The sequence below is a fragment of the Halomonas sp. AOP7-B1-5 genome, assembly GCF_052353045.1.
Taxonomy (GTDB): domain Bacteria; phylum Pseudomonadota; class Gammaproteobacteria; order Pseudomonadales; family Halomonadaceae; genus Vreelandella; species Vreelandella colorata.
Genome location: NZ_JBQTDC010000010.1, coordinates 1 through 57,671 on the forward strand (window position 1 = coordinate 1; position 57,671 = coordinate 57,671).

General features: G+C 51.5%; 38 protein-coding genes and 3 pseudogenes (1 of these 41 running past the window's edge). 28 read left to right on the forward strand and 13 right to left on the reverse strand.

The window, feature by feature from the left end:
- The first annotated feature begins 125 nt into the window (after positions 1–125).
- A complete protein-coding gene (rlmM, locus tag ACT3XD_RS07175; RefSeq protein WP_155826475.1) occupies positions 126–1,193 on the forward strand; it encodes a 23S rRNA (cytidine(2498)-2'-O)-methyltransferase RlmM in 1,068 nt (355 codons plus the stop codon).
- On the opposite strand, the gene ACT3XD_RS07180 is transcribed toward rlmM, so the two are convergent.
- Entirely contained in the window at positions 1,190–1,477 is a 288-nt protein-coding gene (locus tag ACT3XD_RS07180) for an antibiotic biosynthesis monooxygenase family protein (protein ID WP_192537680.1), read from the reverse strand. The genes rlmM and ACT3XD_RS07180 overlap by 4 nt on opposite strands.
- Before the next feature lie 29 nt (positions 1,478–1,506).
- Here ACT3XD_RS07180 and tusA point away from each other — a divergent pair, with 29 nt between their 5' ends.
- Positions 1,507–1,758: a sulfurtransferase TusA gene (gene tusA, locus ACT3XD_RS07185; protein WP_192537679.1), complete on the forward strand. Its 252-nt coding sequence runs from the start codon at positions 1,507–1,509 to the stop codon at positions 1,756–1,758.
- A gap of 88 nt (positions 1,759–1,846) precedes the next feature.
- On the opposite strand, the gene ACT3XD_RS07190 is transcribed toward tusA, so the two are convergent.
- The 3 genes from ACT3XD_RS07190 to ACT3XD_RS07200 form a co-directional block, all read right to left on the reverse strand.
- Positions 1,847–2,542 (reverse strand): hypothetical protein, encoded by a 696-nt coding sequence (locus ACT3XD_RS07190; protein WP_192537678.1) that lies wholly within the window; start codon positions 2,540–2,542, stop codon positions 1,847–1,849.
- A 111-nt stretch (positions 2,543–2,653) separates the two neighbouring features.
- Positions 2,654–3,655 (reverse strand): DUF3080 family protein, encoded by a 1,002-nt coding sequence (locus ACT3XD_RS07195; RefSeq protein WP_192537677.1) that lies wholly within the window; start codon positions 3,653–3,655, stop codon positions 2,654–2,656.
- Between the two features lie 3 nt (positions 3,656–3,658).
- Positions 3,659–5,077, reverse strand: coding sequence for an MATE family efflux transporter (locus ACT3XD_RS07200; protein ID WP_192537676.1), 1,419 nt, complete (start codon positions 5,075–5,077; stop codon positions 3,659–3,661).
- Between the two features lie 115 nt (positions 5,078–5,192).
- On the opposite strand from ACT3XD_RS07200, the pseudogene ACT3XD_RS07205 reads away from it, so the two are divergent.
- The 6 genes and pseudogenes from ACT3XD_RS07205 to ACT3XD_RS07230 form a co-directional block, all read left to right on the forward strand.
- A pseudogene (locus ACT3XD_RS07205) lies at positions 5,193–5,408 on the forward strand (elongation factor P hydroxylase); the annotation flags it as partial.
- Positions 5,409–5,484: 76 nt separating this feature from the next.
- On the forward strand, positions 5,485–6,915 hold the full coding sequence (locus ACT3XD_RS07210; RefSeq protein ID WP_192537675.1) for a site-specific integrase: 1,431 nt from the start codon (positions 5,485–5,487) through the stop codon (positions 6,913–6,915).
- Positions 6,908–8,878, forward strand: coding sequence for a hypothetical protein (locus ACT3XD_RS07215; protein WP_192537674.1), 1,971 nt, complete (start codon positions 6,908–6,910; stop codon positions 8,876–8,878). Before ACT3XD_RS07210 ends, ACT3XD_RS07215 begins: the two co-directional genes overlap by 8 nt.
- Before the next feature lie 2 nt (positions 8,879–8,880).
- Positions 8,881–10,932: a hypothetical protein gene (locus ACT3XD_RS07220; protein ID WP_192537673.1), complete on the forward strand. Its 2,052-nt coding sequence runs from the start codon at positions 8,881–8,883 to the stop codon at positions 10,930–10,932.
- Positions 10,929–11,354 carry a hypothetical protein gene (locus ACT3XD_RS07225; protein WP_192537672.1) on the forward strand — a complete coding sequence of 142 codons (426 nt, stop codon included), beginning with the start codon at positions 10,929–10,931 and terminating at the stop codon, positions 11,352–11,354. Before ACT3XD_RS07220 ends, ACT3XD_RS07225 begins: the two co-directional genes overlap by 4 nt.
- A 105-nt stretch (positions 11,355–11,459) precedes the next feature.
- On the forward strand, positions 11,460–11,969 hold the full coding sequence (locus ACT3XD_RS07230) for an elongation factor P hydroxylase (RefSeq protein ID WP_318782750.1): 510 nt from the start codon (positions 11,460–11,462) through the stop codon (positions 11,967–11,969).
- A 109-nt stretch (positions 11,970–12,078) separates the two neighbouring features.
- On the opposite strand, the pseudogene ACT3XD_RS07235 reads toward ACT3XD_RS07230, so the two are convergent.
- Positions 12,079–12,308, reverse strand: a pseudogene (locus ACT3XD_RS07235) (hypothetical protein); the annotation flags it as partial.
- A 209-nt stretch (positions 12,309–12,517) separates the two neighbouring features.
- Here ACT3XD_RS07235 and mads1 point away from each other — a divergent pair.
- The 9 genes and pseudogenes from mads1 to ACT3XD_RS07280 form a co-directional block, all read left to right on the forward strand.
- Positions 12,518–12,700, forward strand: a complete 183-nt coding sequence (gene mads1, locus ACT3XD_RS07240; RefSeq protein ID WP_192537671.1) for a methylation-associated defense system helix-turn-helix domain-containing protein MAD1 — start codon at positions 12,518–12,520, stop codon at positions 12,698–12,700.
- Between the two features lie 11 nt (positions 12,701–12,711).
- Positions 12,712–15,927, forward strand: coding sequence for a helicase-related protein (locus ACT3XD_RS07245; protein WP_192537670.1), 3,216 nt, complete (start codon positions 12,712–12,714; stop codon positions 15,925–15,927).
- Positions 15,928–15,939: 12 nt separating this feature from the next.
- Positions 15,940–16,722: a DUF4391 domain-containing protein gene (locus ACT3XD_RS07250; protein ID WP_192537669.1), complete on the forward strand. Its 783-nt coding sequence runs from the start codon at positions 15,940–15,942 to the stop codon at positions 16,720–16,722.
- Between the two features lie 37 nt (positions 16,723–16,759).
- The gene (locus tag ACT3XD_RS07255) at positions 16,760–18,694 is read left to right on the forward strand and encodes a site-specific DNA-methyltransferase (protein ID WP_192537668.1); all 1,935 of its coding nucleotides are present in this window, start codon (positions 16,760–16,762) and stop codon (positions 18,692–18,694) included.
- An 11-nt stretch (positions 18,695–18,705) separates the two neighbouring features.
- Complete coding sequence (locus ACT3XD_RS07260; protein ID WP_192537667.1) at positions 18,706–21,738, forward strand: type III restriction-modification system endonuclease; 3,033 nt, start codon at positions 18,706–18,708, stop codon at positions 21,736–21,738.
- A 31-nt stretch (positions 21,739–21,769) separates the two neighbouring features.
- Complete coding sequence (locus tag ACT3XD_RS07265) at positions 21,770–22,948, forward strand: dsDNA nuclease domain-containing protein (RefSeq protein WP_192537666.1); 1,179 nt, start codon at positions 21,770–21,772, stop codon at positions 22,946–22,948.
- A complete protein-coding gene (locus ACT3XD_RS07270) occupies positions 22,948–23,424 on the forward strand; it encodes a hypothetical protein (RefSeq protein ID WP_192537665.1) in 477 nt (158 codons plus the stop codon). The genes ACT3XD_RS07265 and ACT3XD_RS07270 overlap by 1 nt, the downstream gene beginning before the upstream one ends.
- A complete protein-coding gene (locus tag ACT3XD_RS07275; protein ID WP_192537664.1) occupies positions 23,424–25,181 on the forward strand; it encodes an AAA family ATPase in 1,758 nt (585 codons plus the stop codon). Before ACT3XD_RS07270 ends, ACT3XD_RS07275 begins: the two co-directional genes overlap by 1 nt.
- 278 nt (positions 25,182–25,459) lie before the next feature.
- A pseudogene (locus ACT3XD_RS07280) lies at positions 25,460–25,879 on the forward strand (elongation factor P hydroxylase); the annotation flags it as partial.
- Here ACT3XD_RS07280 and ACT3XD_RS07285 read toward each other — a convergent pair.
- Both ACT3XD_RS07285 and ACT3XD_RS07290 read right to left on the reverse strand, forming a co-directional pair.
- The gene (locus tag ACT3XD_RS07285; protein WP_192537663.1) at positions 25,876–26,355 is read right to left on the reverse strand and encodes a hypothetical protein; all 480 of its coding nucleotides are present in this window, start codon (positions 26,353–26,355) and stop codon (positions 25,876–25,878) included. The pseudogene ACT3XD_RS07280 and the gene ACT3XD_RS07285 overlap by 4 nt on opposite strands.
- 13 nt (positions 26,356–26,368) lie before the next feature.
- Entirely contained in the window at positions 26,369–27,193 is an 825-nt protein-coding gene (locus tag ACT3XD_RS07290; protein ID WP_412767943.1) for a TatD family hydrolase, read from the reverse strand.
- Positions 27,194–27,397: 204 nt separating this feature from the next.
- On the opposite strand from ACT3XD_RS07290, the gene ACT3XD_RS07295 reads away from it, so the two are divergent.
- Positions 27,398–29,317: an ATP-binding cassette domain-containing protein gene (locus ACT3XD_RS07295; protein ID WP_192537661.1), complete on the forward strand. Its 1,920-nt coding sequence runs from the start codon at positions 27,398–27,400 to the stop codon at positions 29,315–29,317.
- Between the two features lie 69 nt (positions 29,318–29,386).
- On the opposite strand, the gene ACT3XD_RS07300 is transcribed toward ACT3XD_RS07295, so the two are convergent.
- Positions 29,387–29,839: a universal stress protein gene (locus ACT3XD_RS07300; RefSeq protein WP_192537660.1), complete on the reverse strand. Its 453-nt coding sequence runs from the start codon at positions 29,837–29,839 to the stop codon at positions 29,387–29,389.
- A gap of 147 nt (positions 29,840–29,986) precedes the next feature.
- Between ACT3XD_RS07300 and ACT3XD_RS07305 the strand changes: the two genes are divergently transcribed.
- Positions 29,987–30,532, forward strand: coding sequence for a preprotein translocase subunit YajC (locus ACT3XD_RS07305; RefSeq protein WP_192537659.1), 546 nt, complete (start codon positions 29,987–29,989; stop codon positions 30,530–30,532).
- Here the strand turns inward: ACT3XD_RS07305 and slyA are convergent, their stop codons facing one another.
- Together slyA and ACT3XD_RS07315 are read right to left on the reverse strand one after the other, a co-directional pair.
- The gene (slyA, locus tag ACT3XD_RS07310; protein ID WP_192537658.1) at positions 30,533–31,021 is read right to left on the reverse strand and encodes a transcriptional regulator SlyA; all 489 of its coding nucleotides are present in this window, start codon (positions 31,019–31,021) and stop codon (positions 30,533–30,535) included. It lies immediately after the preceding gene.
- 73 nt (positions 31,022–31,094) lie between these two features.
- The gene (locus ACT3XD_RS07315; RefSeq protein ID WP_192537657.1) at positions 31,095–32,249 is read right to left on the reverse strand and encodes a DUF5924 family protein; all 1,155 of its coding nucleotides are present in this window, start codon (positions 32,247–32,249) and stop codon (positions 31,095–31,097) included.
- A gap of 271 nt (positions 32,250–32,520) precedes the next feature.
- Between ACT3XD_RS07315 and fadB the strand changes: the two genes are divergently transcribed.
- Entirely contained in the window at positions 32,521–34,698 is a 2,178-nt protein-coding gene (gene fadB / locus ACT3XD_RS07320) for a fatty acid oxidation complex subunit alpha FadB (RefSeq protein WP_192537656.1), read from the forward strand.
- 24 nt (positions 34,699–34,722) lie between these two features.
- Positions 34,723–35,901 (forward strand): acetyl-CoA C-acyltransferase FadA, encoded by a 1,179-nt coding sequence (gene fadA, locus ACT3XD_RS07325; RefSeq protein ID WP_192537655.1) that lies wholly within the window; start codon positions 34,723–34,725, stop codon positions 35,899–35,901.
- Between the two features lie 105 nt (positions 35,902–36,006).
- On the opposite strand, the gene ACT3XD_RS07330 is transcribed toward fadA, so the two are convergent.
- The 3 genes from ACT3XD_RS07330 to ACT3XD_RS07340 form a co-directional block, all read right to left on the reverse strand.
- The gene (locus tag ACT3XD_RS07330) at positions 36,007–36,477 is read right to left on the reverse strand and encodes a flavodoxin family protein (protein ID WP_192537654.1); all 471 of its coding nucleotides are present in this window, start codon (positions 36,475–36,477) and stop codon (positions 36,007–36,009) included.
- A 142-nt stretch (positions 36,478–36,619) separates the two neighbouring features.
- On the reverse strand, positions 36,620–37,960 hold the full coding sequence (locus ACT3XD_RS07335; protein WP_192537653.1) for an HlyD family type I secretion periplasmic adaptor subunit: 1,341 nt from the start codon (positions 37,958–37,960) through the stop codon (positions 36,620–36,622).
- Complete coding sequence (locus ACT3XD_RS07340) at positions 37,957–39,726, reverse strand: type I secretion system permease/ATPase (RefSeq protein WP_192537652.1); 1,770 nt, start codon at positions 39,724–39,726, stop codon at positions 37,957–37,959. Before ACT3XD_RS07340 ends, ACT3XD_RS07335 begins: the two co-directional genes overlap by 4 nt.
- A 633-nt stretch (positions 39,727–40,359) precedes the next feature.
- Between ACT3XD_RS07340 and ACT3XD_RS07345 the strand changes: the two genes are divergently transcribed.
- The 7 genes from ACT3XD_RS07345 to sufB form a co-directional block, all read left to right on the forward strand.
- On the forward strand, positions 40,360–53,985 hold the full coding sequence (locus tag ACT3XD_RS07345; protein ID WP_225736107.1) for a carbohydrate-binding protein: 13,626 nt from the start codon (positions 40,360–40,362) through the stop codon (positions 53,983–53,985).
- A gap of 214 nt (positions 53,986–54,199) precedes the next feature.
- Positions 54,200–54,571 carry a thiol-disulfide oxidoreductase DCC family protein gene (locus ACT3XD_RS07350; protein ID WP_192537651.1) on the forward strand — a complete coding sequence of 124 codons (372 nt, stop codon included), beginning with the start codon at positions 54,200–54,202 and terminating at the stop codon, positions 54,569–54,571.
- A 55-nt stretch (positions 54,572–54,626) separates the two neighbouring features.
- The gene (locus ACT3XD_RS07355) at positions 54,627–55,178 is read left to right on the forward strand and encodes a hypothetical protein (RefSeq protein WP_192537684.1); all 552 of its coding nucleotides are present in this window, start codon (positions 54,627–54,629) and stop codon (positions 55,176–55,178) included.
- Positions 55,179–55,239: 61 nt separating this feature from the next.
- On the forward strand, positions 55,240–55,716 hold the full coding sequence (locus tag ACT3XD_RS07360; protein ID WP_192537650.1) for a YbhB/YbcL family Raf kinase inhibitor-like protein: 477 nt from the start codon (positions 55,240–55,242) through the stop codon (positions 55,714–55,716).
- 77 nt (positions 55,717–55,793) lie between these two features.
- The gene (locus ACT3XD_RS07365; RefSeq protein WP_192537649.1) at positions 55,794–56,135 is read left to right on the forward strand and encodes a zinc ribbon domain-containing protein YjdM; all 342 of its coding nucleotides are present in this window, start codon (positions 55,794–55,796) and stop codon (positions 56,133–56,135) included.
- A gap of 244 nt (positions 56,136–56,379) precedes the next feature.
- Positions 56,380–56,844: an SUF system Fe-S cluster assembly regulator gene (locus tag ACT3XD_RS07370; protein ID WP_192537648.1), complete on the forward strand. Its 465-nt coding sequence runs from the start codon at positions 56,380–56,382 to the stop codon at positions 56,842–56,844.
- Positions 56,845–56,911: 67 nt separating this feature from the next.
- Positions 56,912–57,671: the 5' portion of a Fe-S cluster assembly protein SufB gene (sufB, locus tag ACT3XD_RS07375; protein WP_192537647.1), read on the forward strand. 683 nt of this gene lie beyond the right edge of the window; the window shows 760 of its 1,443 coding nt (coding positions 1–760); the start codon lies at positions 56,912–56,914; the stop codon falls past the right edge of the window.

Genomic DNA, 57,671 nt, shown 5'->3' on the forward strand with positions numbered 1-57,671 from the left:
ACCGGCTGGGTTTTTTGTTTGCGTGGAAGAAAATAAATCGCGCGTGTTAATGCTATGATGCGTCCCCAATGACTACATCAAACGGCTATCGCTTTTGAGTGATGGACGCAAATAGAGGTGAAGTGGTGAGTGAAACGGTACCTACGTCGTGGTTAGTCTACTGCCGTCCTGGCTTTGAACATGACGCGTTGGCTGAGATGCAGCATCATGCAGAGCTTGAGGATGTCACCTGTGAACCTGCTTACGGGGAAGGGTGGGTTAGCCTAACGCGCACCGACGATGAGCCCGTTAATGATTTACACCGCCAGGCCGCGTTTAAGAAGCTTATCTTTGCTCGCCAAAGTTTAGCCGCCTTACCGGCGCTTACTTTGTCGCGCGATGACCGGCTGACCGCTATTTTAGATCAGGTAAAAGCCAGTCGCTGGAGCTTTGAAGAAATCTGGCATGAAACGCCCGATACCAATGATGGTAAAGCATTGGCGGGGCTTATTAAGGCCCTTACTAAGCCGCTGCAAAGCATGCTGAAAAAACGCGGCGCGCTACGCGGCAAGGCGGGTGGACGTCGGCTACATATCTTCTGGACCGATGGTGATCGTGTTCAGCTGGGTATGAGTTTCCCCGGTAATCGCAGTGAGCTGCTTAACGGTATTCGCCGGTTGCGCTTTCCAACGCGTGCGCCAAGTCGCTCTACGCTTAAGCTTGAAGAGGCATGGCACGAATTTATTCCCCGTGAAGAGTGGGATGAGCGCCTGGGCGATCATATGCAGGCTGCCGATTTGGGCGCTGCACCGGGTGGCTGGACATGGCAGTTGGTACAGCGCGGTATGTATGTATATGCCATCGATAACGGCCCGATGGATAAGCAACTGATGGCCACCGGTCAGATTGATCATCTAAAAGAAGATGGCTTTACGTGGGAGCCGCCTCAGCGTCTGGACTGGTTGGTGTGCGACATCGTCGATAAGCCTGTGCGCGTGCTCGCCATGGTGGAGCGCTGGCTAACACGCAAATGGTGCCGTGAGGCCATTTTCAATCTGAAGCTGCCCATGAAAAAGCGTTGGGATGAAGTAAACCGCTGCCTGTCAAAGCTAGACGATGCTCTGGAAAGTGCCGGCGTCCGTGCGACGGTTACCTGCCGGCATCTTTATCACGACAGAGAAGAAGTGACTGTGCACGTAAGGCTAGCCCATTAGTAGCCCGCTTCGTAGATACGGACGGTCTCGTCTTCTGTTAAGAGCGGTAAGATATTCTGCATGGCAGTGGCGCGTGCTTCACTGGCGTGCCATTCTTTCCAGGCGCGTAAGTCGCGCCACTTGGTAATCATCAAACGACGATCGGAATGGCCTTGTTGTACCAGCGTTTCGCCGCTGACAAAGCCCCTAACGCCAAGAGAGACACGCATGGCTTCTCGTGCTGCGTGCTCATACTCATCTTCCAGGCCGGGCATAATACGCCGTTCGATGATAACTTTAATCATGCTATCTACTTCCTAAACCGAGGATATGAATGGCTGACAATATCGAAGCCTCACCCCATCATGACACGCTGCTGGACACTACCGGTCTGTATTGCCCTGAGCCGATTATGCTGATGCATAACAAGGTAAGAGACATGGGTTCAGGACAAATACTCAAGGTCGTTGCAACCGATCCGGCTACTACGCGCGATGTCCCCAAATTTTGCCAGTTTTTAGGTCATGAACTGGTGCAGAGCAGTGAGACAACTGATAACTATATTTACTTTATACGTTTAGCTTAATGATGTGCAGCCTGTGCGAGGCAAGAATCGACTAATGGCGAATAACCTCGCACGGCTCCTTACTCGATATGTCTGTCAAACAGACGGTTTACTCCTCAGGAATCACCATCATCGCTAACGCTTCAAGGGTCGCAGGATCTTCTTCAAGAATGCGGTTGGCGATGTGGCGTTGAAAAAAATATACGCTTTGGTGGTGGGCGCGGGCGCAATAAAGGCAGTTATCGCCCAATAGAATTGGCGTCATCGTCGCCTTTTGCTCATCGGCTAATAAGGCATCAACGGAACCGTCGCTGTATAAGCGCCACCCATAAACAGGCTTTATATGCCATGGAGCATTGGGGTGATTCATACATAGGGCATGGGTGCCCAACGTATCGGGGAGTTGCTGGATAAGCGTGACTTCTCCAGACGCCTCATACTCAAAGTAATCCGCGGCAGCCGTCAGCTCATAATATTTATGATCAGGAGGGGAATCGAAGATCTCTTCCGTTTCAGGGTCACGATAGCCAATAAAATAGCCGTTTTCCTGACTATTGACCTCTTGGCAGGCGGTGAGCGTTTCCATCCATGGCACTAATCCCACGACATTGCCATCTTCTCTTAACCCCCAGGCTAAGATAGGCATGCCATAAAAGGCATCGGGACTTCCCGCGAGTTGATAGACCATTTCCAAGCCATCTAACTCGGGAGCCAAACGAACCAAGCTTTTTTGCGCCTGCTGACGCTGACGCGCGGTAGCCAGGTCAATGACCTGGGCAGAGCGGGGTGACTGGGATACGCCCATGATGTCCCTCCTTGTGCTGCGTGGTCACGACATTGACAAACAATAAGATGCTTACCGCATAGTTCACCAATAGCACAGGTTGACCGCTAGGTTAAGAGGAAATCGAATAATTTAATCGTTTACGCACACGGGGTGCTTATCTCTAAGCATTTGATGTTGTTCTCTGGCCTTAAGGTACTGCTGCCAGGGAGTCTGGGGATGGCTAAGCGAGAGCCACTGAGCCTGATAAGACTTTATAGCGTCGGGTGGCTCGACAGGCTGGCTGGTGATGAGTGTATTAATAGCCGTTAGCCATTGTCGAGCGCTGTCTTCAAAGCTGTCGAGCGTTTGCATGTCGTCCCACGGCGTTAAGCACGTAGCATTGGTTGACTCATGTTGAATTAAAAACTGGTTAGCATCTTGTAAGCTTTGCGCGGCCAGCAACAGCGTGCGCAAAATTTCGGCGGTCAAAGAACGCTCTTGCAAATGCTTGAGATGGTTTTCAAGCCGAGAGGAGTCCTGCTGCCAGGCTTGGCTAAACTGGCTATCTACCATCTGCTGTAAATAATCAACCGCAGCAAACTGCTGATCAAAGTTGGGAAGGCCGCTAATCACCAGTGGATGGCTGGCCCGTGAAAAGCTATTTATCCACTCCTCAGAATCAAAAATTGCGTTCCAACTCACGGCGGGCAGCTGAGCTGTTTTGAGGAGGGTCAGCTGCTCAAGGCGCTCTCTATCTTTTTCACCTAAGTGATCAGGAATATCGCTTTCCCAGCATGCATCTAGACGTTGCCATAGCTCGCGTTCATATAACCAGTGCTGGCTTGGCGGCGCCACACGGCCTAGCTGATTATTACGCGCGGCAATGAGAGAGGTGATCTGGCACTCGCGCAGTGCGTAGATGTTTAACATGCCATCACGGGTTTCTGCGACCGGAATCAACCGCTCCCGGCGTTCAGGAAACGCGCCGATATTGGGTATTTCCGTGCGTTCAATTACTTTAGAGGATAGGTCTTTGGCAAGCTGCTGATGATAGGCTATCCATGGCTGCTCGGCGTCATTGCCCTGACAGCCTGCCAGCAGCAGGCTTACCCATAGCGCCAGCCAATACCGAGTCCTCATCCAGTGAGGCATGATTTACTCCTGTCGACTAATCCATTTTAAACGCCAGCCGAGTAGAACCGTTGCGGTACTTAACCCGGCAATCAAACCGATCCAGTACCCGTGAACCCCGAGCGGTTCAGACACACCGTTGATGCCATGTGCACCCAGCCAGTGGCCGCCGCCTAGGCCCACAATCCAATAGGAAAGCACCGTGATGACCATGACGATACGGGTATCTTTATAACCCCGTAGCGCGCCTGCAAGGTTCACCTGCAGGGAGTCCGACAGCTGGAAGATAACCGCTAACGCCACGATGGAAAGCGCGAGTGCCTGTATCTCTGAGTTCGAGGTATACAAGGCAATCACCGGCTTTGCCGTTACCCACAAAAAGAGGCTGTTGAAGGCCGCAATGAGCACGCTTACCACAACGCCATTCCACGCGACCTGGCGCGCCAGAGACGGGCGATGCCTGCCCAGTGTATTACCCACGCGCACTGTTAGCGCCATGCTCAGCGACAGCGGCAACATAAACAGGATAGAGGTGTAGCTTAGCGCGATTTGGTGAGCCCCTACGGTTACCTCTCCTAAGCTTGCGACAAATAGGGCGATTAAGGTGAAAAGAGTCACCTCAACAAAAATGGCCACGCCAATCGGCATGCCCACAAAGATAAGCTCTTTAATGCCTGCCAACTGAGGAGGAGTAAAGCGATGCCATAGCGACACGTTTTTATAAGCACGTCCACGGCGGGTATACAGCAGCATGGTGAACATCATGGTCCACATGGAGATTGCAGTCGCGATACCGCAGCCAAAGGCGCCCATCGCCGGAATTTGCTGCAGGCTATCAGGCACGCCGCTGCCCAGCAGGTCAACCAGTCCATCGCCGCCGTAAATCAGCAAATAGTTAGCTGGAATATTTACAAGCAGGCCAATAACACTGATCCACAGCGATGGCCGCGTATGGTTCATGCCATCCGAAAAAGCACGTAACGCCTGAAAAAGCGCGATGCCGGGCATGCCAAAGGCCACAGCGGAAAGGTAGGCCGCTGAATCCTGCGCGACTTGAGCTGGTACATCCATTAGTTCGAAAATGGGCATGACGCTGGTTCTAAGCAGAATCGCAGCGATAATGCCCAGTACTAAAGCCACCCATAATCCCTGATGCACCGCCGGGCGAATGGCATCGTTGCGCTGCCCGCCAAGGTGATACGCCACAATCGGCGTAAGCCCCATGAGCGTACCCGTCATGAATAGCATCAACGGTGCCCATAAGCTTGTACCCACGGATACCGCCGCCAGCGACGTAGCATTAAAGCGTCCCGTCATCATGACATCGACTACCCCCATGCCCGCCTGGGCAAGCTGCGCGCCACAAATGGGCAGCGCCAAGGCAATCAAGGCACGAGTTTCGGGCCAATAAGTGGTTTTGATGTCGTTAGCAAAGCGGGCCAAGGAAAGGCTCTCCATCAGTAAAGTAAGCTATAAAACGCCGCTAGATTAGCAGGACTCGCTGGTTTTTGCCGTTTAGACTTCAGCCTACCTAACGAGGGCCGTTATACTAGGCAAAATGGGCTTAAATAACGAGGATATTGTGGTTCACACACATGACAAGTGGTTGCTTGAAGACATTACGGCACTCTTTAATGGCATTTTCATGCCGCGCTACCAAACCCGGTTAGTGCGCGGTAAGGATGAACCCCTTTATCGGCCTGCTGATGAACAAACGCCTTATCATCAAATCATCTTTGCACGGGGATTTTACGCCAGCGCACTGCATGAAATCCAGGCAACTCTTTAAAGGTTGACGTGCTAAGAAACTCATGTTCGTATGGTGTACATCTTGATGGGACGCCATGGACATGAAAGCCACCCTCAATAAATTATTCAGGTCAAAAGCTAGGGTCATTCATTTAAGTCATTTTCATAAAGGCCGATTGGTGTGGTCAAGGGGGGAAGGTGACAGTGAATATGAATACCACTTTTCTTGTTTAGAGGGTGTCGGCTATTTTCCTAAAATGCCGGTTATTCTTCAGTCTGATGGGTTACCTTGGGATATAGGAAACGCTTATTTGCTAGGACAGCTTGAAAAGCCTAGTCTCTCGAATATGAAAACGCTCACCGCTCGAGCGACTCATTTGAAATACTACCTGCAATATCTCGAAGACACTGGGCAACACTTTCTTGATTTGCCCAAGAAATACTATGAGCGTGCGCCGCAAAAATTCAGCGTATTTATGAAACAGGCTCTAAATGATCATGAATTCAGCGCTGAACATATCAATAATATTCTTTCCACCGTTGCTCATTTTTACACAAACATTCGTTATGAGTCGCTTGTGGCAGAGGTTAGTCTGGAGAATGAGCCATTCACTCCCATCAGAAAGACAGTTTTGACGACCAATCGTGTGGGTTTGGTTCGCAGTATTCAGACTGTAACGAATGACCTCCGAATTAAGAGTAGCAGACGTCCGGTTCCTCAACTAGGGAAGCTCAGAGATGGTGGCAGTCTGCGCCCTTTAACGCCAGAAGAGCAGAAGGTTATTGGCGAAGGATTTAGAAAAAATTACGCATCTATAGAGCTTCAATTAATGATTCGAGTTGCTCTAGAAACAGGTGCTAGACAACAAACTGTATGTACATTGAGTATTGGATGCATTAAGCGTGCATTTGAAGAGCTAGATGCATCCCCTTCTATGGATAATGTTATTATAAATACGGGGCAACGATACAAAGCAGATACGAAGGGAGGGCGACTTAATAGGCTAATTTTTCGACGCAAACTTATTAATGATTTAATAACGTATATTTATTGTGAGCGTGCAGAAAAGAGGCAAAGTCGACAGAATAGTTTTTATTTTGAAACAGATGAAAATTATGTTTTTTTAACCCGTGATGGTAATCCATATTTAACAGCTCAGCGAGAAATTCAGGATCGCCAAGACCCGATGGCTGCATGGAATATTAATGTGCCGTTGATGGTTCCCAAGAACGGTCAGTCGCTTAGAAATGAGTTGAAAAGATTTATTGCACGTATCCAAAAAGATGAGCCAGGTTTTAACAGTTTCTCTTTTCATGACCTCAGAGCTACGATGGGCATGAACGTTGTACGGGCGTTGAGGGGAAAAGGTTACCCTGATTCTAAGATATTTGACCATGTCAGGCAGCGTTTAAATCATAGTGATATTAAAACTACAGAATTGTATTTGAATTTCGATGCAGAGCTATCTGAGTTTAATGACATCCAAGAGGAGTTTGGCTCGATAATTTATTCGGAGGGCAGTGATGAGTAAGCTATTCACCGCTCGACCTACAATCGAAGTGGACCCTCGAAATCCACCTGAGCTTTATGCGCCCCAGGCTGTTGTTGTGAAAGGGGTTAGAGCTGATGGTTTATTCTATAAGGTAGATATTGGCAGGATCTGTTATTTAGAACGAGATGAAGACTCCGGGTATTCGTCCGGGGGTAAACACCACTCGTTTGGATTGGTTAGTACTGATTCTCTATCATCAGAGAGAGTATCTTGGCTAAGGAATTATTTGGATTGTGCTTTTCGCAAGGGGTGGCGTGATGAAACCTTGCGTGGAAGGTTGCATTATATTCGATATTTTTTTCAGTTTTGCGATTTTAATGAGGGAGCGAAGCCAACTACGCTATCTGATTTGGTGAATGAATATAAACGTTATCATATGACTCTTGACCAACGAGCGCGTATGGGTGGAGCGTCAGCATTAGGGATAACAGCATTAAATGGGCGTTTAAATTCTGCTAGAAGCTTTATTCAGTGGGGAGGGCAGCTGTCGAGTAATGAAATCCTTAAATACATTCCTAAGCATCGGTATAGAAAATCCAAGATAGAACCAGAAGCTAGAACTATCAATCTTAAAGATGGGCAGGATTACTTGCGTGCATGTGCTGTCTACTTTAGTCAATTTTCTGATGCTATTCTAGGTAATAAATACCCTATTCGAGTGACGCCACCAAACACTACTGACAATGACCTTTATTGGCATTCGCCAAGAGGGAGTACTTTAAAAAGTTTACCTAATTGTTTTGATGTAAATGGCAATCCACTACCTAAGAAAGAAGTTGAGCATATAATCTCCAAGAATTTCAAAAGCAAAAGTATTGGTCAGGGAAAAAGGGGGTTCTATGAAAGGACTCTGGTTTTCAATAGAGATGAATGGAGAGGAGGAAAACTAACATTCCAAAAGGTTTATGCCTACAATTTGAGTGTTTTTTGTTTTTTTCAAGTTTTTCTAGGCTTTACAGCGGCGAATATTCAAACTGCTCTTGATCTAAAAATATCAGATATCGATTTAAGTGTGATTGGTTCTGGCTCATTCGCAAGAAAGCATAAGTTTCGTGCAGGCAGGTCCGTAGAATTTTCTTCTTCAAGTAAACTGAAGAAAGAATTTCTAAGATACCTAAAGCTAAGAGAATGGGTTGAAAGTTTAGAGCTTTTTAGTAATGTCGATGATTACCTGTTTGTGAAAATCGGCGAGGACCAGTCTTTAAAACGTTTGGAAAGAGGTAGTGGTACTTGGCTTATAAGGCAGTCACCGCTGTTTAGAAATATATCAATGGTTTCGTCAAGAGATGTAAGGCAGCTATCCGGTGAGTATTTTATTAGAAAATCAAAAGGTAAAGTTTCCTTAGTGGCGAAAAAGTTAAATAATTCGATTGCTACAATTGCAAAGTCTTACACATCTGTTGATTTAGAATCTCAGGCTATTGAGATGAATGGATTTCATGAAGAGGTGAGCTATAAAGTTAGGATGTTTAATCGGGAAACAGCAGAACCTATTTCGGTAAAATTCGCGAATGATTGTAGAGCTGAAAGAATAGCTACTGGATCTTGCTCTAACTTGAGTGGACACACACCGTTAAGGCGAGAAGGTTTTAATGCTGAAGCTCCAGAGCCTGCTTGTGGAACGTTTGAAAGCTGCCTTTTTTGTGAATATTTTGCGATTCATCTGGATTTTGAAGATATCCATAAAATTTTAAGCCTTCGGGAGGCGTTGCGTATAACCTCATTGATTAGAAATGATCCGGAGCATTTTGAAGCCGTTGTACAACCAGCGCTTTTCAGAATTGAAGAGATTGTAGCATTTGTTTCAGAAAAGAACAGATTCTCGAAAGAAGTGCTTTGCAAAGCGGAGGAGGAGGTTGAAATGGGCAAGTATAATGTGCACTGGGACAGGCAGATAAAAGCCCTATCAGCCCGATACAATGAGTTGTTGATAGAGAGTTAATTATGAAACATTTAATGTCGCGAGACTCCACTGCTAGGGAGGTAGTTCCGCCTAAGGAAGTGCTAAGTCCAACACTCGATGACGAAATGGTAGTTACCATTTCCAAGGAGGGAAGTCCTCTTTCGAGGTTTAAAGATGATATTTGGGATTACAGTGCAACAAGCACGTCAATGAAAACAATAAATTTTAGGACGAAAGTTGAAAGTGTTCTCTCCGATAAGGGGGAGAATAAGTTCGAAAATGAAACCCTCTCCAATGCAGTTAAGTTCCTTAAAACTATTGCAGTTCATTGGGTTGGTGTCGTCGGCGGATGCTCAATGTCAAAGCTTAATGGCGATTTGGTGGCAATGGCAAATTTGATTAGTTATTGTGTTGTTAACGGTGTTCAGTTTAAAAAAATATTTTCCACACCCAATGCAATTGAATTTTTGATTAGACGTGGATCATCAGACAAGCAGATAGGGATCTTGCTTGCAAAAGTTCAACGTTTCACAGATACAGCGGTTGCACTCGGTAACAGTTGGTTTTGGAGAGAATTGACACCATCTGTGGAGTTTTTAAATAGGCTGAAAAGATTTAGACAGCAGTTCCCGGAGACAGGAGATACATTTCAGACGCTTCTTATACCATCGAAAATTTATCAAAACTTACTAAAGAGTACGATTGAGGATTTAGATCTATTTGTTGAAAAAAAAGATGCTATAAATTTTCTTTTTCAGATGCGCACTCTTGCTAGAGACAAGGCAGTTAGTCTGGATAGAAAGCTTGGAGCTAGCCCACTTACAAGTAATCAAGCCGCTCGAGTAAGAGTTCAGTGGAATAAATTGGCTCGAGATGATGGGAGGGTGGCCGCCGCTCTTAAAGAGCTTTGTGATGTGGGAATTTCAAAAAGTGAAAGCTGGGCAGGTATCACAGAGAATTTAGGTCGGTGGCAATTTCGGTGCGCAATTTTGATTGCTGCTTTTACTGGAATGCGGAAGGGGGAGTTATTGTCTATACCGCTAAATGGACTAAAAACTCTGAGTACCGATAGTGGGGATATTCCAGTTTTTTGGTCGTCGACAACAAAACTCGAGGATAGCGGGGTACCTCGTTTTACGAAATGGGTTACTAGTTCGGTAGTCGAATCTGCATTTGAAGTAGCCAGGATTATTACTAATGGTGCTCTATCTTGGTCTGATGACAGAGCCGTAGTAGATGCAAATGAACAAGATATACCTTTGTTCTTATCAGTTGAGTATGGGAAAAAAGGAAAACCTCATCCCCGGTTTCGTTATACAGCAACTTCATTTAATGGAGGTTGTGCATTTGGAGATATGTACAAAGACGAGCGTCAGATTACTAATGAAGATGTAGAGGAAATCAGTTGGTTTTTGTATGGTGAGAACGTACCAAACTGCATTCGCGTGGGTAAAACATGGCCTTTAACGTTCCACCAGTTTAGGCGATCAATGGCGGTTTATGCAGCTGCGAGTGGGCGGGTATCTTATCCAGTTTTAAAGGCTCAGCTTAAGCACATTAGCATGATCATGACTGCATATTATTCCAACTGCAGCTCGAGAGCTATTAACATACTGGGGAACGGGCTTGAAGTTAAAGGTTTACGTGCCGAGTGGGCTGAGGCGAAGGCACGTGCTGAAGCAGATGACCTCTTCCATTTATTAGAAAATGGTCTGCCATTGGCTGGTAGTGCAGGAAAAAAGCTAAGATCGCAACAAGCCAAGAGGGAATTACCTAGATTTTTAGAGAGCCGTAAGACAACAAAGCAGGCTGTCAAGAATGGAAAGATTCGTTATCGCCCTACCTTGGTAGGTGGATGTATGTCGGTGAAACCCTGTAATAAAGGTGCTGGCGTTTTGGCTTCTGCATGTGTTAGTTGTGAAGATGCGGTGTTCTTACCAGGATCGAAGATCGCCCTAGAGCAAACGAAGGAGTTTTACGAGATGCAGCTGGCAGGAGACATTCCCAAGCGTGCCCGACAAGAGTATGAGCTAAATGTTAGGAAAATTAATATTTTCTTGCAGAATTTGATTGAATCCACGGAGGTCTCGTGAGGTCTCGCAGCGAAGCAGAACAACAATATTGGGATGCCCTTGAACGATTAATAAGTGGAAAAACTGAGGTTGTTGATACAAGGTCGACTCGGTTTAAGTTCACTAAAGATGCTATTGGTCGTGAGGCTGGGCGAGGTAAAGGATATGTGCGTTATGAACGTTATCCATTGCTTTGTGATGCTATAGAAAAAGCTGAAGCTGCTCGTAAAAGAAGTGGTTTTGAAGCCCCTAGTGCTGCCGATAAAATTAAAAAGCAAAAAGAACTCAAGAACAAAGCTAGAGATGAATATAATCAGCTCAAGAAAGAGTATGATCTTTTAATGACCGAATATTTGAACGTCGTTCGGCGTAATTTTGAGCTTGAGACTGGTTTGATTGATGATGATAAATTTAAGCCTTTTCGAATGGTAAATAAGATATAGACGATAGTGCCGCTGAGCTTTCGGTTAGAACTTGAAGCTTTATTGATCGTGTTATAAGTAATTTGGTTGTTATTTTACAAGCGTGTTGTGATTAGGAGTTCATGGGTGGTTATTAGTGATGATGAGTGCTGCCAGTATTTGATTGACGCATTTGCAGATATTTTCCCCGACCTGAAAATAATAGGGGGTGCAGATGAGCCGTTTTATGTAGCCCCTAAAGAAAATGCATATGCAATAATTTATTATAGGAGCAACTACCCGAGAAGCTTGCTGCATGAGGTTTCGCATTATTGCTTAGCGGGTGATAGACGGCGAAGAATAGATGATTTCGGTTTTTGGTATTCTCCATGCGGAAGAGCTGCGGAAGAGCAGTCACGATTCGAGATCGTTGAGGCTAGGCCCCAAGGATTAGAGAAGGCCATGTGCGAAATTGTAGGTTTAAGATTCTCGCCAAGTTTGGATGACTTTTCAGGGAGTCCCCCGTCGGAAGACTTCCTGAAAAACGTAGATGTGGCATATCGAGAGATGATGACAAATCCGCCTCCTACCGCAAAAAAAGCTTTATTTGAACTAAAAAAATATGCAAATGCTAATGGTCCGCTAATGCTTGCCTGAAATTGATTCTCAACATTATATTATTCCGTTTCGTTGGGATGAAATCTTTCTCGGACACGGCATAGGGTCACCTCTTTGATGTTGTACCCTTGGTGGGGGCATTGGGTGTTTAGATGACGAGATCTGATCTTTCCCAGTATTGGTAGACACCGGCTTTAACGATCATTCGAGCCTCGAAGGCTTGAGGGCTGATCATCCTGGTGGTCGGCGCTGCCGGTTATAATCTAGTTCAATGCATTTGAATACCTGCCGTCGCATGGCCTCTTTCCCATGGATCGCATCGACCTTGAGGCTATGAAAAGGGCTCTCGGCACAGGCATTGTCATAGCAGTGGGCCTTGCGCTGGGGGCGTCGCGCTTGATCGGGTGTCGTCCTCATCCTGTCTTCCTGATGGCTGCACTATAGCTCGTGCAGCTCTGGAGAGGGGATTTCATCTCGCTTACAGTAGCTGACTGCAGGTTAGTGCCGTCACACTTCACGTCGGCTGTTTGGTTGCAATTATCCTAATTTTTCTCATATTCTCTAAATTCTCTAAGGCGAGGGAAACAATGGCTGAACAAATATTGACCATCAAGGAAGTCGCTGACTTCCTCAAGCTGACGGAGAAGACGGCCTATAGGTTGGCAGCTGAGGGAAAGTTGCCAGGGTTTAAAGTAGGAGGGAGTTGGCGCTTCAAGCAATCCGATATCGATAGCTGGATTGAAGGAAGTAAAGCCTGTCAAAAGAAATAGGGAAGCAGACTATGTTGTTGGATAACAAGAATAGCGGCTATGTGGGAACGGAGCTAAAGGCTCAGGCCTATGAAGGGTCGAAGTTGTCCGTGCTGTCTGCGTTATTCACGCTTTATGGTTTTTCCTCCCTCAAGAAAGAATTTCCAAAATTATCGGACGTTCGGTTATTGCTGACTGACTGGCCGCATTCGAGCCTGCAATCTCTTATAGGCTCGGAAAATGAATTACGGCTTACCAACAAGCTCGATCAGAAGCGTATTGCCCAGGAGTGCGTCAAGTGGCTATCCGGCAAGGTTGAAGTCAAAGCGTCTAATGGCCTGAATCAGAGCAACCAAAACCTATTTCATATACAGAATACCGATGAGCCGGATTTTGCGGTGCATGGTAGTGCCACGCTCAGTCCCGCTGGTCTAGGCGAAGTACAGTCCGACCGCTTTCAAATGAATACAGGTATTAGCGATCCTGGAACAAGCCAGCAGCTTATAGGCTGGTTCAATTCGATCTGGGATGACAAAACGGCGGTAAAAGACATCAAAGCCGATTTGATCCGGCAACTGGATTTCATCGCGGCAGATCAGCCAGCAGATTTCATATATTTTTTGACGCTCTACAACATCTTCAAGGATTTCCTGGAAGACATTGATGAAGAAAACATCATCAAAACCAAAACTGGATTCAAAGACACGACTGTCTGGAACAAGCTTTACAAGTTCCAGAAAGATGGTGTGCTGGGGGCCATCGACAAACTTGAAAAGCACAACGGCTGCATCATCGCCGATAGTGTCGGCCTTGGTAAGACTTTTGAAGCCCTTGCCGTTATCAAATACTACGAGCTTCGCAATGACCGTGTACTGGTGCTTTGTCCGAAGAAACTGCGTGATAACTGGACTATGTACACCATCAATGACAAGCGGAACCTGCTTGCCAGTGACCGGTTTAACTATGATGTACTGAATCACACTGATCTCAGCCGCATAAAAGGCTATTCAGGGGAAATCAATCTTGAAACCCTAAACTGGAGTAACTATGACCTTATCGTCATCGATGAGTCCCATAACTTCAGGAATAACCCGAATAAGGCCGAAGGGAAAACCCGCTATGAGCGGCTGCTTGACGACATCATTCGGTCAGGCGTCAAAACCAAAGTCCTGATGCTGTCGGCCACGCCGGTAAATAACCGGATGAATGATCTTAAGAATCAGATCGCGTTCATCACCGAAGGCCAGGACGACGCCTTTCAGGGTGTCGGGATCAAGAACATCGAAAGCACGTTGCGGCTTGCCCAGCGGCAGTTCAACTCGTGGCTCAATGAGCCTGTGGAAAACCGCACGACAGCCACCTTGCTGGACAGCATGAGCTTTGATTACTTCAAGCTACTGGATGTCGTCACGATTGCCCGCTCGCGTAAGCACATCGAGAAATACTACGGCACATCCGACATCGGGAAATTCCCGACGCGGCTGAAGCCGGTCAATATCTATGCGGATATCGACCTGTCCAATGAGTTCCCGCCACTGAAAGAGGTCAACAAGACCATCCGGCGGCTATCGCTGGCCGGTTACTCGCCCCTTAAGTTTGTTCGTAACGACAAGAAGGAAGAGTATGCGCGCCGTTACGATAAGGCTGTAGGCGCGGGTAAGGGCGTCTTCAAACAAATCGACCGTGAAGAAAGCCTGATCCACTTGATGCGGGTAAACCTGTTGAAGCGCATGGAAAGCTCGATCCATTCTTTCTCCCTGACCGTTGAAAAGCTTCTCGTCCAGGTCGATGCGCTGCTCGGCAAGCTCAATGAGCATGAGCAAGGTGATGTTGATGCCCTGAACATCGAAGATATTCAGGACATCGAAATGGACAGTCCTGAGTTCGAGCCATTCCTGATCGGCAATAAAACCAAAGTGCTGTTGCAGGACATGGATCTCATCCGCTTTAGGCAAGAGCTCGAAGCGGATCATCTATTGCTCGAAAGCATCCTTGAACACGCCAAGCAGGTGACGGCAGATAGGGATGCCAAATTAGAGCAACTCAAAACGACCATTGCCCGAAAGGTGGAGAATCCGCTAAATCTCGGCAACAAGAAAGTCATCATCTTTACCGCCTTTGCGGATACTGCACAGTACCTATACACCCATCTTTTCGGTTGGGCGTCGAAAGAGCTTGGTATCCACAGCGCATTGATAACGGGTACAGGAACAAACAAGGCGACACTCGGCGGGCTTGGGTCGGACCTGAACAACCTTCTGACGGCCTTCTCGCCGGTATCAAAGGAACGTGCCAAAGTTGACCCTGATGCGACTCAGGAAATCGACCTGCTGATCGCAACGGACTGTATCAGTGAAGGCCAGAACCTTCAGGATTGCGACAGCCTTATAAACTACGACATTCACTGGAACCCCGTCCGGATTATCCAGCGTTTTGGCCGTGTTGACCGGCTGGGATCAAAGAACACCCAAATCCAGCTTATCAACTTCTGGCCGAATATGGAGCTGGATGAGTATATCAACTTGGAGGCCAGGGTCTCAGGGCGCATGGTGCTGCTTGATATTTCCGCCACCGGTGAAGAGAACGTCATTGACGAAAATGCCAAAGAGATGAACGATCTTGAGTACCGCCGCAAACAATTGCAACAGCTCAAGGATACGGTAGTCGATCTGGAGGACATGACGGGCGGTGTCTCTATCACCGACTTGACGCTTAACGATTTCCGCATGGATTTGTCGGATTACCTTAAGACTGAAAAGCAGAACCTGGAAGAAGCCCCCCTTGGGATGTTTGCCGCGATAAAGCTAGATGAAGTGTTGAAAACGGATGGCCTTGAGCCCGGTGTCGTCTTCTGCCTGAAGAACATCAGGACAGGTCGCGAAGCCGTCCAGGTGGATGATAACTATCCGCTATCACCGTATTTCCTCGTCTATGTTACCGATGATGCAGACATCCGGCTTAATTTTACACAAAGTAAAAAAGTTCTGGATTTGATGAAGCGTCAGGCCTTTATGGCCCATGGTGTAGATAAAGTTGCAGCGCAAGAGCTCAACGCGGTCACAAAGAACGGTTCCGACATGGAGCATTATCAGCACCTGCTGGCCGTAGCCGTGGATAGCATTGCCGGTAAGAGCGAAGAAAAAGGCGTTCAAAGCCTGTTTGCTAAAGGCGGAACAGTGCTGACCGCCACCAGTAGTCAGGGAATAGAAGACTTTGCGGTCGTTTCCTATCTCGTCCTTCTCGATTAGTCAGGGTAAGAAATGGATATTTATAACCTCGAAGATTTTCTAGGCGGCTTGCAGGTTCCGGCGTCTTGCCAGCTAAATAAGCCGGTTTACAAAAAGATGTTCCTTGATATGGGGGTACTGGACGCAACCGATAAAGTCTGTCTGAAGGATGATGTTAGCAAAATTCGTTGGCTGTATACCTTCAAGCCCGGCACGATCAACATTCCGGCCTACAGGGATTCCGACCGTGAATATGAAGAGGTGGCGATTCTTCTGGTCGAGTTGACTAGCCGTACAAGAATGAAGCGTATAGCCGGTTTTATCCAGCGCTCAATTCCGTATCCTCTCGTGTTGATATTTTCCACCGGTTTCGAAGGGCAAGACTATCTTTCTATTAGTCTTACCGATAAGCGCATAAACCAGGCTGACAAGGAAAAATGGGTTATTGAAGATACCATTTGCACGGACTGTATAAACCTTAAAGAACAAACAGATGAAGAGACTGCTTTTCTAAAGAGTCTATCTATCAACAACCTTTCTTTTAAGAATTTTTGGGAATTCTACAAATCATTTACCGAGCGTGTTATAGCCATAAACTGTGCCGAACATAGTGGCTCGTTCATATTGGATGATGTTGGAAAAACGGGGTCGGTTGATCGACTTGGAAAGCTTAAAGAGCTGGAACGGCTTGAGTTTAAAAAAGCGGAACTCGCCAATAAGCTGAAGAAAGAAAAGCAGATGGGGCGTCAGGTAGAGCTGAACACAAAGATTAAACAGATTAAAGACCAGGTATCCGCCATCAAGGGCTGTCTTTAATTGAACCGAATTTATACGATTTTGAAAAGGTAGCATGATGAAACAAGTGAAGTTTGAGGATGGACGAAGCCTGGACGTGATTTCAGAGAATATCGAAAAGCTGAAGGAGCTTTTCCCAGATGCGTTCACTGAAGGAGGAGTGAATTTCGATACTCTTCGTCAGTTGCTTGGGGATGCTTCAGTGCTTGATGAAGGCGAAGAAAAGTACGGCCTGAATTGGCATGGCAAGAAGAAAGCCAGGCAGATCGCTCTGGCTCCCTCTACCGGAACATTGCTGCCTTGCCCGGAAGAAAGCGTGGACTGGGACACGACACAGAACTTGTTTATCGAGGGCGATAACCTTGAGGTGCTGAAGCTTCTCCAGAAGAGCTATGCCAACCAGGTCAAGATGATCTATATCGATCCTCCCTATAACACTGGGAAAGAGTTTATTTATCCGGATCGCTTCCAGGAAAACTTGGACACTTATCTCAAATATACTGGACAGATTGATGATGAAGGTATGAAGTTTTCATCAAGTACTGAAAGTCATGGAAGATACCATAGCAATTGGCTTTCTATGATGTATCCGAGATTGAAGCTTGCTAAGTCATTCTTAAAAAGCGACGGAGTTATTTTTATATCTATAGATGATCATGAATCTGCAAACTTGCAGACTATTTGTGATGAGATATTTGGATTAGAAAACTTCTTGGGTAAAATCTCTGTAGTAAGCAATTTGAAAGGTCGGAGCGACGACAGATACTTTGCTACAGCACATAACTATCTCTTGGCGTATCAGAAAGGTGGCTTTATTACTAAAGGCGTTCCATTGCCTACTGAATATTTGAACGATTATAACGAAGTTGATGATCAAGGAAGAAAGTACAGGTTACAGGGGTTGAGAAAAAGGGGCTCTGGTGCCAAGCGTGAGGACCGTCCCAACATGTACTATCCTTTTTACGTGAATCCAGGTTCAGGCTCCATTTCTCTTGAGAAGTCTGAAACATTTTCGGAAGAGGTACTTCCAAAACTTTCTGATGGTACAGATGGTCGATGGAGATGGGGAAAAGATACTTCTGCAGAACGAATTAATGAATTGACTGGTCGGACAGTAGGAAAGGAAAAACGCTGGGATGTTTTTCAGATTGACTACGCAGAGTCTGAAGATGGTGAAAAGAGAATTAAGCCTAAGTCCATCTGGATGGGGCCGGAGTTTTCTAATGAGGCCGGCACTTTGGAGGTTAAAAACCTAATCGGCAAAAGTATATTTGATACTCCTAAGCCGGTAGGGCTCATAAAGTATATCCTGGAACAAACTGTTGATGAGTCTGATATTGTCCTAGATTTCTTTGCCGGGTCTGCTACTACCGCACATGCAGTTTTGGAGTTTAATAAAGAAACGAAAAGTCGAGTTCGTTATATATGTGTCCAGCTTCCTGAAAAATGTGAAGAAAAAACGGATGCTTATAAGTCTGGTTTTAGAAGTATTGCTGAGATCGCGTTAAAGAGAATTGTTAACTGCTCTAATGAGATGTCTGTAGAAGATTCTTTATTCGATAAAGGCGTAAAAGTATTTCGTCTATCCAATTCTAATATCTTGCTTTGGAACCCCGACACATTTGATATCGAGTCATCGCTGCTCTCTCACGAAAAACACTTAATCGAAGGACGTAGTGAGCAGGATATCCTTTACGAGCTGCTTCTTAAACGTGGTGTAGACCTTGCTGTTCCAATTGAAAGCCGCGAAGTTGATGGAAAGAACGTCTACTCAATCGGTTATGGGGTGCTTTTTGCTTTTCTGGATGAGTCAATAAGCCGTGAACAAGTGGAAGATATAGCGCAAGGAATTCTGGACTGGCATAAGGAGTTATCGCCTAGCTCCAAGACTCACGTCTTCTTCCGTGACAGCGCGTTCCGTGATGACGTTTCAAAAACCAACATGGCTGCCATTCTTGAACAGAACGGCATCAGCCATGTGCGCAGCTTGTAAGGAGCGTTTTTATGAAGCTGCATTTTGAAGACGATCTGGATTACCAGCAATCCGCCGTTGAGTCGGTAGTAGGTCTGTTCAAAGGACAGGAAATCTCACGGTCCGAGTTTACGGTCACTTATCGGCCTGAGACTGGCCCGCAGGCTTCACTGGGCTTTGATGAAAGTTCCCTGGGTATCGGTAACCGCCTAAAGCTGATTGATAATGAGATTCTGGAGAACCTGAAGGCTATCCAGTTCGCTAACGGCCTTCGTCCGTCGGAGAGCCTGGCAAGTGGCGATTTTACCGTCGAGATGGAGACAGGGACCGGTAAGACCTATGTCTATCTCCGTACGATCTTCGAGCTCAACAAGAATTACGGTTTTTCCAAGTTCGTGATTGTTGTGCCGTCTGTCGCGATCAAGGAAGGTGTTTATAAAACACTCCAGATCACGCAGGAGCATTTTGAAGGGCTCTACCCGAAAGCCAAGGGGTACGAGTACTTCCAATACAACTCATCGAAGCTGGGACAGGTACGCAACTTCGCCACCAGTTCGAACATCCAGATCATGGTCACCACCGTCGGGGCCATTAACAAGAAAGAGGTCAACAACCTCTATAAGGAAAACGAGAACACCGGTGGTGAAAAGCCGATTGATCTGGTACGTGCAACCAATCCCATCATCATCGTCGATGAACCCCAGAGTGTTGACGGGGGCCTAACAGGCAAGGGTAAAGAAGCCCTTACCGCCATGAACCCGCTCTGCACGTTGCGCTATTCAGCAACTCACGTTGATAAGCACCACATGACGTATCGTCTTGATGCCGTGGATGCCTATGAGCGCGGCTTGGTGAAGCAGATCGAGGTTGCCTCTCTGGAAATCGACGGAGGGCATAACAAGCCCTATGTCCGCTTGGTCTCTACACACAACCGGAAGGGATCGATTACGGCCAAGATCGAGATCGATGTCCAGCGTGGCAAGAATATCCGCCGTGAATTCCTGACTGTTGAAGACGGTGACGATCTGGAGCAGATCGCTAACCGGACGATCTATGAAAATATGCAGATCGGCACGATTACGTGCGGCAAAGACAATGAGTCTATCGAGGTCAAAGGTGACGGATTTGATGAAGTATTAAGGCCGGGTGATGCAATTGGCGGCGTTGATCCGGATGCGGTTAAGCGCATGATGATCCGCCGGACAATAAAGGAGCACCTGGACAAGGAACTGACCTTTGCGGCCAACAAGCAGCCGATCAAGGTCCTGAGCCTGTTCTTTATCGATAGTGTCGAACATTACCGGCAGTACGATGCAGACGGCAATCCGGTTAAAGCTAAGTACGCCAAAATGTTCGAGGAAGAGTACCGGAAGCTGGCTAAGTCACCCGACTACCAGAGCCTCTTTGCCGAGATCGACCTTGATACGGATGCGGCAGAGGTACATGAAGGCTATTTCTCCATCGATAAGAAAGGCAAGTCTGTCGATACTGCCGAAAACAATCAGCCCAACAGAGACAACGCCGAGCGTGCCTATAACCTGATCATGAAAGACAAGGAAAAGCTCCTGTCCTTTGATACCAAGCTGAAGTTCATCTTCTCACATTCAGCCTTGAAGGAAGGCTGGGACAACCCCAACGTCTTCCAGATATGCACCTTACGTGAAATGGGGAGCGAGCGGGAAAGGCGGCAAACGCTGGGACGTGGTTTGCGTCTGTGCGTCAATCAGGAGGGCTTGCGCCTTCGCGGTAACGACATCAATACATTGACCGTCATTGCCACGGAAAACTATGAACAGTTTGCCGAAAACCTCCAGAAAGAGATCGAGGAGGACACCGGCATCCGCTTCGGTATTGTCGAACAGCACCAGTTCGCGACGATCAAGACAGTTGATGACAAAGGCCAGGTTTCCAACCTTGGTATCAAGCAATCCGAGAAGATATGGAAGTTCCTGAAAGACGAGGGCTTCGTCGATGCCAAGGGCAAGGTCCAGGACACCTTGAGAACCTCCATCAAAGACGGTTCGTTTGCGCTACCTGACGAGATCAAGCAGGAGCTTGCCGATCAGCACGGCGATGAGCAGGCCGAGGCCATTGCTGTCGATGTGCAGGCCGTGCTGCGTAAGCTTGCCGGTAAGCTGGACATCAAAAATGCCGATGACCGCCGCGTTATCCGAACCCGCGAGGCTGTCCTTCAAAGTGAAGAGTTCAAGGCGCTCTGGGAGCGGATCAAGTATAAGACCACCTATCGTGTCGAGTTCGACAACGACAAGCTGATAGCCGATTGTGCCGAGGCCATTCGCGATTGCCCGCCGATCACCAAAACGCGGGCGCAATTCCGGAAAGCCGATATCGCCATAGGGAAGGGTGGCGTTAGAGCCGACGAGACTTCGGCATCCGGTTACACCACTATCCACGAGGATGACATCGAGCTGCCTGACATCATTACCGACTTGCAGGACAAGACCCAGCTCACGCGTAAGAGCATTGTCAAAATCCTTCGTGACAGCATGCGGCTGGAGGATTTCAAACGGAACCCGCAGCAATTTATCGATTACTGTTCGGAGTCCATCAACCGGACCAAGCGCTTGGCTCTGGTGGACGGGATCAAGTACCGGAAGATCGGGGAAGAGCACTTCTACGCCCAAGAGCTATTCCAGCAGGAAGAGCTGAAAGGCTACCTGAAGAACACGCTGGAAACGCAGAAGTCTGTCTACACCCATGTTGTCTATGACTCTGCCGGTATCGAGAAGACATTTGCCGAGGACCTGGAGAAGAGCGAGAAGGTCAAGGTTTACGCCAAGCTGCCGTCGTGGTTCAAGGTGCCGACACCGCTCGGAACCTACAACCCAGACTGGGCCGTTGTTGTAGATGATGAGGGCCAGGAAAAACTATACTTCGTTGTCGAGACCAAGGGCAGCACATGGTGGGGTGACTTGCGTCACGCTGAAGGCGCAAAGATCAAATGCGGCGAGAAGCATTTCGAGGAGATCGCCTCGGACATTGAAGCACCGGCCAGGTATATCAAGGCTACTGATGTCGATGGCATGATGGGTTATACATCCTGACCGGGTGGCGGATTGCTTATGGAAAATAGATATGGCCGATAGTGATAATCAGAGTCCGCGAATTCACGAAGTAGCGCCCAGAGAGAACGTGGGTAGAGATACTATTGCTAGGTATCAGGCCCAGTTCAGGGGCGCTGCATTTGAGTGCCTATCGCTGCTTGAAGATGAAGAACTTGATCGTGTCTATTGCGACTATCAGGATGACTTTGTGTCGCGTCTTAACCTGAATGGCAACCACATCTATAACTTCTACCAGGTAAAGACCAAAAAGAAGCTTAACGATCAGTGGTCTGTTAATGATATTCTCGGGATGAGAAAATCAGCACGAAAGGCCGACCCGTCTAAAATTGCATCCAGCTATCTCGGAAAGCTCCTTGTCCACACGATTAAATTTAACAACTCTTGTGGGCGAGTGGTGTTTCTTACGAATATCCATTTCGATGATGATGTCGAGAATCTGCGAGAAGCAATCGATAACGGAAGTGAAAATAATCACTATAAGCTGCTGCTCGAAAATTTTAATGAGTCTCTGTGTCCTGATAGTCCTATCAATGATGAAATCGTCATCGAGCGTGTAAAGAAACTTCAGCTTAAGTCGAATACCCCTTATCTTAACCCTGAAGATAATACGTTTTTTGCCTTGGCGCGGGACACTATTTACAAGTATAGCGAGATTGATCTTCAGCATTCGGAGTGTGAGGGGATAATCAACAATCTCGTTTCTCTTGTTGAAAGAAAGTCGTTTGGGAAATTGATTGAGGACCTTGATGAATCCGAACTGGATGAAGCTGCTGGGATAGGGCTTCTGGAGATGTTGGATATACTCAGCATCTCGAAGGAAGCATATCGGCACCTGAAAGCCAGTGGCGACCTCCGTGCTATTAAGAACGCATCAATTATTCATAGAATAATGAGTAAAGCCGGTGCAAGCGAACGAATGATTGAATATGTATCGGATTGTAAGGTTCGTTGGGATATCTGGTTCAGGGACAAACGGCATACAATTCCTGAGTTCGATCTGAATTTTATATTGGATGAGATTGAGTCCAATGCATTCGGTTGGACTAATTCTAAAGAATCAATCAAAGAATTAAAGGGAAGAATTCGTGGTGTTTTTAGCAGCCTTGAAGGCGAGGGGTTGGCTACAACACTGAATGAAGATTTATTGCTCGGTGCAGTTTTCTCGACCTTGGTGAGAGGGAGCGCCTGATGAATTTTGATGAGTTTTTCACTGAAGCCGAACGGAGCAACATACACCTCTCTTTTGAAGATGTCGGTATCGCAGGACAACATCGTCTTAGCAATGAGGCTCTCTTTCATTTGCCTTTATTGGCAATGACGATTCTCTTGTTATCAAAGTCTCGGAGAAAACCAAAGTCCGAAGAGATAGGACAGCTGGTCGGAGAGTGTTTCGAGAGAACGTTTTCCGGGTTTAAAGGGTCATCCCAGCATTTGGGGTGGTCAGCGAATTTGAGAATGCGAACTGTCAAAGCTCTTACCTTCTTGGAGTTGGCTAACCTTGTGGAAGTGGATCGCGAAGATTCTAGGATCAAAATTAAAGAGCTGGGTAAGAAAATTATTTCCAAGGCGGTTGATTCTGACTCAGATTTGGGGTTTACGCTTAAGTTAATGGAAAGAAATTATCTTGATTTGCAAATAGAAAAACAAATCTCAATGGAACTGTGATGAGACTTTTAGATTTAAAGATAATGTCATCCGGTCAAAACGGCTGGGAATCGGAGCTTCTTGAGTTTGGCGATGATATTACCCAGCTATACGGTCCGAACGGGAGCGGAAAAACACCCGTTATTCATTCCATAGCTTATGCTCTAGGTTATCCGGTCAGGTATCGTGACGATATAATCGCGAAATGTGGCTCTGTTATATTGAGAGTGGAGCACGAGGATAAAATCCTGACTTTTGAGAGAGAGCTTTCGAAGAGTTTTTATCTCAAATGTAAGTCCACCGGTCAAGATAAAGCTCATGTGTTTTATAATGAGCGAGATGCCTCTGACTTTTTTCTCAGAGAACTTGGTATATCTACTGTTGCACTGACATCAAACCAGAACGAGCCTTCATATCCGTATGTGTCCTCGTTTTTACCTCTATTCTATATTGACCAGGACACAGGCTATACCAGCGCATATAAAGCACCATCGAGTTTTATAAAAGATCAGTATTCGGAGATGGTACGGCTTGCGCTGGGAGTTCCTGCTAAGCATTCTTTCGAAAACAAACGATTTCTGATAGAAAGGAAGAATGAGCTCGACGCTGTAAACGTTGAAGTCGTTAATAAAGAAAAATTCATTCAGCGATTGGAAGAACAAAGAGGGGCGGCTCAGTCGACCAGTACAGAAATCAATATAGAACTGAAAAGCTTAACCGCTCAACTTGATAATTTACGCGACAGCTATGACGCTACCAGTGATGCTGGATATATACTAAAGCGAATGGTGCGTGAGAAGCAGAACGAAAAACTGAAGCTGGATTCAAATATTCGCGATTTGGAAAGCAGAGTTTTCGGATTCAAGAAAATTCAGAGTGAAATTGAGATCGAAATCAATACACTTTCCCTGAACGAAGAATCCAGGCGTATGTTCACCTCATTTGAGGATGTCTGTTCTGCACAAGGGTGTGGACTTTTTCTCGGTAGTTCGGAGTCTTACGGTAAAAACCTTTTGTATCTACGGGACCAGATCAAGGACCTTGATAGAAATACAAGTTTCCAGGAAATTAGGCTCGAAGAATATAGAGAGGCTTTTAGGAAGCTTGAAGCAGAGGTAGAGTCGATTAGGGGAAGTCTTCAGAAACAAAAGAATGAACCTGAAACAACTTCGTTAATAGCTGCCATAAGCGCGATAACCCAGTCCATTATTGATTTTCAGGGTAGGAAGGATCTTATTGAGCGAATTGAATCAGAAAAGCGGGACTATGTTGGTTTGCTGAATATACGTAGCGCTCTTCAGAACGATATAGCTTCACTTCAGCCCGGAACCGGGTCTGGTGACTTGAGGGTTCTCGAGTTCAGGACCTCTTATCGGAAAAAGGTTGTTGAATGGCTGGATGTTCTTAGTACCAAAAATGTTTCAAGAGATATTACCATTGATGCTGATTTTGGCGTTTTGTTTGGAACGGAAAAACTTTCCCAGTTTAGTGGCAGTACTTTGTTGAGGGTTGTCCTGGCTCTAAGAGCAGCGTTTTTTGAGCTTTTCATTTCAAGCGAACGAAATTCGGTAGAGTTCCTTATTCTGGACACGCCTCGCCAGCATGATATTGAAACTAAGGATTTTGCCGCTTTCATCTCGAAATTGAAGAGTATATGTAAAGGGAAAAGAGCTCAGGTTATATTCTCTACAACGGAATACCATTATGAATCCGCTAAAAATGACAAGGAATGGCTGCCCACATTTGATGGTTTCGAGCAACCAATGTTTTTAGGGTAGCTAGATATAGGATATATATTCGATTTAGCCAAATACAGTCTTCGCCCGACTGCATGACTAGTTTGCTTCCTCAGACGCATAGTTTCGTAAGGTGCACACCTGTTGTGAGTTGGCCCAGATTCTCGTGATCGAGCTTCCTAGACTTTAGTGGGCGGGCTAGATACATGAAAATGTACAAAAGAAATTTTTTTTCGCCGTTTTGTACATTTTTGATGATATTTTCTGGTTTACAAGATTTTATTTTTAATGCTTATTAATCAAATGGTTATTGATGTACATATATGGTTATGAGGTTGCTAGAAATGAGCCACTGGTGTATTGCCGGTGCCAAGCGCCGTCAGCTGGAAGACTATGGCTACTGGTATTTGCCTGATGGGCGCAATGCCCAGGAGCAGAGTGCTTTTGAGCAAGCCGAAATAGCCCCTCAGGCGTTGGAATCACTGTTTGCCGACGCGTGTGGGCGTACCTTTCATGTCAGCGTGGACAATTTGGGGGGCAATGTTGAAGTGGATCGTGCCGCATTTGCCGAGAAGGTAAACGCCCGAAAACAGCGCTATCTACAGGAAGGCCTGCCCACGCGCGCCAACGCCCTTTACGTGACGTTGACGTCGTTTTATCAGCGCGAAGAGCCGCTAGCTGCTGCGATTGCCCAAGGCCGGTCGGTCTTAGATCACGCGCCTGTGGCTGTTAATGCTTAATCCGTATCGGTCAAGCGCTGGTGCAAGGAGAGCATGACTTCAAGCTCATGCTCTGGGCGCATGGGCTCCAGGCCCAACTCGCTGAAGGTCTCGCGTCGCTGGCGGTGCCATTCGCCCGGCTCAAGTGAGGGATAGAGGACCGGGGCAGGGGCTAGCTCGACAAATGGGTCCAGCCCGTAAGTATCAAACAGCCGTGCAAGTGCGGCTTCTTCATCGCCGTTATCGCTTGTGTAAAGCGTCGCCGAAAAGTGGTCGTTCTCGAGCTCGCGAATCACTTCAAGCGGGCTAACGCCTAGGCTCTCTAGTTCTTCAATGCTATAGGAACCCATGGCATTGGTGTCTTCCTTGATCCAGCTGTCGTCTGGTTGAATCAAGGTTTCTTTAACGCGCCCGTCGGGTAGTGACCAAGCAATGGCAAGGGGGAGACCATCGTCTTCGCCCGTTTCAATGGCAATAAATCCTGGGTAATCGGCCACGCTCGTACTCCTTTCAATATTCTGTGGGCAGGCGGAAAAAACGCTGTGCAGTTCTTGTCGTAGCGCTGCCTAGTTCAGCTTCGCTTATGCCGCGCCACTCGGCAATTTCTTTTACGATCCACGGTAGAAGCGCTGGCTCATGGCGGCGTCCCTTTAGCTTAGCGGGCAGGTTGCGGGGCAGCAGGTAAGGGCAGTCGGTTTCCACCATCAAGCGCTCCAGAGGAATATCATTAACCAGCGGGCGCAAATGATGGCCGCGACGCTCGTCGCAGATCCAGCCGGTCAGGCCAATATGCATATCCAGGTCAAGATAGCCGTGCAGCGTATCGCGGTCAGCGGTAAAGCAATGCACGACAGCGTCGCTGATATCATCACGCCAAGCGGTGAGTATCTCGCGCATTCGCACGCCTGCATCACGCTCGTGTAAAAAAAGCGGCAGGCCACTTTCCACGGCCAGGGCCAACTGCGCTTCAAACGCATGCTCCTGCTCAGCTGGCGTGGAAAAGTTGCGATTAAAATCCAGCCCGCACTCGCCCACGGCAACGACTTGGGGTAACGCATGTAGCGCCTTCATCTTGTGCGCCATTTCTGTATTCCAGCCGCTGGCATCATGGGGGTGAACGCCCGCCGTAGCGTAAAGGCCCGGGTATTGCTTCGCCAGCATCACTGCCTGCTCGGCATGCACCAGATCCGTACCGGTCACAATCAGCGTTTTGACCTGCGCCGCCTGAGCGCGCGCAATGACATCGGCAAGGTCACGATCAAAGCTCTCGTGCGTCAAATTAGCGCCGATATCCACCAGCGGGGAAGGAGAACGAAACTGAAGCGCTTCGGGCATAAAACTATCGACAGTCGATGAAGCCAAGCGTCACTCCTTTGTCGAGAAAGTAAAAACGTCGAAAAAGCCAAACGCCATTGTAACGCTAAGCGCAAGTATCGACTAATAGCGCTACTGACGTTAATGCATTTGACTCTATAAGGACCACGCGCGTAATGAGTGCATGCGTTACACTGTGCGCCTCACGACGAAGGAGGATACTGCGTGACCTTGTTACGACTTGAACAGCTGCAACTTGCCTACGGCACCCAAGTACTATTGAACCGCGCCGATCTTACGGTAGAAAAAGGCGAGCGGCTGGCGCTGGTCGGGCGCAACGGCACCGGTAAATCTACGCTTTTAAAGTTGGTCGCTGGTGATATTCAGGCGGACGACGGTTCGGTCTGGCGGGCGCCGGGCCTGAAAATAGGCGTACTGGCTCAGGAGCTGCCTGAGTCTTCGGGCATGACCATTTTCGATATGGTGGCCCAGGGGTTGCCGGAAGCAGGCGAGCTGCTCTCTGAGTACGACCATCTGATCAATGATCCCGACCCTGACATGGATCGCATGGCGACGCTGCAAACGCGCCTGGAAGCCATCGATGGCTGGTCGTTTCATCAACGTATCGACACGGTGCTTACCCGCCTGGGCCTGCCGCCCGCTGCTGAAATGAGTTCGCTCTCCGGTGGCTGGCGTCGGCGCGTGGCGCTGGCTCGTGCATTGGTTTCTGAGCCGGATCTGTTGCTGCTCGATGAGCCGACCAACCACCTGGATCTGGACACGATTGCCTGGCTTGAAGAGCAGCTCTTGGCGTTTAACGGCGCGGTGCTGCTGATTACCCACGACCGGGCATTTCTCTCCAAGCTGGCGACCAATATTCTGGAGCTGGATCGCGGTCAGTTGGGGCGCTACCCCGGTAAGTACGAAGAGTACCAGGCCCGTAAGCAGCATGAGCTTGAGGTGGAAGCGCGGGAGAACGCTGAATTTGATAAAAAGCTGGCGCAGGAAGAGGCCTGGATACGTCAAGGCGTCAAGGCGCGGCGTACCCGCAATGAGGGCCGCGTTCGCGCACTTGAAGCTATGCGCAACGAGCGCAGCCAGCGCCGCGAGCGTCAGGGCACGGCCAACTTGACGGTGGATCGCGGCGAGCGCACCGGCAAGCGGGTTGTTGAGCTTAAAGGCGTTACCCAGCGGTTTGGCGATGATGTGATCCTGAGCAACGTCAACCTTGAAGTAATGCGGGGCGATCGTATTGGCTTTCTGGGACGCAACGGGGCGGGCAAGACAACGCTGCTCAAAATTCTGCTTGGCGAACTTGAGCCAACCGAAGGTAGCGCACAGCTGGGTACCAACCTTAAAGTGGCCTATTTCGACCAGCTGCGTGCCGGGCTTGAACTGGAAAAAACCGTTTATGATAACGTGGCCCAGGGCAGTGACCGGGTAAGCGTTGGCGGTAAAGACCGCCATGTGATGAGCTACCTGCAGGACTTCCTATTTACCCCTGAGCGTGTGCGTCAGCCGGTCAAAGCGCTCTCGGGCGGTGAATCCAATCGCCTGCTGTTGGCCAAGCTGTTTACCCAGCCGGCCAATGTGTTAGTACTCGATGAGCCGACCAACGACCTGGATATGGAAACCCTGGAGCTGCTTGAAGAGCTGCTGCTTGATTTTGACGGCACGCTGCTGCTGGTGTCTCACGACCGAACCTTCATGGACAACGTCGTGACCAGCATGCTGGCCTTTGAAGGCGAAGGTAAGGTGCGGGAATACGTCGGCGGCTATACCGACTGGATTCGTCAGGGGGGAACGCTTCCCCCTGCACCCTGGGAGGGGGCGGCCCGTCAGAAAACGGAACCTACCTCATCGGCGCCAGCTAAAAAAGTTGAGGCGCCTGCGGCCGTACCGGCCAAGAAGACGGTTAAGCTGTCTTATAAGCTGCAGCGTGAGCTGGATGCGCTGCCCGCAGAGATTGAGTGTTTAGAAAGTGAGGTTGAAACCCTGGAACAGGAGATTGGTGATCCGGCTTTTTATCAACAGGATGCCAGTACGGTAACCGCAAGACTTCAAGCGCTTGAGGCTGTTCAGCAATCGCTGGAAACCGCAATGGAGCGCTGGATGGAACTTGAGGCAATGGTTGCGGGTGATTAAAAAAGAAGGCGCCGCAAGGCGCCTTCTTTTATGTTCCTGGTGAGACGTTTTTCGGCGTTAGCTCACGCCTTACTCGACGCTTTTTTCACCTTTGTTGCCAACCCGTACGGCAAGCACGTCGCATTGGGCGCCGTGTAACACTCCGGTCGAAGTAGACCCCAGCAGTAAGGCAAAGCCATGCCTGCCATGGGAACCTACCACGATTAAGTCGACATCATGGTCAGCGGCAAAACGGTGAATTTCAGTATCCGGCATGCCTACCACAACGTGCTGGTCGGCGGGTGCTATATGCGGGGTAGCAATTTCAGCCAGGCGCGTTTTGGCATGTTCATCCAACTGGTCTTGTATGCTGGTAAGATCCATCGGAATATCGCCACCATAGGCAAAACCGAGGGGCTCTAGGGTATGCATGATGGAAATTTTGGCGCCGTTATTGCGTTCAGCAATCACCACAGCACGTTCCAGAACTTTGTGAGAGTCCTTGGTTAAATCGACGGCAACCAGAATATGGTGGTAGCTCATGACACTTCTCCTCAGCAGTGAGTAACAAAGAAATCGCTTTGTTTAATAATTATTACTTTAGGTGGCGTACCTTGTCTTCACAACGACCTGCGTCATGGTTTTTTTAAGTAGCTAAGTTAGTGTGGCTTAAGTGAGGTTAAAGTAGCAATGGAATGGTTAATAATTATCTTTGTTTTGATCTTCGTCTCAGCGCCGGTCATGTGGCTAAAGCCTAGTCCGCGCCAAAAACGCCAAGGGGTATTGCGCAACTGTGCCGCTGAGTATGGCATTAGCGTTAAGCTTGAAAAACCACCGCTGCATCATTTTAAAGGCCTGATGCCAGCCTACCGGTGGTATTACCCGCAAGCAGCCCCAGGCCCTGATTTTTTACTGGTGCGTGACAGTAATGCAAGCAGTGCGCTGGAGCGTTACTGTGCCGGCTGGCGTTGGCGCATCGCACCGCTGCGACCCTTGCCGCAAGCGGCAGAGCAAATCTTGAAGGAGCTGCTTGAGCGTTTGCCTCAGGATGCACTGGTCGTGGAGTCTAGCTCAACCGGGTTGGCGCTATGGTGGTGGGAATCACAGACGGCGGAGCGTTTGAGGGTCTACGCAGCTGCATTCGATCAACTGCGTAGTGAGCTTGGAGGGTTAGCGGACGATCCGATCCAAAAAGGGTTTGATACACCCAATCGTGATGCCTCCCCCGTTCCTTGATTAAGCGGGTGTTGAGGAGGCCGTTGAAGAAGTCTGCGTCTCAGGCGGTGTTTCCTGGTCGCGGGCTTGGATGGCAAGCCCGTTAGACTCAATGACGGTCAGCCACTTATCCAACTGCTCAATATTTTCATCACTCAAGCCTGCTAGCATCTCAGTGCGTGCTTCTTTGGCAACGCTATCAATCTGCTCAAGAAGCGGCATGGCATCTGGGGTAAGGAAAATGCGCTTGCTGCGGCGGTCGCTGTCACAGGCGCGTCGCTCAACCAAGCCCTGTTCCTCAAGCTGGCCAAGCGTACGCACTAGCGAAGGCGCTTCTACGCCAATCACACGAGCCAGGTCACACTGTGGATGGCCTTCACCCAAACGCCAGATATGATATAGCGTGACCCAGCGCGTTTGGGTTAGCCCCAGCGGGGCCAGCCTGCGATCTAAAATCGAACGCCACAAATGCGGCAGGCGTGCAAGACGAAAACCAATCGATGAAGCCATGGGCAACTCGCTACTAAAAAGTGAGAGGATGAATTGTCATAAGCAATGGCTCTGATTGCAAGCATAGGTCAAATTAGTCATCCATTGATACCTCGGAATTATCCCGTCCGCCGGGCACAAACCGGCGTAGATTAAGCCCGCTTAAACCGCTAGGGCGAATAGTACTATCCGCTATGGAGGCTTTCTGCGGGTCTTCCGATACCGTAAAGCGGATAAGCCCTAAGCGCTGGCCGCTATCGGTCATGATATCCACTCGCCAGTCACCGGTGGGGTCTTCCGGGAAATTAAGCTTATGACTCCACGCTCGATAGCCTTGCTCGCGGCCACCATTAATATCCAGCGTGACGATATCCAAGGGTTCACCATTGTGCCGCCAGGCATGGTAGATCGTTTCGCTCAAGCCGCGCGGGGCGCGAATCGCGGTATAGACATACAGGCCGTTTTCACGAATAGCCTGTGGAGTAAGCGCGATCGAGCCCTGAGGCGTGCGCTGTTGAATATTGAGCGCAGGAGAAAGCGCGCTACCGGTCATCCAGAGGCTTGCGGGCGGCACCCAGATGCGACCTAGCCAGGCAGCATAAGCAAGCACTAACGTTAATCCTAAAAAAGCACACCAGCGCTTTAACGAGTGGCGTTTAAGTAAATGCCAAAAGCTGGGCAGCGCAACCAGCACCATCAGTGACATCGCCAGCAATAGGCTTTGGCCAGTGGTGAGGTGCAACATGATCGGTAGCGTCACCAGCACCACTAAAAAGACGCAAAGCGCATGAAAAACAAAATACAGGCTGCGCCACCGGCCAGCGACTTTGTAATACAGTGGGTCAATAATCGAGAGCAGCGCCATTACCACCACAAATAAAGCAAACAGGGTTTGTCCGCTGTTCCATACCGTGGTAATTAAAATAAACGGCAGCGTAAAAAACAGCGTTTCCTGGTGAATCATCTGGGCAATAAAGGTGGTGGCGCCCCTGGGCAAGGTAGGGTGCCCGCGCCGTGCTAACCAACGGCCAATCAAGCTTTCGGAAAGTAACAGCACCCAGGTAAACAGCAGGCCAAGCGCCAAGGCCGCGCCTAGCCACTGCTGGCGGTCAACCAGAAAAAAACTACCCAGCCCCGCGGCGAACGCCATCGGTGGCCAAAGCCAGCTCCAGGGTTTTAGCCGCTCGATCAAACGCTCAACAAATTGTTGAATAGCTTTGACACGCGAAGGTGTTAGCAGTGCGCCCATAAATGTATAACTCTAAAATAAAACGACTATGATCCTTGGGTTTTCGACAAAAGTCGACGCTCGGTATGCAATAGCCTGAAAGTGTCCTCAATAGCGAACGATAAACGCTTAAGAAGGGTCGCAATAAGGCGGGGATTAGCCAAAAGTCAGGGCTTGACGTTGGTCGATTACTCAACCAAGCTAATGCTATCAAACGACCGTATGAAATGTTCGGCGAACCTGCTGAGAACTTGCTGACAGGGCGCCAGTTCAACTTGTGGAGAGAGCACGGATGATCTATCAAGGCAACGCCATCACGGTGGAGCGTCGTGACACCCTGGGTGGCCATCATATCGCACGGCTCATTTTTGATTTAAAAGATGAGTCTGTAAACAAGCTTTCCAGCGCTGTTGTTACCGAACTGGGAGAGGCCGTTAGCGCTCTTCAGGCGGAAAACGACTTGCAGGGCCTGATGATTGGTAGCGGCAAAGACGCGTTCATCGTCGGGGCGGATATCACCGAGTTTCACAGCCTGTTTACCAAGGGTGAAGCGTACCTTGAGGAGATGAATCTCAAGGTACACGATATTTTTAATGCGATTGAAGATCTTCCTTTCCCAACCGTTGCTGCCATCAATGGCCTTGCCCTCGGCGGCGGTTGCGAAGTGTTGCTCACTACCGATTTTCGCGTAATGAGCGAAAAAGCCAAGATTGGCCTGCCCGAAACCAAACTGGGCATTCTCCCGGGGTGGGGCGGATGTGTGCGCTTACCGCGGTTGATCGGCGCTGACAATGCGGTTGAGTGGATTGCCGGTGGTACTGAGAATCGCGCCGATGCGGCTTTGAAAGTAGGCGCTGTGGACGCAGTGGTTAGCGCCGAACAGCTAGACGAGGCGGCGCTGGATATTCTCGACCGCGCCAATAACGGTGAGCTTGATTATCAGGCGCGCCGCGCAGAGAAAAAAGGCCCGCTTAAGCTCAACGCCATTGAGCAGATGATGGCGTTTGAAACCGCCAAAGGGTATGTCGCCGGCAAAGCCGGTCCACATTATCCCGCGCCGATCGAGGCTATCAAGGTTATTCAAAAAGGGGCTGGTGAAGAGCGCGAGCGCGCCCAGGCTATCGAAGCAAAAGCTTTTGCCAAGCTGGCCATGAGCAGCGTGGCATTTAATCTGGTCGGTCTGTTCATGAACGATCAGGTGGTGAAAAAGAAAGCCGGCAAGTATGAAAAACAGGCCCAGCCGGTTAAGCAAACGGCGGTACTGGGGGCGGGTATCATGGGTGGCGGTATCGCCTACCAAAGCGCTTCCAAAGGTACCCCCATCCTGATGAAAGACATCAAGGATGAGGCCATTGAGCTGGGCTTGAAAGAAGCTCGCAAGCTTTTTGGCAAACAAGTCGAGCGTAAAAAGCTCACCAATGAGCAAATGGCCGAAAAGCTGACCAACATCCGCCCCACGCTTTCCTACGGCGATTTCGGTAATGTCGATTTGGTCGTCGAAGCTGTGGTGGAAAATCCCAAGGTTAAAGACGCGGTGTTGACCGAAGTCGAAGGCATGGTGAGCGAAAATACTATCCTTGCATCCAATACCTCGACGATTTCGATCAACCGCTTGGCCCAGAACCTTAAGCGTCCGGAAAACTTCTGCGGCATGCACTTTTTCAACCCCGTGCACCGTATGCCGTTAGTCGAAGTTATTCGCGGTGAGAAAACCTCTGACGTTGCAGTTGCTGCTACGGTTGCCTACGCCCGCGCGATGGGTAAAACGCCGATTGTGGTTAACGACTGCCCAGGCTTCCTAGTTAACCGCGTGCTGTTCCCCTATTTTGGCGGTTTCAGCTTCCTGTTAGAGCAGGGCGCCGACTTTCAGCGTGTTGATAAAGTCATGGAAAAATTTGGCTGGCCAATGGGTCCTGCTTACCTGCTGGATGTGGTGGGTATGGACACGGCGGTTCACGCCAATGAAGTGATGGCAGAAGGCTTCCCGGACCGTATGGCGCGTGAAGGCAAAACTGCGATTCAGGTGATGTATGAAAACGAGCGCCTGGGCCAGAAAAATGCCAAGGGCTTCTACGCCTACGAAGAGGATAAAAAGGGCAAGCCCAAGAAAGTGACTGACGAACAGGCTTACGCGCTAATCAAAGAGGTCGTTAAAGAGCAGAAAGAGTTCTCCGACGAGGACATCATAGCGCGCATGATGGTACCGCTCTGCATGGAAACGGCGCGTTGTCTTGAAGACGGCATCGTTGATACGCCTGCCGAAGCGGATATGGCGTTGATTTACGGTATTGGGTTCCCTCCCTTCCGCGGTGGTGCGCTGCGTTACATTGATGCCATGGGCGTTGCTGAATTCGTCAAGCTGGCTGAAGGATTGGCTGAAGAACTCGGCCCGCTTTACGCGCCGACGGACAAGCTACGTCAGATGGCGCAAAACAACGAGCAGTTTTACGCCGCCCCCGGTCAGGCCTAAGTCACCGCGCACAGGAGAAATAAGATGAGTTTGAATCCCAGAGATATCGTGGTGGTCGACGGTGTACGTACCGCCATGGCAAAAGCCAAGTATGGCGCGTTTCGTAACGTTCGTGCGGAAAACCTGTCCGCTGCGGTCATGCAGGCATTGTTTACGCGTAACCCCAACCTGGATCCTTCGGAAGTGGATGATGTGATTTGGGGCTGCGTTAACCAGACCCTTGAGCAGGCCATGAATATCGCCCGTAATGCGGCGATCATGACCGGCATCCCACGCTCGGTACCGGCGCAGACGGTTAACCGCCTGTGCGGTTCTTCGATGACCGCGCTGCATATTGCGGCGGCGAATATCAAAGCGGGTATGGGTGATTTTTATATCATCGGCGGCGTTGAGCATATGGAGCACGTGCCCATGGCTCACGGTGTCGATGTGAACCCGGCGATCAGCAAATACGCTGCCAAAGCCTCCATGATGATGGGTCTGACCGCTGAGCTACTGGGTAAGATGCACGGCATTACCCGGGAGGATCAGGACAAGTTTGGCGTGCGTTCGCACCAGCGTGCTCAGGCGGCAATGGAAAAAGGCTACTTCGATAACGAAATTATTGGTGTTGAAGGCCACGATCAGCGCGGTTTTAAAGTGCTGTTCAAGAATGACGAAGTGATCCGCTCCGATGCAAGCCTTGAATCCATGGCCCAGCTTAAGCCGGTGTTTGATCCGCGTAGCGGTACCGTGTCGGCGGGTACGTCGTCAGCGCTTTCAGTGGGTGCTTCGGCCATGGCTATCATGAGCTACGAGCGCGCCCAGGCGTTGGGTCTGGAGCCTATCGCTAAAGTGCTCTCCACCGGTGTGGCAGGTTGTGATGCATCAATTATGGGCTATGGCCCGGTGCCGGCCTCTAAAAAGGCGTTGAAGGCCGCTGGCCTTTCGTCGGACGATATCCAGACTGTCGAGCTTAACGAAGCTTTTGCAGCGCAAAGTCTGCCGGTCTTAAAAGATCTGGGCTTCCTGGATGCTATGGATGAAAAGGTCAACCTGCATGGCGGCGCGATCGCACTGGGTCACCCGCTGGGCTGCTCAGGTTCACGTATCAGCACCACGCTATTGAACGTCATGCAGCAGCGCGATACCACGCTTGGCTTAGCGACCATGTGTATCGGCATGGGGCAGGGTGTGGCAACCGTATTTGAACGTTTGAAGTAAGCGAGCGCTTGAAGTAAATAAGCGGCTCGAATAGACAGACGGCGCCCCTGGGCGCCGTTTTTGCGAATAAGTCAATCAGGAATAAGGCACTCAGGAATAAGGCGCTCAGATAATACCTGCTTCCAGGCTGGCCGCCATTGCCAGTCCTAGCTCCTCGCATTGGTCAATGAATCCTGCTTGAAAGTCTCCCCGGCAAATAAACGGGTCTTGCACCAGTCTCCAGCGCAATCCTTTGGTAATGCTTTCAATGGCCCGCTGGGTGCCGGTGCCATCATGACCAGCCCGAACGTAAAACGCGAACGGCAAGCCCTCGGTTTTATCCAGGCACGGGTAGTAGCATCGATCAAACACATCTTTCATCAAACCCGCCATATAGCCTAGGTTTTCAGTTGTTCCTAGAATAATGGCGCTAGCGGCATTGATGTCGTCGGGCTGTGTTTCAAGCGGGGTAAGAGAGCGTACTTGTACGTTTTCTACGTCGGGATTGGTTGCGCCATTAATCACGGCCTCCAACATCTTCTGGGTATTCTCAGAGGGCGCGTGGGCAATGATCAGCAGTTTCTTGCTTTCAGCCATAGTGGTCTCTACGCAGCGGATAATATGACAGACCGTATCGCAAACGGTAGAGAACAGCCACTGCCGGAAAAGCCAGCCAGTTTGTAAGAAAGCGCGAGGCGGCAGTGGGCTTTTCGATATGCCGCCTCGGCTGGGTTATCGCTTAATCTTCACGAATAGCGCGGGCCAGCATGTCGGTCAGGGGTTTTGCAATGTAGCTGGAAAAGCTTCTTTCCCCCGTCCGCAGCATCACTTCAGCAGGCATACCGGCGAGTAGCTTCATGGACTCGGTCATATTTTCTTCACCCGCACTGGTCACACGCAAGCGGACCTTGTAATAACGTGCCCGGGTAGCTTCGTCCTCGAAGCTGTTGGCGCTTACGTGGATGACTTCGCCGTCGATGACATTGGATAAACGCTGGTTGAAAGCGCTGAAGCGAATTTCCGCCGGCTGACCTATGTAGAGGTGATCGACATCATGGTCAGCCACTTTGGCCTCAATAATGAAGCCGACATTAGTCGGCACAATATCCAGGAGCGGGTCGCCAGAGCGGATAACGCCTCCCAGCGTATGCACCATTAGGCCTACCACCGTGCCGGAAACCGGCGCCAGTACCTGGGTACGGTTTACCTTATCCAGAAGCGCACTCAGACGCTCTTCAGCATCGGCGACTTCGCTTTGAGTCTGACGCAGTGCCTCGCCGACTTGCTGCTGAAACTCCTGCCGGCGGACCTGCCTTTGCAGCGCGTTCTCGCTGATTTGAGAATGCAGGCGGGCGACTTCAGATGCATGTTGAGCGTTAAAACTCTGGTACTCCAGGCTCTCACGTTCCAATTCGCGCATTCTCTGGCTGCTGATCATGCCTCTTTGAAACAGTTGGCGATGGCTGGCGGCGTCACCTTCGAGCGAGCTGATGCGCCGCTGGTTGATGTTCTGAGTATTGGTCAAGCCTTCTATCTGCTCGTTCATCTGCACGATCTGCTCGTCTAGCGAGGCCAGGGTGCTAGATAAAGATTCGCGGCGGGAGTCAAATAAACGGCGCTGGACATCCATTACTTCTTGAACCCGCGGGTTGTCGGATGCGGTCAGCTCCTCAGGAAAGTTGAGCGTCTCAGCATCGCTTAGCTCAGCCAGAAGGCGCACTTCGGTCGCCCGGCTAATCAGATAGTTAGAACGGGTGACCTGCAGCTGAGAGCGCGCCTGGGTATCGTCAAGCACCATCAATACATCGCCTGCCTCTACGTGGTCGCCGTCCTCAACCAGGATGCGCTCGATGATGCCGCCTTCCAGATGCTGCACCGTCTTGGTAAAGCTCTCGACCGAGACAGAGCCTGGCGCAACCACCGAGACGGCCAGGTTGGCGAATACCGACCAACTGCCAAAACCGCCAACGGCAATAATGAGTATGGCGATACCCAGCCGTCGGTAGCGCCTATCTTCCAGAGGTAACTCATCGTTAGCCGCTTGCGGCATGCTGAAACCTGGGGGATTTTGTATATTCATGACTGGGTGTCCTCGCTGCTATTACGGCCGCGCGCACTGGGTTTCAGGGCGGCCACGCGCTGGGGCTGCACGGGGCGATTTCCATCGGCGGTCATCTTGGTGACGGGCGCCATTCGGGTAGGTGGTTTGAGCGAAGAGATCTGGCCTTCTCTAAGTACCAGTACCTTATCGACGTTATGTAGCAGGCGTGAGCGGTGGGTAATGATCAGTGCCGTGGTGCCCTCCTGGCGTAGGCGGATCAAACAGTTGGCAAGTGATTGTTCGCCCGCTTCGTCCAGGTTGGCATCCGGTTCATCCAGTACTATCAGCACTGGCTGGCCATAGAGCGCCCGTGCCAGGCCGATGCGCTGGCGCTGGCCTGCCGAAAGGGCGTTTCCGCCATGGGATAACCATGTGTCGTACCCGTTGGGTTGCTCCAGAATCATTTCGTGAACACCCGCCCGCTGTGCCGCGAGCACTACCGCCTGGGCATCTACTTCATCGAAGCGGGCAATATTCTCAGAGATGGTGCCGTCGAACAGCTCGATATCTTGGGGCAGATAACCGATGTGAGCGCCTAACGCTGCGCGGTTCCACTGGGTGATATCGGCGCCATCAAGGCGCACACACCCAAACTGGCTTGGCCAGATGCCAAGTACCACGCGGGCCAGCGTTGTCTTGCCTGATGCGCTGGGGCCAACGACGGCCAGATGCTCTCCTTTGGCAAGCACCAGATTGATATCGCGTAGCGTCGCTAGCTTCTGCCCGGGAGGCGCCGCGGTCACGCCCTCTAGCACGAGGCGCCCTTTGGGCTTGGGAAGCGGCATCCGCGGCTCTTCAGCTGGAATGGTATGAAGCAGCTCTTCAAGGCGGGCGCGTGCGGTGCGGGCACCGGAGTAGCCCTTCCAGCCATTGATCATCTGATCAATAGGCGCCAGCGCGCGTCCCATCAGGATAGACCCGGCAATCATCATGCCGGGGGTTAAGTCGCCGGCCAGTACCAGATAAGCGCCCAGGCCTAGAATCAACGACTGGAACATCAGCCTGAGCACTTTAGAAGTGTTAGTTATCAAACCGGCCCGGTCGCTGGCTTTTGATTGTAGAACCAGATACTCGCGGTGCCGCGCGCTCCAACGGCCCATGATGCCGGGCAGCATACCCATGGCGTGAAGCACTTCAGCGTTTCTAAGGTTGCTGTTAGCTAAATCCTGGGCGAGCACATGCTGGCTGTTGGCATCGTTTAACAGCGATTTGGTAATCATCTCGTTGATAACGGCCAATATCGCCAGAATAATTCCGGCTCCGAGGGCGAAGAGCCCGAACCATGGATGAAACATCGCCAGAACGGCGATATAGATAGGCACCCAGGGCGCGTCGAAAAAGGCAAACAGGCCGTTGCCGGAAAGAAATTGGCGCAGCGTTGTAAGATCATTTAGCGGCTGAGCCGAAGGCTTACCGGGCATCATCAGAGTGCGTTTGAACATCGCGGAATAAAGCCGCTGACTAATCAGTACATCAAGCCGGTTGCCAACCCGTACTAGGATTCGAGAGCGCATTAATTCCAATCCACCCATGACCACGAACAGGAACACCACGACCAGAGTCAGCATTAGCAGCGTTTCCTGGCTCCGCGTGGTAATAACCCGATCGTAGACCTGTAGCATATAGAGCGGTGGAACCAGCATCAGTAAGTTAATAAACAAACTGAACAGCCCAACGTAGATAAAGCTGCGCCTGCAGGTATTCAGCACCTTCTTAAGATCTGAGTCGTTATCAAATTTCGACATGGCCTAGCTCCAGGGCATTGTTGTAATTGCTCTTGCGGCCCCGTTTCACGACACGGCAACGTTAATCTTGCGAGTCTATGAGCAGGATTGGCATGAGACGCTAATCGCCTGTTGGCTAACTTTACTAAGAGATTTTTGTGTTTCAGGTTTTAAATAATTTTATTATTGAGTTATTAATCAGCGTATCAGGTTTGTTTTGAAACCAAGTGACCATTTTTTTAGTTTTATTTGTTTTGAATACTAATGGTTTGTTTTTTTATCGTGCAATATTTTTTACGAAGTAATAAAGCTATTTTGGTAATTAAAATCGCTTATTTTTTATCTGGTGCTTCATCTGTACGGAGTTAGGTTTAATTATTTATTTTTTTTAATGCATTGATTTTAAATTACTTAAAAAAATGACTCTGCTTATTTTTTAGTAACATTTTGGTAAATAAGTATGTCAAATACCCCAACTTGTCACTCTAGAAAGCCCGGTTAGACTCTCGAATAGCCAGTTCTCTCCTCAGCACGGTTAATGCTAAACGTGCGCTTTACACTCATAAGCCTGCTGAGAAAAGGAACGGTTAATGGGTGCTCATAAGTGCATATCGAGTGCGCTTATAAAAAATAATTAAAGCCAAGGGGTAGACCATGTATTCAATGTCTTTTTTTGCCGGCCAAGCGAACACTCTGCTGAGTTCCATTAATGAGGGAGATCGCTTTGGCAGGGATACCTTCCATGACAACCAGCTTCACGTAACGCCATATGCCTCTCCTTGGGAGCCGTCTATTCATTCACTCAGGATGATCTGGGAAGATGGTCGCAACGAGATCTCAACATTTGAGAGCGTTGAGCGCCCCTTTGTTTTTGATGATTTACCCACGCCTGCCTTGGGAATGTTAAAGCTTCGCCTGGAAGCGTTGGATGCGTCTGGTCAGGTGTTGCCAGGCTCGAATATGGACATTGAGCTTGATGTGGCGCCAGAGAGTGAGCCCATTGAGCAGGCTACCTACGAAACAATACTGTTACAGGCTGATGAAGCCCCGGTGGCCGCGTTGGCCGTAACGCCCGACACTTTCTCTCCACTGCGTATACAAGCCGAAGATGCCGATGCGAGTGATGGCGCCTGGGCGGCTACTTCGGGCCCTGGCATTAACGTGGTTAGCGACCCCGTTCTGCAGCCGAATGCCGTCAATGCCGATGGTCAAGCTTATGTAGACTATGGCGATGGTATCAACGGTGGTGAGACGCTGACGTTCACATTCAGCGTTGCCGAAGCGGGAGAGTACGAGCTAGGGCTGGGCTATGCGCTTAGCCAGAACGATGACGGCTCTGATCGAAACCGTCCCTTGCGCTTGGACGTTAACGGCGAGCTGGTGGATCGCATGTTCGACCTTCCCAGCACCACTCTAAATGCCACTCCAACCGATTTTAGCGAATTCGGTGAGCGCACCATCCGTGTGCAGCTTGAGGCCGGCGAGAACACCGTTACCTTTACGTCCAACGGTGCCAGCGGGCCCAACGTCGATTATCTGGAAGTGCGCGCGCCGCATCCTGACGTCTATGTGATTCAGGGGGAAGACCTGGTGCTTTCTCCAACGGTTGATAACGACAACAGTGCAACCAACCGGGTAGTGACCGTCGACAATATTGCCGATTTTACGAGCGGCAGCGAAACTTTCCGAGTGGGCGCCGAGGGCGCAAGCTATCTTGATTGGGCCTTAAATAACGCCAATGCTTACGGTGAGTTCACGCTGGATGTCGCCACCGCCGGTACCTATAGCGTCACGGTGACCTATGCAAGTAGCTCCGGTCGCCCGTTGGATCTTTCTCTGGTTGATGCTGGTTCGACTACGCCATTAGGTACTTTTAATTTCGCCACAACGGCGGAGCCCGGCTACTATCCGGATGATGTCAGTGATGTGCCGACGGCCAACCAACCGGCAGCACCCACTAGTGGGAATCCGACTCGCCAGACCGAATGGGAAGGCTGGTCCACCGAAACCATTGAGGTCACGCTGGATGCCGGTAGTAACACCCTGCGTCTGGGGGGCGGTGCCAACGGCCCTAATATCGATAAGTTTGAGATAGCGTTGTTGGAAGCTGCGCCGCCGGCACCTACCATCCTGCTCAGCATCGCTGACGCTGATCCAGTCGTCGAGAGTGGTGATGAAGGCGTTACTACGCTTAGCTTCGCCTTGAGTGCCACGGAGGTTTTCAATGGTAACGTGGAACTGGCCCTCGACATTGACGGCGTCGCCGAGACCCGCACTGTCACCTTTACCGACGGTGTGGCTACGCTAACGGTCGATGTGGCCAATGATGCTGAAGACAATGGCAGCGAAACCGTCGCGGTCACGCTCGTTGGCGCTACGGGTGACGGCTTCGCTATCGACAGCGCTGCCACAACGGCGACCGGCAGCGTCAGTGAAGATGATGAAGAAATTGTCGTTCCCGCCGACCCAATCCGCCTACAGGCGGAAGATTTCGACAGTGCAACCACCTTCACCGTTGAAAATATTGCCGCCGCGGATGGTGGCCAGGCGATTCGCATGCTCGGCAACCGCGAAGGCACGGCGAGCTATTCGCTGGATGGCAAGGTGCCCGCGGGTACCTATACCGTTATTGTCGGCTATATCGATGAAAACGATGGTGAAAGCACTGCCCAACTGAGCATCGGCAACGCAGAAGGTGAAAGCTTCAGCGGCAGCTGGGTATTCGATGACGACGCCGAGAGCGGCAACGGTACTCAGATCCAAAACTTCCGCACCGTCAGCTTTACCAATGTAGCCGTAGGCGATGGCGCCACCCTGTCACTCAGCGCTAATTCGGCCGCCCTTGAGTACGCGCGCATCGACTACTTCGAGTTTGTGCCCACCGGCAGCGTCGACCCTGAGCCTGAACCCGCCATTCTGATCAGCATCGCTGATGCGGATACGGTCGTCGAAGGGGGCGATACGGGCGTCACAACGCTGAACTTCGCCTTGAGCGCTTCGGATGATTTCAGCGGCGATGTAGAACTTTCCCTCGACATTGATGGCGCCGCCGAGACTCGTACGGTCACCTTTACTGACGGTGTGGCAACGCTCGCCGTCGATGTAGCCAACGATGACGAAGACAACGGCACCGAGACCGTCGCGGTCACGCTCACCGGTGCTACGAGTGATAGCTTCGCTATTGACAGCGCTGCCGCAACGGCGACGGGCAGTGTGAGTGAAGATGATGAAGAGCTTGTCGTTCCCGCCGACCCAATCCGCCTACAGGCGGAAGATTTCGACAGTGCGACGACCTTCACCGTTGAGAACATAGCGGCCGCTGATGGCGGTCAGGCCATTCGCATGCCCGGCAACAGCGAAGGCACCGCGAGCTATTTACTGGATGGCAAGGTGGCAGCAGGCACCTACACCATTATTGTTGGCTATATCGATGAAAACGACGGTGAAAGCACCGCCCAGCTGAGTATCGGCAGCGCCGAAGGCGAAAGCTTCAGCGGCAACTGGGTCTTTGATGATGATGCCGACAGCGGCAACGGCGTTCAGGTTCAAAACTTCCGCACCGTCACCTTTACCGATGTGACCGTAGGCGATGACGCCACCCTGACGCTCACCGCCAACTCGACGGCGTTGGAGTACGCGCGCATCGACTATATCGAGTTTGTGCCTATGGGCAGCGTCGATCCTGAACCTGAACCCACCATCCTGATCAGCATCGCTGATGCGGATACGGTCGTAGAAGGTGGCGATACGGGCGTCACGACGCTGAACTTCGCCTTGAGCGCCTCGGACTCTTTCAGTGGCGATGTAGAGCTTGCACTAGAAATTGATGGTGTCGCCGAGACCCGTACCGTGACCTTTACCGACGGCGTCGCTACGCTCGCGGTTGATGTAGCCAACGATGATGAGGACAACGGCACCGAGACGGTCGCCGTCACGCTTACGGGCGCCACGGATGACAGCTTCGCTATCGACAGTACCGCCGCCACGGCCAGTGGTAGCGTGAGTGAAGATGACGCGGAGGTTGCCGAATTTATCCCCTTCGCTGTTCAGGCCGAAGAGGGCGTGTTGACCATCCTGGATAATGGCTCAAACGCTACCGTTACCACCATTCGTGATCCGGATAATCTCGAAGACAATTCCGACCTGCCCAACGGCTTGCGACCCGGGTTCACGGGTGAAGGTTACCTTGATTTCGGCGATACCGCGGGTGATGCAATAACGTTTGCGATCACGGTTCCGGAAGCGGGTAGCTACGATCTTAATATTCGCTACGCCAGCAACACCGGTCGCCCGCTTGATCTTAGCGTTAACGGAAGTGATGTCGACGCGCTGCCGTTTGCCAGTACTGATCCCGATGGCACCGGCCCCGAGGAAGGATTCAACCACTGGCTTTTTGAAACCGTTACGATCACCCTTGAGGCTGGCAGTAACAGTGTTTCACTGGCTATTCCCGCAGGCGCGACCACCGGCCCCAATATCGACCGCATTGAAATCACCGAGGAGGGCAGCGGCCCGATCCCGGTCGATGACAGCGCAGATGAAGATGGCAACCTGAGCCTGACTGTTGCCGACGATACTCTGGAGCCCGGCCAGCTCGCCACGGCAATGTTTAATGTTGCCGGTGCCGATGACGACATCGTGGCCTATGAAGTCAGCTTTGATGGCGGCGCCACTCGCACTGCCGTAACGCCTGCAGCAAACGGCGATATCAGCGTGGATCTCAGCGGTCAGAGCGGTAACGTTACCGTGACGCTGATCGTGACAGATGCTGCGGGTAACGAAGCTGAAGCCAGCGATAGCGTCACCATCGACGATGGCAGCGTAGTGGTGGAGCCCTTTACCGTGCAAGGTGAAGACGCCGTCGTTACCGACGTTGGCGGCACGGCCCAAGGAGCCGTTACACGTACGGTGGACGCAAGCAATCCCGATGACTTCGGCAATTACCGGGAAGGTGCGGTAGGCGGTGCCTATATGGATTTCGGCACCGATGCGGGTGACCAAATCACATTTAACATTGATGCGCCCACCGCGGGCACCTACACCGCCACCATCCGCTATGCCAACGGGGGGACTGCGCCTCGGCCATTGGATCTGGCGGTTAATGGTGCAGGACAACCCCAAGTTGCCTTTACCAATGCCCTAGATGATGGCGTCAATGACCCTTGGGATGCGTGGCTTGAGCAGGAGATACAGGTAACGCTCGAAGAGGGCGCCAATACGTTAACGCTGACGATTCCCACGGCGGCCAATGGTGGCGTGGCTAACGGCCCTAATATCGATCAGATCGTATTCGACTTCAATGATGGCGAAACGCCTCCTGCACCGTTTACCTTCGAGATTCAGGGCGAAGCGCTAGCCATCGATGATCCGGATAACGTAGGCACCACATTGGATACCCAGGTGCGCAATGCCGCGAATCCTGAAACTAACGAGGCCGCCGGTGCCGATGGCCTCTGGGATGGCTTTACGGGAAGCGGCTATCTGGATATGGGCGGTGATATTGGCGACGCCGCCTCCTTCAATGTTGTCGCCGATGAGGCGGGCACCTATACGTTGACCGTGCGCTATGCCAATGCGGGCAGCAACGGTGCTGACCGGCCCATGGATATTCTGGTCGGAGGTGAGTCCCAGGGCAGCCTGGCCTTTGTATCAACCGGCGTGGGTACCACCGACTGGCAGAACTGGACGGATACCACGATCGAGGTTGAACTCGAGGCGGGCAGCAACACCATCCGGCTGGAGAATCTGACCGCAGCGGGCCCCAATATCGACCGCCTGAGCATTACCCGTGACGGTGTCGAGCCGCCGGACGTGGTAGAGCCGGGTGAGCGCTTCTCGGTCAAGATAAACTTCCAGCCAGAAGGAGTAGCGGTGCCTGAAGGGTATATCGCCGATAACGGTAAAGCCTTCGGCACTCAGTCGGTGACCATCGATGGCCAAACCTACCAGTACGGCTGGGTGACCGAAGCGTCGATTTACGATGGTGAACCCGGCACTACGCCGCTGGATATATCGAGCCTGACCAGCGTGGCGGTCAATGACCGTACCGATGATATCGCGGGTCTCGACCCACGCCAGGGCACCTATGCCCACTTTGACCAGCCCGGAAGCAACTATGTACGCGCCGGTTGGGAGATTGAGCTTGCCGACGGCTACTATGAGGTCACCATTTCGATTGGCGATACCTCAGGCCCTTACGACAGCCGCAATGTGCTGAACGCGGAGGGCGAGCTGTTCAACGACCCCTTCACGCCTTTCCGACCAGATGATTTCCCAGCCGACGGTAACCCGGCCGACGACACCGATGGTGTACGTTCTGACCTCGTGACTCGTATCGTGCAGGTCACTGATGGCCGTCTGACGCTGGACTCTATGGGCCTGGATAACGAGAACACTGAGATCCAGTACATTGAGATTCAGTCGCTGCCGGACCTGACCCCGGACGATGACCGCGCCGCCCCAGAGGATTACGCCTTCTTCACCGATGCGCGGGCTATTGCCGGTGTCGGGCAAAACGAGGTGGAGGTTGATCTTGATCCAGAGAATGGCGCTATTCCTACCGGCGTTGACCCGACTTCGGATATTTTCGTAGGTATCTCGGTGGTCGACGGGCGTGGCGGAGCCTTGCTTGAGAGCCTTAACGATGGCTCTGTAAAGCTGTTTGAAACGGTCACCGGCGAGGAGGTTTCCTTTAACGTCAATACGACGGGCGGTTTCGACTCACTGACGATTTCGCCCAGCGGCATACTCAAACCGTTTACCAGCTATACGTTAGTAATTGATGGCTTTCAGGACCGTGGCCCTAACGATGACGCTTTGGCGCCGACCCGTGAGTTCCAGAAATACACCAATACCTTCGTCACTGGTGAAACGCCCGAGGTGGTTGCCCGTGACGTGGCCTTCAACGATGTGGTTGAACTCAATGGCGCCGCAGACAACGCCTTTGGCTTCACGTCGCTTGAAATTACCTCTGACGGTTCGACCATGTACGTGGCCACCATTGGCGGTCAGATCCTGCGCTTTGACATCGATCCAAGCGACGGCTCGTTGGTCAACCGTCAGGCGCTTTCGCTGCCAAGCGATTACTTCTTCGAAGCGGGGGCTGAGAGCGGTAACGACCGACGGGGCATTATCGGCCTGACGGTCGATCCCACCGATTCGAACGTGCTGTGGATCACCGACAACTATCCCATCCCGCTCAATGGGCGCGATAACGGCGTGCCGGAGTTCAGCGGTCGCATTACCAAGATCACCCTGGATGGCGGCAGCGATTTTTCCGGTGTCGCCGAGCCCTACATTACGGGGCTTCCGCGCTCTAACGGCGACCACGTGACTAACAGCCTCGAGTTCCGCGCCAATCCGGATTATGACGCGGCTACCAACCCCGACGTGCCGACGCATCTGCTGTATCTGATTCAAGGCTCCAACTCGGCCATGGGTGAACCGGATAGCGCCTGGGGCAACCGCCCCGAGCGTCTGCTGAACGCCGCCGTGATGGAGATTGATCCGACCCGCGATGCGCCTCCTGGAGGCTTTGATGTCTCCACTGAACCTGTGCCTAATAACGGCCAGAACACGCGCTATGATGACCCGGATGGCCATCCCAAGGATGATCCGATTCCCATGGGCAACGGCGAATTCCTGGTATTTGATGAGCGTGGTGTCGCCACGGTGCAGGATGCTGACGGCACCGTGCTCCAGAGCTTTTATGACCCCTATGCCGAAGACGCGGTGCTGACGATCTTCGCCACCGGGGCGCGGAACGCCTATGACCTGGTGTGGCACTCCAACGGCTTCCTGTATGTGCCGACCAACGGCTCGGCGGCAGGCGGCAACGTACCGGACGACCCTTCAACGCCTGAAAACGAGCGTTACACCAACGTCGAAAAACAGGACGACTATCTGTTCAAGATCGTTGAGGGGGGCTATTACGGTCACCCCAATCCGCTGCGCGATGAGTACATCATGAATGGCGGCAACCCGACGGGCGGCAGCGACCCCAACCAGGTTGACCGCTATCCTGTCGGCACCAACCCTGAGGGCACCTACGATATCTCTGGCGTTTATTCACTTGGCGAAAACCGCTCACCCAACGGCGCGGTGGAGTACACCAGTGGCGTGTTCGGCGGCAACCTGCAAGGTAACGTGCTGTTCACCGAGTACTCGGGTGGCGACGACATTCGCTCAATCACGCTGGATGCTAACGGCAATGTGATCGGTGATGACGTGCTGCGCGATCCTAACGGCAACGTTATCACCTATGTAGATCCGCTGGATATTATCGAGAACCCGGTTACTGGACAGCTCTACGTGTTGACGCTGAACCGCGGTAATGGCCAGAGCCAAATCATTCGCTTAGACCCGGCGCCGGGTGGAGTGGTGGATCCGGTTGATCCCGAACCAGGTGATTTGGAATCGCTGCTGATCATTCAGGCAGAAGATAAGACGCCGGATGACGGCACCGCCGTGACGATTGCCACCGGTGCTGGCGCCGAGATCCAGATCCGCGATGCCAGTAACCCGGAAACTACCCAAGGCCTGCCCAACGGCCTGCGCCCGGGATCCTTCGGTGTGGATGGCAATACCAACGATAACGATGGTGTTTTGGGAGGCTATGCCGATTTTGGCTCTACTAACGTCGACTTCCTCACCTTCACCTTTGATCTGAGCGCCGCTCAGGCAGGCGATTCGGTACTCAGGCTGCGCTATGCCAACGGTGGCGATGCCAATCGTCCTCTTGAGGTGTTCGTCAACAATGTCAGTGTCGGCGTGTTCGACTTTAGCCCGCCGCCAGGCCTGACCGGTGACGCGGCCTGGGCCGAGTGGTTGACCGAAGACGTGGCGGCCACGTTGGTCAGCGGCCAGAATACGGTGCGCTTGCAAGCCACTGCCAATACCGGCCCCAATATCGATCAGCTGGAAATCCTGCAAGGCACGCCGGATACCACGCCGGACGTGATCCAATATGAAGCCGAAAGCGCGACGTTGGATGGCCCGGTGGTAGTGCTTTCGAGTAACGATGATCGCAATGCCTCCGGTGACGGCTTTGTCGACTTTGATGGAACGGGCGATCAGACGATTACCTGGACCATTGATGTCAGCGAGGCGGGTAGCTACGACATCGGCTTCCGCTATGCCTTGGATACGACAAAAGCTGATCGCCCGCTGGGCCTGACTATCAACGGTGTCGATCTGGGACAACTGAACTTTGAAGGTCAAAGCAACGCCGCCGAGGATAACTGGTTCTTCCAAAACACCCTGGTGACATTACAAGCGGGCAGCAATACCGTTACCCTGACTGCGCCGAACGGCGTGGGTCCCAACATCGACCTGCTGCAGGTGCCGAATGCGCCGACCGATAACTTCGTCCCGGCATATGCCGACGTTTCGGATGGGTCGCGTATCGAGCTTGAGAGCGGCGACAGTGCTCGCACCATTAACGAGCTAACCGCCGACTTCTACTTCACGGTCGATGCCGACGGTCTCTATCGCCTTGACTTGGCGGCGAATGCCGGGGGTGACGATGGCCAGGGGCTGTCGCTAACCCTTAACGGCCAGACGGTTAAAGTACTGGCCTATCCGGGCGTGGGAGAGGCTGGCGAAGAGGGTGTTTATGTCGAGCTCAAAGCGGGTGTGGAATACAACCTGCGTGCCGTTTCCACGGCCGATGGCGCCGATGATCTGGACTATTTGGATGTAATGCCAGTCTCTGGCAACGATAATGCCGATATCGCGGTGCAAAGCGGCGATGCTGCCTATTTCTCTGATCGGCTGCACTTCAGCTATCTGGAGAACGACAGCGCCTCGAACCCCAATCGCGACTTCAAGGAAAGCGCGACGGTCACGATCTCCAACACCGGCAGCGATGTGCTTGAGATACTTGACGCCGATATTGAAGGCCCGTTTGTGCTGGAAAACCCCAGCGTCTTTGAAGGCTTGACGCTCGCCGCCGGTGAATCGCTTGAGGTGACGGTCTTGTTCGACCGTGGCAGCTATACAGCACCTACCAACGACGCGGGAGATGGTGTGTTCGAAGGCCGCATTCGTTTGGTCACCAATGACGCTGATTCGCCGGTGGCTGAGATCCATATGGCCGGCTTCTGGCAGGCGCGTGACGAGGGCGGCTGGGAACCCAACGTCAATGAAGTCTGGGAAGTGTTTGGCTTTGGTAACCGTATCGATGGCCTGACCACGGTGGGCGGCGGAGAGAACTCCGTGCTCAACGATTTCGATCTCTATCGGCCCGTTAACGATGATGAAGTCATGTCGCGCTATTGGGCATTGGCAGATGGCGTCGGGGAAGCCAAGATTACTCAGTTAGCGGCCTACCACGGCGATGGTGGTGCAACCCTGGGCATCCATAATCCAGGAAATAAAAACCAGGACATCATCTTCAGCAACCATGCGGGAGATAATAACCAGTCCCTTCTACCGGTAAAAAGCAATGGGCAGTTCGCTACCGCGAGCTTCTCGCTTGACGATATTCCCGGCAGTTGGACCGGCCAGGGTGTGTTTGGGATTGAGGTTGCCAATCTTTCCACCGACCCGTCGCTTAATCCCCAAGGTGGTGGTACGCCGCCAGCCGATGCTGAAGGCATCGAACGGGGCTACACCGTGCGTATGTTCCGGGCGCTGGATGCTAACGGCAACGTGATTCCCAATACCTATCTGGGCATCATGGATTACACCGGCATCAACTACGATTACAACGACAACATGTTCCTCATTGAGGGCGTGACGCCGGTGATCGGTGGTGAACTCACGGTGATTAATAACGACGGCGTGCCGTCCAATGACCGCCTGGTGATGTCACGCATCGAGAACCCGGCCAACGCGGCGCAAATGGTGCATGATGAAGTAACCATCACGCTCAGAAACGATGGTATTGAGAACCTTGATATCGAAAGCATCGAGGTCAGCGATACGACATTGTTCGAACTTACCCAGGCGTTCTCTGCGGTGACGCTGGAGCCTGGTGAGGCCATTGATGTGACGGTGCGCTTTATTGCCAATGACCCCAACGATGCAAGCCTCTATGAAGCGAGCCTGATCATCAATTCAAGCGATGCCGACGAGGGCGAAAAGGTTATCCAACTGGCGGGCCTGGCTCAAAACCAGTCTGAAAGCGGTCAAGAGCCCCTGGTCCAGGAAATCATCAACGCCTTCGGCTACACCACCAATGTGGCTGAAGGACAGATGAACAAGGGTGGTTTGGTGGAAGCCAATGGTGACGAAATTCTGGCACCGTACTTCCAGCGTGCTGAGGGCAGCTCACCAATCAAGATCTCTCAGCTGGCGGCCTATCACACCCAAGGCGATGTGGCTCGGCTATTCATCCACGATGTGGATAGCCGCAACCGTGATGAAATTCTGGCCCACGACGAGGCGGATGGTCAGACGTTATTGCCGCGCACGCTTAACAACGGCAACCAGCTGACCATAACTACCCTGGATCGTGATGCGCCGTTTGGCTTCTTCGCTGAGATATCGGGCCGTCAGGGCTACATTTCCTGGTCGGATCCGGATGCTAACCTCTACGAGGACACTATTGATGCCATTGGTAACCCGGGCACCAATCTCAACTGGGACGCAAGCGACGGCCATCTGATCCGCGTGTATATCGCCAAGGACGCCGCGGGCAACGTCATTCCTGACACCTATATCGTGATCCAGGACTATGCCGGGGTGAACTACGACTACAACGACAATATCTTCCTGGTCGAAAACGTTACCCCCTACGACCCGACAGGAGCGGAGGATGCCGACGGCAACGGCCGGGTGGATCTGTACGACGACGATAACAACGACGGCGTGCCGAACTTCCTCGATAACCCTGAACCAACCGGCCAGACCGCCTTTAATGCTAGTGAGACCGCCTGGGTGGTGGGCAGTGATGGCTTGGCGCTGGAAGCGAAGCTGTATGACAACGGCGGCCAGGGCGTAGCGTATAACGACACCACGCCAGACCATCAGGGTGCTGCGTTCCGCTCCGACGAGGCGGTCGATATCTCAAACGGTACCGAGGCACTGGGTTACATCGCGGATGGTGAGTGGGTCGAGTACACCTTAAGCGTAGAAACAGCGGGCACCTATACGCTGAGCTTCTCAACCTCTGCGACGAGCAGTGGCAAGACGATTACCGCCGCGTTCGAGCAGGATGGCGAGTTCTACACCCCATCGCAGGTGCAGAGTCTTCCCAACACCGGTAGCTTCACCAGCTTCCAGACCGTGGGTCCGCTGACCTTCGATCTGGAGGAAGGGGAGCAGGTGCTGCGGCTGACCTTCAACGGTGGTCAGTTGGATCTGGCGTCGTTCAACCTCGACTTTGTAGCGCCTGTCGATGATGGCCAGAGTGCTTACAACGACACCCAAACCGCTTGGGAGGTAGGCGCTGATGGGCTGAGCCTGGAGGCACGTTTGTATGATAACGGCGGCCAGGGTGTGGCCTATAACGACTCGGATGCCGCCCACCAGGGTGGTTCCTTCCGCTCCGACGAGGCGGTGGATATCTCCACTCCATCGCAAGCGATCGGTTTCATAGAGAACGGCGAATGGGTCGAGTACACCATTAATGTGACAGAAGATGGTGTTTATGATCTCGGCTTTTTGACCGCCATGGCCTCGACCAATTCGACCGCCCGCTCCATTACCGCGAGCTTTGCCAAGGGCGATACGCCTTACGTAACGGCTTCACCGGTAGGGGTGTTACCAACCGGCAGTTGGACAACGTTCACCCAGACCAGCACCACGCAGGTAGCGCTTGAAGCCGGCGAGCAGGTGTTACGACTTACCTTTAACGGTGGGTCCATGGATCTGGCCTCGTTCAACCTGGCTCCCGTCGATCAGACCCCAGTCAATCAGGCGCCGGTGGTAGAGGAAGGCATCGACGATGTCACCCTGGTGGAGGGGGAAGCAATTAACTTCAGCCTGCCTGTGGATGCGTTTGTCGACGCCGATGGCGATAGCTTGACGTATACCGCCAGTGGCCTACCCAGCGGAATTTCTATGTCTCCGGACGGAGTTTTCTCCGGAACGGCTACCGCGGCGGGAAGCTTCGACATTATCGTTACGGCTTCTGACGGCCAGGCTAGCGTGCAAGCAGGCTTTACGCTAGCAGTAGAAGAAGCCCCCGTAGATGACGGTCAACAGGCCTTCACCGCCAATGGTGAGGCGTGGCTAGTGGGCGGTAACTTCAGCCTCAAGGCCGTAAACTATGATGAGGGAGGTCAGGGGGTTGCCTACAACGATGTCGATGACTTCCAGATCGGTACGGAAGTACGTCCCGGTGACGGTGTGGATATCGTGGGTAATGGCGATGCCATCGGTTGGGTGGATGAAGGCGAATGGGTGGAATACACGCTCAACATTCAGCAGGCCGGCGTTTATGACCTATCCTTCCTGTCAGCGCTTGGGGACGTTAACGGCTCTCAGCGCAGCATTACAGCCACCTTTACTCAAGGTGACGGTACGCCGTACTCATCGAGCGGCCCGGTGGTGGTATCGCCGACCGGCGGCTGGGGTAACTTCCAGCCCACCAATGCTTCTCAGGTAGCGCTTGAAGCTGGCGAGCAGGTATTGCGGCTCACCTTCAATGGTGGATCGATGGACTTGGCCTCGTTCACTCTGTCGCGCGATGGGCAGCAGGCGTTCAACGCTGAAGGAACGCCATGGCTAGTGGATGCCAATGATGGCTTGACGCTCGATGCGGTGAACTACGATGAGGGTGGTCAAGGCGTTGCCTACAACGACGCGGATGCCTTCCAGATCGGCACAGAAGTGCGCCCTGGCGACGGTGTGGATATCGTCGGGGAAGGAGAGGCTGTCGGCTGGGTGGATGAGGGCGAGTGGTTGGAGTACACCATTAACGTTGAGCAGGCGGGAAATCATACCCTGTCGTTCGTTACCTCAAGCCCCAACGACGGGCGCACGATCACCGCAGCGGTGGAGCAAAATGGCGGCTTCTATGAGCAGGCCAGCGGTGCGGTACCCAACTCTGGCGACTGGGGCGTGTATGTCGATGGGCCCTCGCTGACGCTGGATTTAGAGGAAGGCGTTCAGGTTCTGCGCATTACCTTCAACGGCGGCTCCATGGATCTGGCGTCTTTCCAGATCACTCGAGATGCGGGCGCGGAAGCAGCCAGCGCTTCGAACATGGGTATGATGATGGCCATGGCCTCTGAAGCGAATGATGCTGCTTATCTAGATGAGGAGGTAGCTGCTCTCAGCGACGATGTCAGCATTAGCGGAGTACAGGACGATGCGCAGAGCGCATTGATGTAACGTGCATAAGTAGGGCTTCTTTGGCACTCACAGTGGTGCTAATGAAATAGAAGGTGTTAATAAAGCCTGCGAGGCCGTTCATTTGGCATCGCAGGCTTTTTTGATTGTCGTTTGACGGTTAACCGCGGATGCTTGCCGAATTGCGCTGCAGTGGGGTTGCCTCTGGCGGGGTAAGTGCCACACTTAATCGGTAAAACGTTACCTAGAGCTGACTATGCCTAATCACGATGTCATCAATGTCTATTACGATGCGGTTTGCCCCAGCTGCCGCAAAGACAGACAGCGCTATGAGCGTTGGGCGGGCGAAGGGGCAAGCGATATTCGCTGGTGCGATGTGAGCGAATATCAGCAGGCGTTGCGAAATAAAGGGATAGCGCCGGAGGCGGCCTTAAGGTCGCTGCATATTGAGCAAACCGACGGGCGCATCGTTGAGGGGATTGATGCCTATCGGCTATTAATGGCGCGCGTTGCATTGTTGCGTCCAGTGGCCTGGGTTATTGGCTTGCCGCTTATTAAACCCGGGTTACGCAAGCTGTATGATGGCTGGGTAAAAAGACGTTTAAAACGCCAGGGCCGTTGGTCATGATGTTGGTCATGGATATGGCAGGTCTATTGTGAGGGAGTGCACAGGGAGCATGAAAATGCAGCAAAAAGTGTTGTATGTCTTACTGCTGGGAAGCGTATTGTTAGCCGGATGTGCGGGCAGCCAGCGTACATCCGCGCCCGAAAATCCGCGCACGGTTGACGTGCCGGTTTCCCAAACGCCGCCCCCGGCAGCGCCGAATACTTACGCCAATACGGCTTCGGCGACCGACTGGGTGCCGCCGCTCTTTGTAAGCCCTGAAGAAGAGGCGTCTTACTATGTAAGCCGGCTTTCCGACCGGCGGTTTGTTTCCACCTACGGTGATCGTGAGAATCCACGGGTGTGGTATATCGCGGCAGAACGATTAGGCGAAATTGGCTTGTCCGCCGTGCCTCTGCTGTTTTCACGTTTGGATACACACGATGAGTATGAGCAAATGCTGGTGCTGTATGCGCTACAGCTGGCAACGCAAGATCCGCTCTTGATGGTGAACACAGGTGGAAGCTACGTTCAACTGCCCACCGTGCTGAATCCTGCCGGTAACGCAGAAAATGTCGAGATAGCTCGGCAGTGGTGGCAACAAAACTCAGGTTTTCTGAACCGGCCTTGATAGCGGCACTCTTTCCAGCCACCCTGTACTAAGCGTCATTGGCTAACCCAAGGAGAGACAAATGGCATTTGCACGATCATCCATGCAAGTTACCAGTACGGCTTTTGAGCAGCATCAGGCGATTCCTGCACGTTATACCGGCGAAGGTGAGGATGTATCTCCACCGCTTGCCTGGCATAACGCCCCTGAAGGTACCAAAGGGTTTGCGGTGATCTGCCATGACCCCGATGCGCCGCTTGTTAAAGACGGCAGCTACGGGTTTATTCACTGGACTCTTTATAATCTGCCGGGCGATATTACGGGCCTTGAGGAAAATACCCCGATCGGTACGCCAGGCAGCAACGACTTCGACAAGCGCGGCTATGGCGGCCCGATGCCACCTGAAGGGCATGGCAAGCACCTTTACTATTTCTTGGTGCTGGCGCTGGATCATCAAACGGCGCTGCCGGAAGGGCTCAGCATGGCCGAGCTTTTAAAAGAAGTTGAGCCGCATCTATTAGGCATTGACCGCCTGGTGGGCACTTACCAGCGGGGCTGATAGCCTCTCAGACTGGAGCATTTTGTCCATTCGGTGTAGGCTCCATCGCTTTCTTATTGCCCGCGATGGAGCCGTCCATGAACGAACTGCCTAACTGTCCCTCCTGCGCCTCAACGTTTACATACGATGACGGCTTGCAGTACGTGTGCCCGGAATGTGGCCATGAATGGTCAAAAACGGCAAATACCGACGCGGCGGATGACGCTCCAAGCGTGCGTGATGCTAACGGTAACCTGCTTTTTGACGGTGACAGCGTAACGGTTATCAAGGACCTGAAGGTCAAGGGTAGCTCGTTGGTGGTTAAGGTAGGCACGAAGGTCAAGAGTATTCGTATCGTCGAGGGCGACCACGATATTGACTGTAAAGTTGATGGTATTGGTCCTATGAAGCTCAAATCGGAGTTTGTTAAAAAGGCCTGATTGCTTAATGCACTATAAAACCTACCCCTTTACGCGGTAGGTTTTTTTATATCGAGTAGCAAATAGAATTCTTAAATGATAATGATTGGCGTTTTTGATGGCATTTGCATCGAACGTGCCAAGAATAAGGCTAATTTGCCAATGATTGTGCGTTAGGGCTTCACATCAATTTTATACAGGACTAAAATGGTACCCAATTAATACGTACGCCAGCTTGATGACTGACTAATTAATAGGAGTCGACATGCTAAAGCTTTCTCGGCTGACTGATTACGCCGCTGTGGTTATGGCGCAGATTGCGCGTCACCCTCAGGCATCGCATGCGGCAGCTGATCTCGCCGAAGCCGTTCAGCTACCGCATCCAACGGTTAGTAAAACGCTTAAAATGTTGGTTCGGGCAGGGCTCTTAGCATCGCAGCGCGGCGCTCAGGGGGGGTATCGGCTCGCTAGGCCCGCGTCGCAAATTACCGCAGCCGACATTATTTCGGCCATTGAAGGGCCCGTAGCGATGACGGAGTGTAGCCAAGCCCAAGGCGAGTGTGACTTGGTTGCAACATGCGGTGTGGCCGATAACTGGCAGCGCGTGTCGCTAGCGATTCGTACCCTGCTTGAAAGCGTGACATTGGCCCATTTAGCGGCGTCCACGCCCCTTAAGCTGCCCGTGCAATTACCGATTCAAAGTATCAGCCTATCGGCGGTTTCTGCGTAACGACTAGGCAATTTATCCTTATTGACGGCGAGGAGACCTCGCCACCAACTGCCCGGAGGGTAACACCATGGCAACCGAAGAAATGGAACAGTTGGTTCGTCGCGAATACAAAGATGGCTTTGTAACCGATATCGAAAGCGACACTCTTCCTCCTGGCCTGGATGAAGGCACGATTGCTTTTATCTCCAAGAAAAAGGGCGAGCCAGAGTGGATGCTTGAGTGGCGTCTTGACGCTTATCGGCAGTGGCTGAACATGAAGGAACCCTCCTGGGCGCACCTGGATTACCCGCCGATCGATTATCAGGCTATTTCCTATTTCAGTGCTCCCAAGCGCCCGGAAGATGGCCCACAAAGTCTGGATGAGGTCGATCCCAAGCTGCTGGAAACTTACGAGAAACTGGGTATTCCGCTGCATGAGCGTGCAGCGCTTGCCGGTGTGGCCGTCGATGCCGTGTTTGACTCGGTATCGGTTACCACTACGTTCAAAAAAGAGCTGTCTGAAGCCGGCGTTATCTTCTGCTCCATTTCTGAGGCGATTCGCGACTACCCCGAGCTGATCAAGCAGTATCTGGGCACCGTGGTGCCGGTAGCGGATAACTACTTTGCCGCGCTTAATTCGGCGGTATTTACCGACGGCTCGTTCGTGTTTGTACCAGAAGGCGTTACCTGCCCGATGGAGCTATCCACTTACTTCCGTATCAACGCCGCCAATACTGGGCAGTTCGAGCGCACGCTGATTATCTGTGAAAACCGTGCTCAGGTGTCTTACCTGGAAGGCTGTACCGCGCCGATGCGCGATGAGAACCAGCTGCACGCGGCGGTTGTTG

What these genes read in the sequence shown, in the direction of transcription:
- ACT3XD_RS07180 (WP_192537680.1), bottom strand. Translation starts at nt 1,477, where the DNA reads ATGATTAAAGTTATCATCGAACGGCGTATTATGCCCGGCCTGGAAGAT.
- tusA (WP_192537679.1), top strand. Translation starts at nt 1,507, where the DNA reads ATGGCTGACAATATCGAAGCCTCACCCCATCATGACACGCTGCTGGAC.
- ACT3XD_RS07190 (WP_192537678.1), bottom strand. Translation starts at nt 2,542, where the DNA reads ATGGGCGTATCCCAGTCACCCCGCTCTGCCCAGGTCATTGACCTGGCT.
- ACT3XD_RS07195 (WP_192537677.1), bottom strand. Translation starts at nt 3,655, where the DNA reads ATGCCTCACTGGATGAGGACTCGGTATTGGCTGGCGCTATGGGTAAGC.
- ACT3XD_RS07210 (WP_192537675.1), top strand. Translation starts at nt 5,485, where the DNA reads ATGAAAGCCACCCTCAATAAATTATTCAGGTCAAAAGCTAGGGTCATT.
- ACT3XD_RS07215 (WP_192537674.1), top strand. Translation starts at nt 6,908, where the DNA reads ATGAGTAAGCTATTCACCGCTCGACCTACAATCGAAGTGGACCCTCGA.
- ACT3XD_RS07220 (WP_192537673.1), top strand. Translation starts at nt 8,881, where the DNA reads ATGAAACATTTAATGTCGCGAGACTCCACTGCTAGGGAGGTAGTTCCG.
- mads1 (WP_192537671.1), top strand. Translation starts at nt 12,518, where the DNA reads ATGGCTGAACAAATATTGACCATCAAGGAAGTCGCTGACTTCCTCAAG.
- ACT3XD_RS07245 (WP_192537670.1), top strand. Translation starts at nt 12,712, where the DNA reads ATGTTGTTGGATAACAAGAATAGCGGCTATGTGGGAACGGAGCTAAAG.
- ACT3XD_RS07250 (WP_192537669.1), top strand. Translation starts at nt 15,940, where the DNA reads ATGGATATTTATAACCTCGAAGATTTTCTAGGCGGCTTGCAGGTTCCG.
- ACT3XD_RS07255 (WP_192537668.1), top strand. Translation starts at nt 16,760, where the DNA reads ATGAAACAAGTGAAGTTTGAGGATGGACGAAGCCTGGACGTGATTTCA.
- ACT3XD_RS07260 (WP_192537667.1), top strand. Translation starts at nt 18,706, where the DNA reads ATGAAGCTGCATTTTGAAGACGATCTGGATTACCAGCAATCCGCCGTT.
- ACT3XD_RS07265 (WP_192537666.1), top strand. Translation starts at nt 21,770, where the DNA reads ATGGCCGATAGTGATAATCAGAGTCCGCGAATTCACGAAGTAGCGCCC.
- ACT3XD_RS07270 (WP_192537665.1), top strand. Translation starts at nt 22,948, where the DNA reads ATGAATTTTGATGAGTTTTTCACTGAAGCCGAACGGAGCAACATACAC.
- ACT3XD_RS07275 (WP_192537664.1), top strand. Translation starts at nt 23,424, where the DNA reads ATGAGACTTTTAGATTTAAAGATAATGTCATCCGGTCAAAACGGCTGG.
- ACT3XD_RS07290 (WP_412767943.1), bottom strand. Translation starts at nt 27,193, where the DNA reads ATGCCCGAAGCGCTTCAGTTTCGTTCTCCTTCCCCGCTGGTGGATATC.
- ACT3XD_RS07300 (WP_192537660.1), bottom strand. Translation starts at nt 29,839, where the DNA reads ATGAGCTACCACCATATTCTGGTTGCCGTCGATTTAACCAAGGACTCT.
- ACT3XD_RS07305 (WP_192537659.1), top strand. Translation starts at nt 29,987, where the DNA reads ATGGAATGGTTAATAATTATCTTTGTTTTGATCTTCGTCTCAGCGCCG.
- slyA (WP_192537658.1), bottom strand. Translation starts at nt 31,021, where the DNA reads ATGGCTTCATCGATTGGTTTTCGTCTTGCACGCCTGCCGCATTTGTGG.
- ACT3XD_RS07315 (WP_192537657.1), bottom strand. Translation starts at nt 32,249, where the DNA reads ATGGGCGCACTGCTAACACCTTCGCGTGTCAAAGCTATTCAACAATTT.
- fadB (WP_192537656.1), top strand. Translation starts at nt 32,521, where the DNA reads ATGATCTATCAAGGCAACGCCATCACGGTGGAGCGTCGTGACACCCTG.
- fadA (WP_192537655.1), top strand. Translation starts at nt 34,723, where the DNA reads ATGAGTTTGAATCCCAGAGATATCGTGGTGGTCGACGGTGTACGTACC.
- ACT3XD_RS07330 (WP_192537654.1), bottom strand. Translation starts at nt 36,477, where the DNA reads ATGGCTGAAAGCAAGAAACTGCTGATCATTGCCCACGCGCCCTCTGAG.
- ACT3XD_RS07335 (WP_192537653.1), bottom strand. Translation starts at nt 37,960, where the DNA reads ATGAATATACAAAATCCCCCAGGTTTCAGCATGCCGCAAGCGGCTAAC.
- ACT3XD_RS07340 (WP_192537652.1), bottom strand. Translation starts at nt 39,726, where the DNA reads ATGTCGAAATTTGATAACGACTCAGATCTTAAGAAGGTGCTGAATACC.
- ACT3XD_RS07345 (WP_225736107.1), top strand. Translation starts at nt 40,360, where the DNA reads ATGTATTCAATGTCTTTTTTTGCCGGCCAAGCGAACACTCTGCTGAGT.
- ACT3XD_RS07350 (WP_192537651.1), top strand. Translation starts at nt 54,200, where the DNA reads ATGCCTAATCACGATGTCATCAATGTCTATTACGATGCGGTTTGCCCC.
- ACT3XD_RS07355 (WP_192537684.1), top strand. Translation starts at nt 54,627, where the DNA reads ATGCAGCAAAAAGTGTTGTATGTCTTACTGCTGGGAAGCGTATTGTTA.
- ACT3XD_RS07360 (WP_192537650.1), top strand. Translation starts at nt 55,240, where the DNA reads ATGGCATTTGCACGATCATCCATGCAAGTTACCAGTACGGCTTTTGAG.
- ACT3XD_RS07365 (WP_192537649.1), top strand. Translation starts at nt 55,794, where the DNA reads ATGAACGAACTGCCTAACTGTCCCTCCTGCGCCTCAACGTTTACATAC.
- ACT3XD_RS07370 (WP_192537648.1), top strand. Translation starts at nt 56,380, where the DNA reads ATGCTAAAGCTTTCTCGGCTGACTGATTACGCCGCTGTGGTTATGGCG.